This is a genomic window from Kitasatospora sp. NPDC087315, assembly GCF_044744345.1.
In the GTDB taxonomy this organism is placed as follows: domain Bacteria; phylum Actinomycetota; class Actinomycetes; order Streptomycetales; family Streptomycetaceae; genus Kitasatospora.
Map to the genome: position 1 here is coordinate 222,094 of NZ_JBIUYD010000008.1, position 56,493 is coordinate 278,586.

Annotated in this window: 51 protein-coding genes, 1 tRNA gene, 2 pseudogenes and 1 riboswitch (1 of these 55 only partly in view); of the genes and pseudogenes, 30 read left to right on the top strand and 24 right to left on the bottom strand. The window is 72.3% G+C overall.

All coding sequences use genetic code 11. From position 1 onward, the window contains the following. Window positions 1-381: 381 nt before the first annotated feature. The gene (locus ACIO5D_RS14080; protein WP_400795232.1) at window positions 382-1,470 is read right to left on the bottom strand and encodes a ThiF family adenylyltransferase; all 1,089 of its coding nucleotides are present in this window, start codon (window positions 1,468-1,470) and stop codon (window positions 382-384) included. A gap of 450 nt (window positions 1,471-1,920) precedes the next feature. Here ACIO5D_RS14080 and ACIO5D_RS14085 point away from each other — a divergent pair. Next, window positions 1,921-2,472, top strand: a pseudogene (locus ACIO5D_RS14085) (M48 family metallopeptidase); the annotation flags it as partial. 104 nt (window positions 2,473-2,576) lie between these two features. Here ACIO5D_RS14085 and ACIO5D_RS14090 read toward each other — a convergent pair. Both ACIO5D_RS14090 and ACIO5D_RS14095 read right to left on the bottom strand, forming a co-directional pair. After that, entirely contained in the window at window positions 2,577-3,164 is a 588-nt protein-coding gene (locus ACIO5D_RS14090) for an NUDIX hydrolase (RefSeq protein WP_400655158.1), read from the bottom strand. Then, on the bottom strand, window positions 3,161-4,696 hold the full coding sequence (locus ACIO5D_RS14095) for a zinc-dependent metalloprotease (protein WP_400655160.1): 1,536 nt from the start codon (window positions 4,694-4,696) through the stop codon (window positions 3,161-3,163). Before ACIO5D_RS14095 ends, ACIO5D_RS14090 begins: the two co-directional genes overlap by 4 nt. Before the next feature lie 210 nt (window positions 4,697-4,906). Here ACIO5D_RS14095 and ACIO5D_RS14100 point away from each other — a divergent pair, with 210 nt between their 5' ends. From ACIO5D_RS14100 to ACIO5D_RS14115, 4 genes are all read left to right on the top strand, one after another. After that, window positions 4,907-6,055, top strand: coding sequence for an NAD-dependent epimerase/dehydratase family protein (locus ACIO5D_RS14100; RefSeq protein ID WP_363604622.1), 1,149 nt, complete (start codon window positions 4,907-4,909; stop codon window positions 6,053-6,055). 156 nt (window positions 6,056-6,211) lie between these two features. Beyond that, a complete protein-coding gene (locus tag ACIO5D_RS14105) occupies window positions 6,212-6,652 on the top strand; it encodes a molybdenum cofactor biosynthesis protein MoaE (RefSeq protein ID WP_363604623.1) in 441 nt (146 codons plus the stop codon). A 212-nt stretch (window positions 6,653-6,864) separates the two neighbouring features. Next, complete coding sequence (locus ACIO5D_RS14110; protein WP_363604624.1) at window positions 6,865-7,065, top strand: hypothetical protein; 201 nt, start codon at window positions 6,865-6,867, stop codon at window positions 7,063-7,065. 42 nt (window positions 7,066-7,107) lie between these two features. Continuing rightward, the gene (locus tag ACIO5D_RS14115) at window positions 7,108-8,187 is read left to right on the top strand and encodes a PDZ domain-containing protein (RefSeq protein WP_363604625.1); all 1,080 of its coding nucleotides are present in this window, start codon (window positions 7,108-7,110) and stop codon (window positions 8,185-8,187) included. Between the two features lie 21 nt (window positions 8,188-8,208). On the opposite strand, the gene ACIO5D_RS14120 is transcribed toward ACIO5D_RS14115, so the two are convergent. Next, window positions 8,209-8,772: a PPA1309 family protein gene (locus tag ACIO5D_RS14120; protein ID WP_400655164.1), complete on the bottom strand. Its 564-nt coding sequence runs from the start codon at window positions 8,770-8,772 to the stop codon at window positions 8,209-8,211. 176 nt (window positions 8,773-8,948) lie between these two features. On the opposite strand from ACIO5D_RS14120, the gene ACIO5D_RS14125 reads away from it, so the two are divergent. From ACIO5D_RS14125 to ACIO5D_RS14135, 3 genes are all read left to right on the top strand, one after another. Next, on the top strand, window positions 8,949-11,945 hold the full coding sequence (locus ACIO5D_RS14125; protein ID WP_363604628.1) for a UPF0182 family protein: 2,997 nt from the start codon (window positions 8,949-8,951) through the stop codon (window positions 11,943-11,945). Window positions 11,946-12,001: 56 nt separating this feature from the next. Then, a tRNA-Met gene (locus ACIO5D_RS14130) sits at window positions 12,002-12,075 on the top strand. Between the two features lie 358 nt (window positions 12,076-12,433). Next, the gene (locus ACIO5D_RS14135) at window positions 12,434-14,419 is read left to right on the top strand and encodes a tetratricopeptide repeat protein (RefSeq protein ID WP_400795234.1); all 1,986 of its coding nucleotides are present in this window, start codon (window positions 12,434-12,436) and stop codon (window positions 14,417-14,419) included. A gap of 30 nt (window positions 14,420-14,449) precedes the next feature. On the opposite strand, the gene ACIO5D_RS14140 is transcribed toward ACIO5D_RS14135, so the two are convergent. After that, complete coding sequence (locus ACIO5D_RS14140; RefSeq protein ID WP_400655168.1) at window positions 14,450-14,869, bottom strand: Fur family transcriptional regulator; 420 nt, start codon at window positions 14,867-14,869, stop codon at window positions 14,450-14,452. 105 nt (window positions 14,870-14,974) lie between these two features. Between ACIO5D_RS14140 and ACIO5D_RS14145 the strand changes: the two genes are divergently transcribed. Further along, on the top strand, window positions 14,975-16,456 hold the full coding sequence (locus ACIO5D_RS14145; RefSeq protein ID WP_363604631.1) for a catalase: 1,482 nt from the start codon (window positions 14,975-14,977) through the stop codon (window positions 16,454-16,456). Between the two features lie 55 nt (window positions 16,457-16,511). On the opposite strand, the gene hisN is transcribed toward ACIO5D_RS14145, so the two are convergent. The 5 genes from hisN to ACIO5D_RS14170 all read right to left on the bottom strand — a co-directional run bounded on the left by hisN (window position 16,512) and on the right by ACIO5D_RS14170 (window position 21,079). After that, window positions 16,512-17,309, bottom strand: coding sequence for a histidinol-phosphatase (gene hisN, locus ACIO5D_RS14150; protein ID WP_363604632.1), 798 nt, complete (start codon window positions 17,307-17,309; stop codon window positions 16,512-16,514). Window positions 17,310-17,391: 82 nt separating this feature from the next. Then, window positions 17,392-17,715 (bottom strand): multidrug efflux SMR transporter, encoded by a 324-nt coding sequence (locus ACIO5D_RS14155; protein WP_363604634.1) that lies wholly within the window; start codon window positions 17,713-17,715, stop codon window positions 17,392-17,394. 130 nt (window positions 17,716-17,845) lie between these two features. After that, window positions 17,846-18,901, bottom strand: a complete 1,056-nt coding sequence (gene rsgA / locus ACIO5D_RS14160; RefSeq protein WP_363604635.1) for a ribosome small subunit-dependent GTPase A — start codon at window positions 18,899-18,901, stop codon at window positions 17,846-17,848. A gap of 15 nt (window positions 18,902-18,916) precedes the next feature. After that, a complete protein-coding gene (gene aroA / locus ACIO5D_RS14165) occupies window positions 18,917-20,248 on the bottom strand; it encodes a 3-phosphoshikimate 1-carboxyvinyltransferase (protein WP_363604637.1) in 1,332 nt (443 codons plus the stop codon). Between the two features lie 66 nt (window positions 20,249-20,314). Then, the gene (locus ACIO5D_RS14170; RefSeq protein WP_400795236.1) at window positions 20,315-21,079 is read right to left on the bottom strand and encodes a M50 family metallopeptidase; all 765 of its coding nucleotides are present in this window, start codon (window positions 21,077-21,079) and stop codon (window positions 20,315-20,317) included. A 129-nt stretch (window positions 21,080-21,208) separates the two neighbouring features. On the opposite strand from ACIO5D_RS14170, the gene ACIO5D_RS14175 reads away from it, so the two are divergent. The 8 genes and pseudogenes from ACIO5D_RS14175 (at window position 21,209) to def (ending at window position 29,319) form a co-directional block, all read left to right on the top strand. Then, on the top strand, window positions 21,209-21,961 hold the full coding sequence (locus ACIO5D_RS14175) for an SOS response-associated peptidase (RefSeq protein WP_363604639.1): 753 nt from the start codon (window positions 21,209-21,211) through the stop codon (window positions 21,959-21,961). A 76-nt stretch (window positions 21,962-22,037) separates the two neighbouring features. Continuing rightward, window positions 22,038-22,673 carry an alpha/beta family hydrolase gene (locus ACIO5D_RS14180; RefSeq protein ID WP_400757410.1) on the top strand — a complete coding sequence of 212 codons (636 nt, stop codon included), beginning with the start codon at window positions 22,038-22,040 and terminating at the stop codon, window positions 22,671-22,673. A gap of 291 nt (window positions 22,674-22,964) precedes the next feature. After that, window positions 22,965-23,708 carry a sigma-70 family RNA polymerase sigma factor gene (locus ACIO5D_RS14185; RefSeq protein ID WP_363604642.1) on the top strand — a complete coding sequence of 248 codons (744 nt, stop codon included), beginning with the start codon at window positions 22,965-22,967 and terminating at the stop codon, window positions 23,706-23,708. After that, a pseudogene (gene rsrA / locus ACIO5D_RS14190) lies at window positions 23,705-24,001 on the top strand (mycothiol system anti-sigma-R factor); the annotation flags it as partial. The gene ACIO5D_RS14185 and the pseudogene rsrA, both read left to right, overlap by 4 nt. A gap of 486 nt (window positions 24,002-24,487) precedes the next feature. Further along, on the top strand, window positions 24,488-25,924 hold the full coding sequence (locus tag ACIO5D_RS14195) for an HD-GYP domain-containing protein (RefSeq protein WP_400655173.1): 1,437 nt from the start codon (window positions 24,488-24,490) through the stop codon (window positions 25,922-25,924). A 125-nt stretch (window positions 25,925-26,049) separates the two neighbouring features. Next, window positions 26,050-27,345, top strand: coding sequence for an HD-GYP domain-containing protein (locus ACIO5D_RS14200; RefSeq protein WP_400795283.1), 1,296 nt, complete (start codon window positions 26,050-26,052; stop codon window positions 27,343-27,345). A gap of 277 nt (window positions 27,346-27,622) precedes the next feature. Continuing rightward, entirely contained in the window at window positions 27,623-28,612 is a 990-nt protein-coding gene (locus ACIO5D_RS14205) for a hypothetical protein (RefSeq protein WP_363604647.1), read from the top strand. Window positions 28,613-28,677: 65 nt separating this feature from the next. After that, window positions 28,678-29,319, top strand: coding sequence for a peptide deformylase (gene def, locus ACIO5D_RS14210; protein ID WP_400655177.1), 642 nt, complete (start codon window positions 28,678-28,680; stop codon window positions 29,317-29,319). Window positions 29,320-29,379: 60 nt separating this feature from the next. On the opposite strand, the gene ACIO5D_RS14215 is transcribed toward def, so the two are convergent. Further along, the gene (locus tag ACIO5D_RS14215) at window positions 29,380-30,393 is read right to left on the bottom strand and encodes a LacI family DNA-binding transcriptional regulator (RefSeq protein ID WP_400655179.1); all 1,014 of its coding nucleotides are present in this window, start codon (window positions 30,391-30,393) and stop codon (window positions 29,380-29,382) included. Between the two features lie 183 nt (window positions 30,394-30,576). On the opposite strand from ACIO5D_RS14215, the gene ACIO5D_RS14220 reads away from it, so the two are divergent. The 5 genes from ACIO5D_RS14220 (at window position 30,577) to ACIO5D_RS14240 (ending at window position 37,669) form a co-directional block, all read left to right on the top strand. Next, window positions 30,577-32,385, top strand: coding sequence for a glycoside hydrolase family 13 protein (locus ACIO5D_RS14220; RefSeq protein WP_400795238.1), 1,809 nt, complete (start codon window positions 30,577-30,579; stop codon window positions 32,383-32,385). Beyond that, window positions 32,382-33,722, top strand: a complete 1,341-nt coding sequence (locus tag ACIO5D_RS14225) for an alpha/beta hydrolase-fold protein (protein ID WP_400795240.1) — start codon at window positions 32,382-32,384, stop codon at window positions 33,720-33,722. The genes ACIO5D_RS14220 and ACIO5D_RS14225 overlap by 4 nt, the downstream gene beginning before the upstream one ends. A gap of 77 nt (window positions 33,723-33,799) precedes the next feature. Beyond that, complete coding sequence (locus tag ACIO5D_RS14230) at window positions 33,800-35,092, top strand: extracellular solute-binding protein (protein WP_363604655.1); 1,293 nt, start codon at window positions 33,800-33,802, stop codon at window positions 35,090-35,092. 106 nt (window positions 35,093-35,198) lie between these two features. After that, the gene (locus ACIO5D_RS14235) at window positions 35,199-36,815 is read left to right on the top strand and encodes an ABC transporter permease subunit (protein WP_363604657.1); all 1,617 of its coding nucleotides are present in this window, start codon (window positions 35,199-35,201) and stop codon (window positions 36,813-36,815) included. Beyond that, window positions 36,812-37,669, top strand: coding sequence for a sugar ABC transporter permease (locus ACIO5D_RS14240; RefSeq protein ID WP_363604658.1), 858 nt, complete (start codon window positions 36,812-36,814; stop codon window positions 37,667-37,669). The genes ACIO5D_RS14235 and ACIO5D_RS14240 overlap by 4 nt, the downstream gene beginning before the upstream one ends. A gap of 122 nt (window positions 37,670-37,791) precedes the next feature. Here ACIO5D_RS14240 and ACIO5D_RS14245 read toward each other — a convergent pair whose 3' ends face one another. Then, entirely contained in the window at window positions 37,792-38,040 is a 249-nt protein-coding gene (locus ACIO5D_RS14245) for a hypothetical protein (protein WP_400795242.1), read from the bottom strand. Next, window positions 38,037-38,318, bottom strand: coding sequence for a hypothetical protein (locus tag ACIO5D_RS14250; RefSeq protein ID WP_400795244.1), 282 nt, complete (start codon window positions 38,316-38,318; stop codon window positions 38,037-38,039). Before ACIO5D_RS14250 ends, ACIO5D_RS14245 begins: the two co-directional genes overlap by 4 nt. Window positions 38,319-38,733: 415 nt before the next feature. On the opposite strand from ACIO5D_RS14250, the gene ACIO5D_RS14255 reads away from it, so the two are divergent. Beyond that, complete coding sequence (locus ACIO5D_RS14255) at window positions 38,734-39,900, top strand: protein-L-isoaspartate O-methyltransferase (RefSeq protein ID WP_400795246.1); 1,167 nt, start codon at window positions 38,734-38,736, stop codon at window positions 39,898-39,900. Window positions 39,901-39,978: 78 nt separating this feature from the next. Here ACIO5D_RS14255 and ACIO5D_RS14260 read toward each other — a convergent pair whose 3' ends face one another. The 9 genes from ACIO5D_RS14260 to ACIO5D_RS14300 form a co-directional block, all read right to left on the bottom strand. Continuing rightward, complete coding sequence (locus ACIO5D_RS14260; RefSeq protein WP_363604665.1) at window positions 39,979-41,040, bottom strand: ferritin-like protein; 1,062 nt, start codon at window positions 41,038-41,040, stop codon at window positions 39,979-39,981. 412 nt (window positions 41,041-41,452) lie between these two features. After that, window positions 41,453-41,872 carry a hypothetical protein gene (locus ACIO5D_RS14265; RefSeq protein WP_400795248.1) on the bottom strand — a complete coding sequence of 140 codons (420 nt, stop codon included), beginning with the start codon at window positions 41,870-41,872 and terminating at the stop codon, window positions 41,453-41,455. Window positions 41,873-41,948: 76 nt separating this feature from the next. Further along, window positions 41,949-42,191: a DUF397 domain-containing protein gene (locus ACIO5D_RS14270; protein WP_400795250.1), complete on the bottom strand. Its 243-nt coding sequence runs from the start codon at window positions 42,189-42,191 to the stop codon at window positions 41,949-41,951. A 92-nt stretch (window positions 42,192-42,283) separates the two neighbouring features. Then, window positions 42,284-42,520 (bottom strand): hypothetical protein, encoded by a 237-nt coding sequence (locus ACIO5D_RS14275; protein WP_400795252.1) that lies wholly within the window; start codon window positions 42,518-42,520, stop codon window positions 42,284-42,286. A gap of 69 nt (window positions 42,521-42,589) precedes the next feature. Further along, on the bottom strand, window positions 42,590-43,447 hold the full coding sequence (locus tag ACIO5D_RS14280; protein ID WP_400795254.1) for a helix-turn-helix domain-containing protein: 858 nt from the start codon (window positions 43,445-43,447) through the stop codon (window positions 42,590-42,592). Then, complete coding sequence (locus ACIO5D_RS14285; RefSeq protein ID WP_400795256.1) at window positions 43,434-43,952, bottom strand: DUF6879 family protein; 519 nt, start codon at window positions 43,950-43,952, stop codon at window positions 43,434-43,436. Before ACIO5D_RS14285 ends, ACIO5D_RS14280 begins: the two co-directional genes overlap by 14 nt. Further along, window positions 43,936-44,157, bottom strand: a complete 222-nt coding sequence (locus ACIO5D_RS14290) for a hypothetical protein (protein ID WP_400795258.1) — start codon at window positions 44,155-44,157, stop codon at window positions 43,936-43,938. The genes ACIO5D_RS14285 and ACIO5D_RS14290 overlap by 17 nt, the downstream gene beginning before the upstream one ends. A 170-nt stretch (window positions 44,158-44,327) precedes the next feature. Further along, window positions 44,328-44,600, bottom strand: a complete 273-nt coding sequence (locus ACIO5D_RS14295) for a hypothetical protein (protein WP_363604677.1) — start codon at window positions 44,598-44,600, stop codon at window positions 44,328-44,330. Next, entirely contained in the window at window positions 44,597-45,028 is a 432-nt protein-coding gene (locus ACIO5D_RS14300) for an ATP-binding protein (protein WP_400795260.1), read from the bottom strand. The genes ACIO5D_RS14295 and ACIO5D_RS14300 overlap by 4 nt, the downstream gene beginning before the upstream one ends. Window positions 45,029-45,258: 230 nt before the next feature. Here ACIO5D_RS14300 and ACIO5D_RS14305 point away from each other — a divergent pair, with 230 nt between their 5' ends. Together ACIO5D_RS14305 and ACIO5D_RS14310 are read left to right on the top strand one after the other, a co-directional pair. Further along, window positions 45,259-46,116, top strand: coding sequence for a helix-turn-helix transcriptional regulator (locus ACIO5D_RS14305; protein ID WP_363604679.1), 858 nt, complete (start codon window positions 45,259-45,261; stop codon window positions 46,114-46,116). Window positions 46,117-46,118: 2 nt separating this feature from the next. Further along, on the top strand, window positions 46,119-46,343 hold the full coding sequence (locus ACIO5D_RS14310; RefSeq protein ID WP_400795262.1) for a DUF397 domain-containing protein: 225 nt from the start codon (window positions 46,119-46,121) through the stop codon (window positions 46,341-46,343). Window positions 46,344-46,405: 62 nt separating this feature from the next. On the opposite strand, the gene ACIO5D_RS14315 is transcribed toward ACIO5D_RS14310, so the two are convergent. Then, entirely contained in the window at window positions 46,406-47,422 is a 1,017-nt protein-coding gene (locus ACIO5D_RS14315; protein ID WP_363604680.1) for a ribonucleotide-diphosphate reductase subunit beta, read from the bottom strand. Beyond that, a complete protein-coding gene (locus ACIO5D_RS14320) occupies window positions 47,422-49,827 on the bottom strand; it encodes a ribonucleoside-diphosphate reductase subunit alpha (RefSeq protein WP_363604899.1) in 2,406 nt (801 codons plus the stop codon). The genes ACIO5D_RS14315 and ACIO5D_RS14320 overlap by 1 nt, the downstream gene beginning before the upstream one ends. A gap of 187 nt (window positions 49,828-50,014) precedes the next feature. Then, window positions 50,015-50,146, bottom strand: a riboswitch (cobalamin riboswitch). Between the two features lie 480 nt (window positions 50,147-50,626). Between ACIO5D_RS14320 and ACIO5D_RS14325 the strand changes: the two genes are divergently transcribed. The 5 genes from ACIO5D_RS14325 to ACIO5D_RS14345 form a co-directional block, all read left to right on the top strand. Next, entirely contained in the window at window positions 50,627-51,433 is an 807-nt protein-coding gene (locus ACIO5D_RS14325) for a hypothetical protein (RefSeq protein ID WP_400795264.1), read from the top strand. A 237-nt stretch (window positions 51,434-51,670) separates the two neighbouring features. Then, entirely contained in the window at window positions 51,671-53,191 is a 1,521-nt protein-coding gene (locus ACIO5D_RS14330; protein WP_400795266.1) for a glycosyltransferase family 2 protein, read from the top strand. Then, the gene (locus tag ACIO5D_RS14335; protein ID WP_400795268.1) at window positions 53,188-54,273 is read left to right on the top strand and encodes a glycoside hydrolase family 26 protein; all 1,086 of its coding nucleotides are present in this window, start codon (window positions 53,188-53,190) and stop codon (window positions 54,271-54,273) included. Before ACIO5D_RS14330 ends, ACIO5D_RS14335 begins: the two co-directional genes overlap by 4 nt. Then, a complete protein-coding gene (locus tag ACIO5D_RS14340; protein WP_400795270.1) occupies window positions 54,273-56,060 on the top strand; it encodes an ArnT family glycosyltransferase in 1,788 nt (595 codons plus the stop codon). The genes ACIO5D_RS14335 and ACIO5D_RS14340 overlap by 1 nt, the downstream gene beginning before the upstream one ends. Before the next feature lie 152 nt (window positions 56,061-56,212). Continuing rightward, window positions 56,213-56,493, top strand: partial view of a glycosyltransferase family 39 protein gene (locus ACIO5D_RS14345; RefSeq protein WP_400795272.1) — the beginning only. The gene runs 1,270 nt beyond the window's last position; 281 of the gene's 1,551 nt are visible here — the first part of the coding sequence; it begins with the start codon at window positions 56,213-56,215; the stop codon falls past the right edge of the window.

A 56,493-nucleotide genomic window follows, 5' to 3' on the forward strand; every position in this document is an offset into this window, starting at 1 on the left:
GGCCTGGGTGCGGCCCCCCGCCGGGGGGGGGGGGGGTTGGGTTTGGTGTTTTGGGGCGGGTGGGGGGGGGGGGGCCGGGGCCCGACGGGCTGGGCTGGGCTGGGCTGGGCTGAGCTTCCGGGGGCCCACCCCCCACCCCCTCCCACCCACCCGCCTCCCGTGATCTTGGCTTGTCGGGCCGGACGGGGAGCGAGCACACCTGCCCGCTCCCGCGCAGCCCACATGCATGCTCCCGCGCAGCCCACCTGCGCGTTCCCGCGCAGCCCACGTCGGGCCCCGCGTGGTGGCTCGCCGGTCCGGGTCGGCTGCTGCAGCAGCCGACCCGGCGCCAGACGACGGTATTGCCGGCGGACCGCCGGAGTTCCGTCCCTGGGCCTCCGCTCAGTTCGGCGGCAGCGGCTGCCAGAGGCAGCCACAGTCGGGGTGGCCCTTGAGCCGCAACCGACGGGGCATGCCGTCGATGGCGGAGAGTTCGCACCAGCCGTCGACGCTGGGCGGGCGTCCGCCGTCCAGATACACCTGCACATGCAGCGCGGCGAGACCGGCGACGGCCGTCGCGAGGGCGGTGTCACAGGCCGGGGTACGGGCCCGCCCCGGCCCCTCGTCGGCGAGTTGCGCCAGCACCCGGGGCCAGGCCGCGTCCTCGTCCTCCCTCGTCAGCACCAGGCAGTGGCCGCAGGCCGAGCGGCCCGGCACCACCAGCGGCCCGACCACCCCGATCTCCTCCACCACCCCGGCGTACAGATGGGGCACCCCGGCCCGCAGCAGCTGTCTCGCCTCGTAGGTGCCGCCGGCGAACGCGCCGCTGCCGTCCCTCGGCGCCAGCACCACCAGGTCGGGTGGCCTGTTCGGGGCGGCACGGCGGGCGCCCGCCGCCGGGCGGCGCGCCGAGGCCCGCTGGACGGCCTCGCGGGCGGCGCTGGTCCGCAGCCGCCCGACCTCGCCCGGTGGCAGCCCGGCGGGGGAGCAGTCCCCGGGGGTGACCCGGCCGCCGTCCGTCACGGTGACCGTGCCCGTGCCGCCGGCGGCGAGGACGGCGGCGAGCGCCGCCCCGACCCGTCCGGCACCGCGGACCTCCACCCGGGTGTCGGCCCGGCGGGCCAGTACGGCGGGCGCGGCGCCGGGGCTGGAGTGCACCAGGGAGAGCGAGGCGAGGTCCGGCCCGAGCAGTTCGCGATGCGGCTGCGGGAAGCGGGCCAGCGCGCCGCCCACCGCGTCGGCGTCGTCGAGCAGCCCGCCCTGTTCGAGTTCGTCCAGCAGGGCGTCGGCCGGGTCGCGGCCGAAGCCCACCCGTTCACCGGCGTCGAGCAGCGCGGGCCGGTCCCTCGTCCCGTCGACGAGCCCGAGGAAGTCGCACAGGGCCTTGTCGGCGCGTTCGAGCACCCCCGCGTACTGGCGGACGGTGCCGAACTGCAGGGTCTCCGCGTCCCGCCAGCTGCGGGAGAGGGCGGGCTTCAGCACAAGGCGCACGACGGTTCTCCTTCCGATCGTTTCCGGACGGCTGACGGCAGCATGCCCGATCGGCCCGACATCGTGCTGTGCGTTGTCCACAGGTCCGGCCTCATGATCGGAAGATCTGTTCGCACGCCCTGTGGATAACTTGCCGTGCGGTCCCGAGACGGTTTCCGGACACCCGCTGTCGGCTTTTCGTTCCCGATCACTCCACGAAAGATTTCGGCCACGGCAGCGGACTTCTGTCAGCGGTACCGGGTAACGTCGTGTGGCATGGCAGCCGAACGGGACTCCCATCCCCCGGCGTCGCGTCGGCGTGCCCGCGCAGCGTCCGGGTCGCAGGTCGCCGCGCCGAGCACACGCGGGCGCCCGGATCAGCAGCAGAGGCCCCCGCAACCGCCGCAGCCCCCCGCCGCGCAGCCCCCCGAGTCGCATACCGAGCGGTTCGACGGGAAGCATGCCGACCGCTCCCGGGTGGAGGTCCGCCGGAGTGCCCGTCGCAGCCGTACCGTGTCCGCGTACCGCGAGGGCGATCGCACCGTCGTGCTGATCCCGGCCCGGATGTCGCACGCCGAGGAGCAGCGCTGGGTCGCGCAGATGCTGGAGAAGCTGGCCGCCCAGGAGAGCCGCCGGGTCCTCGGGGACGACGCGCTGGCGGCCCGGGCCCGCGAGCTGTCGGCCGCCTACCTGGGCGGTCGCGCCCAGCCGGCCCAGGTGCGCTGGGTCACCAACCAGAACTCGCGCTGGGGCTCCTGCACCCCCAGCGAGCGGACGATCCGGCTCTCGCACCGCCTCCAGGGCATGCCGGAGTACGTCGTCGACTATGTGCTGCTGCACGAGCTCGCCCACCTGCTGGTGCCCGACCACGGCCCCGCCTTCTGGGCGCTGCTGGAGGCGTATCCGCGGACCGAGCGGGCCCGCGGCTATCTGGAGGGTGTGGTTTCGGCGGCCCGGCTGCCGCACATCCCCGGCGCCCGGCATGCGGACCCGGAGCCCGATCCGGCCGAATCCTGCGGCTAGGTTCCCCCGGAGCCGCGCCCGGCTCGGGTCCGGCGGCACGGTGGCGAGGACGACTGAAGGGGGCGCGGGCCACATCGGCCCGCGCCCCCTTCATCCGTCGTACCTCAGGCCGTCAGCCTCCGGGCCCGTGCCACCAGGTCGCGCACCGAGTGGTCGGTGAGCTCGGGCAGCCGGTCGTAGTCGAACCAGCGCAGGTCCAGTGACTCCTCGCTGATCAGCGCCTGCGCGCCCGGCGGGGCCACCGCGACGTACTGGACGTCCAGGTGGATGTTCTCCGGCTGGTCCTTGCCGGTGCAGCGGACCTGGTGCCGGTCGAGCCTGGTCGGCACCGGCGTGCCGTCGACGGCCAGCAGGGTGAGGTCCGCGATGCCCGACTCCTCGGTGGCCTCGCGCAGTGCGGCGGAGGCCAGGTCCCGGTCGCCCGGCTCGCAGTGGCCGCCCATCTGCAGCCAGATGCCGACCTTGGGGTGCAGGGTGAGCAGCACCCGCCCGGCGGTCGGGTCGACGACCGCCGCGCTGGCGGTGATGTGGGCGGGCAGGCAGGACCGGAACAGCCCCTCGGGCTGCTCGGCGAGGTGGTCCAGGTAGTCGCGGCGCAACCGGTCCTGGTCCGGGTCGGCGGGCTGCCAGCGGCTCAGGGTGCGGACGGCGTCCGCGTGCAGGGCGGACGCGCCCGTCTCGGTGACCGTCATGCGGTGGGCTCGCCCTTCCCGTCGTCGTTCTTGCCGTCCTCGCCGCCGTCCTTGGTGAGGTCGTGCTTCGGGGAGCCGCCCGCGGCCGCCTCGCCGAGCAGCTTGTCGATCGCGTCGAAGTCGATGCCGCCCTCCAGGTCACCGGTGCCCCGGTGCACGAAGGCGTCCGGGTCGTCGAGGTCGGCGGCGGTGGGCAGCATGTCGGGGTGCTGCCAGAGGTCGTCGCGGCCCTCGATGCCGCGGGCGTCGGCGAGCAGTGCCCAGAGCCGGGCGGCGTCGCGCAGCCGGCGCGGGCGCAGCTCCAGGCCGACCAGGGTGGCGAAGGTCTGCTCGGCGGGCCCGCCGGCCGCGCGGCGGCGGCGGACGGTCTCGCGCAGCGCGCCGGCCTGCGGCAGGTGCGGCTCGGCGGCGGTGTGCACGACGGCGTCCACCCAGCCCTCGACCAGCGCGAGCGCCGTCTCCAGGCGGGCGAGCGCGGCCTTCTGCTCGGGGGTGTCCTCGGGCTGGAGCAGGCCGCCGGCCAGTGCCTCCTGGAGCGCCTCGGGGTTGCTCGGGTCGAGCTGGCCGGCCAGCTCCTCCATCCGGGAGCTGTCGACCTTGATGCCGCGGGCGTAGGCCTCGACGGCGCCCAGCAGGTGGGCGCGCAGCCACGGCACATGGGCGAACAGGCGCTGGTGGGCGGCCTCGCGCAGGGCGAGGTAGAGCCGGACCTCGTCGGCGGGCACGCTCAGGCCCTCGCCGAACTCGGCGACGTTCTGCGGCAGCAGCGCGGCCTTGCCGGCCGGGGCGAGCGGCAGGCCGACATCGGCGGAGCCGACGACCTCGCCGGCGAGCGCGCCGAGCGCCTGGCCGATCTGGGTGCCGAACATGGCGCCGCCCATCGAGCGCATCATGCCCATCAGCGGGCCGGCCATGGCCTGCATCTCCTCGGGCAGGACGCCGCCCATGGCGTTGCCGACGCGCTCGGCGACCGGGTCGACCAGGTCCTTCCAGACCGGCAGGGTGGCCTCGATCCACTCGGCCCGGCTCCAGGCGACGGCGGTGCCGGCGCCGGAGGGGAACTCGGTGGCGCCGTCCAGCCAGAGGTCGGCGAGGCGGACGGCCTCGGCGACGGCCGAGCGTTCGGCGGCGCTGACCGAGCGGTCCTTGCTCTTGCCCTCGGTGGGCTCGGCGACCACGGTCTGGCGGGCGATGTCCTTGGCGAGGTCCCAGTTCACCGGGCCGCCGTCGAACGACAGCATCTGCCCGAGCTGCTGGAAGGCGGCGCCGAGGTCGTTGGGGTTGAGGCCGCCGAACATCGCGGCGAACGGGTTGTCCGCGCCGGGACCGCCGGGAGCGCCGGGTGCCCCGGGCGTACCGGGACCGCCGGGCATGCCCATCCCGAACAGCGCGCCGAAGGGGTTCCCGGCGAAGCCGAACGACGGGGGACCGCTCTGCTCCTGGTCCTTCTTCTTCTGCTCGTCCTCGGGCTTGGCCTTGCCGTCCTCGGGCTCCTCTGGCGGAACGCCGAATCCGAAGGGAAGGTCGCTCACGGGGTCCTCGATCCGGTCGGCCGTCATGCGGGTGGTGGCGGAAAAGTCTCGGCGCCCGAGGAGGTCGGCGGAGTGGGGGACTCGCGGCCGGTGGGCGGCTCCCGCACGGCTGGACCGCGCCGGGTGCACCGCCGGGCCTTCGCCTCGGGCAGGATGGGCGTACGTGACACACGTACGCACGCACATAAAGCTAACCGTGGAGGATGGCCGGTGAGTTCCCCGCCTTCGGACGTTCGCTCTGGGCTGACCGGAGGAGAGGACGCCCTGGACACCACGGCGTCGCCGCCTCCAGCCTACGGCGGGAGACCGCTGACCGTGGCCGTGACCGGCGCCGCCGGTGTCCTCGGCGAACGCGTCGCGGCCCGGCTGGTGGCCTCGCCAGGGGTCAGGAAGGTCCTCGCGGTCGACGACCGGCGCGGGGAGGTGCCCGGCGTGCAGTGGCGCGTCCTGGACGTCCGGGACCCCGCGGTGGCCGAGCGGCTGGCCGGGGTCGACGTGGTGGTCCACCTGGCGATGGACCTCGGCATGGAGTCCGACCCGCGCGCCCGCAGCGCCTACAACGTGCGGGGCGCGCAGACCGTGCTGACCGCCGCCGCGGCCGCCGGGGTGCACCGGGTGGTGCTCTGCACCTCGGCGATGGTCTACGGCGCGCTGGCCGACAACGAGGTCCCGCTGGCCGAGGACTCGGAGCTGCGGGCCACCGAGGAGGCCTCGCTGGTCGGGGACCTGCTGGAGATCGAGCGCCTCGCCCGGCGGGCACCCCGTGCCCACCCGGGGCTGCAGGTGACCGTGCTGCGGCCCGCCGTCGTGGTCGGGCCGGGGGTGGACACCGTGCTGACCCGGCACTTCGAGGCGCCCCGGCTGCTGGTGGTGGCGGGGTCCCGGCCGTGCTGGCAGTTCTGCCACGTGGACGATCTGGCGGCGGCGCTGGAGTACGCGGCGCTGGGGCTGGTCGAGGGGGAGGTCACGGTCGGCTGCGACGGCTGGCTGGAGCAGGAGGACGTGGAGCGGCTGTCGGGCATCCGGCGGATGGAGCTGCCGGCCTCGCTGGCGCTGGGCACCGCGGCCCGGCTGCACCGGCTCGGTCTGACCCCGGCCCCGGCCGGTGACCTCGCCTACACGATGTACCCGTGGGTGGTCTCCGGCAGCCGGCTGCACGAGGCGGGGTGGCGTCCGGTGTACACCAATGAGCAGGTGCTGGCCGAGCTGCTGGCGCAGGTCTCGGGGAAGCACGCGGTGGCCGGCCGCCGGCTCGGCGGCAAGGAGGCCGCCACCAGCCTGGGCGCGGCCGGGGCGACGGTGGCGCTGGTCGGTACGGCCGCGCTGGTGCGCCGGGCCCGCAAGCGGCGGCGCTTCTGACCCGTGCCCGGCCCCCGGCGGCGGCCGTCGGTCTCCGGTCGTCGGCCGTGGCCCACCGGCCGCGACCGGTGGCGGCATTCTCGCGATGCGAAATTTCACCGTCGTGATGCGGAAGACTCTTGTCCGAAAGCGCCAGGGATGGGGAATCATAAGGTCATGTCCGAGAATCACGACCCCATCCGTCTGCTCGCCGTCCGCGACACCCCGCTCTCGCTCGACGAGGTGTACGAGGCGGTCGGCGACGACGCGGCCGGTGGTACGACCGTCTTCGTCGGGACGGTCCGTGACCACGACGGCGGCAAGCCGGTCGCCGCGCTGGAGTACAGCTGTCACCCCACCGCGGAGCAGGAGATGCGCCGGATCGCGGAGAAGGTCGTCGCGGACTTCCCGGTCCGGGCGCTCGCCGCGGTGCACCGGATCGGGCGGCTGGAGATCACCGACAAGGCCGTGATCGTCGCCGTCTCGTGCGCCCACCGCGGGGAGGCGTTCGCCGCCGCCCGCCGGCTGATCGACGACCTCAAGCACGAGGTGCCGATCTGGAAGCACCAGGTGTTCTCCGACGGCGAGGAGGAGTGGGTCGGCGCCGGAGGCTGCTGACCCCGCGTGGCTCGTGTTGCCGCCCCGATGGCGGCCGTGGCGGCTCTGCACGCAGGCGCGCCGGTTCCTCACCCGAACGGGTGTGGCCGGCTGCTCCGAATACTCCCCGGCGGTGAGCCGATCGGCGGTGCCGTAACCCGGGTGGCGCCGTCCGCGTTGTCCGCCGGAGTGGTTAATCTGCTCATAGACACGACGAGCTGGGAGTGACGGATATGGCTGCGCTCGCCTGGTTGATCATTCCGGTTGTCGCCGCGCTGGTCGCCGCCGTCTGGGCGGGGTGGGCCCAGCGGGCGCCGAAGGCCACGGGGGATCCCGCCTCGCTCGCCGAGCACCGGCGCTTCATGGCGGCGATGGAACGCACCACCGCCGACAGCACCGCGGCCACCGGCCCCGGTGAGCGTCCCGGCCGGTAGCCCGGCGGGCGTGCTGTCACGCGCGTCCCGTACTGTCGAGGCATGCCACGCCGCTCTGCGACGATGCTCGCCGCCACCCTGCTGCTCATAGCGCTGCTCTGCGTCTCGGTGCTGATGAAGGTGCCGTACACGGAGATGAGCCCGGGGCCGACGTACAACACGCTCGGGACGCAGGACAAGACGGGCACGCCGGTGATCACCATCACCGGCCGCGAGTCGTACCCGACCAGCGGGCACCTCAACATGACCACCGTCCAGGTCACCGGGGCCAAGTACGAGCCCAGCCTGGTCTCCGCCGTGGTCGGGTGGCTGCGGGACGACGTGCTGGTGGTGCCGCACGACAACGTCTACCCGAAGGGGCAGACGGACGCCGACGCCAAGCGGCAGAACGCCGAGGAGTTCGCGTCGTCGGAGGACAGCGCGCGGACGGCGGCGCTCACCGAACTCGGCATTCCGGTGGGCAACGAGCTGATCGTCAAGGCCGTGACGGCCCACAGCCCGGCGGAGGGCGTGCTGCACGCCGGTGACCAGATCGTCGCGATCGACGGCACGCCGGTCTCCACCCTCGAGGGCGTGACCGAGGCGGTCACCAGGCACCAGCCGGGCGAGAAGACGGTCTTCACCGTGGTGCCGCGGGTCAAGGACGGCGGCAAGGCCGATCCGGCGGCGCGCACCGATGTCACCGTCACCACCGCCAAGTCCCCCGAGACGGGCAACGCGATGGTCGGCATCTACCCGGGCATCCGGCACACCTACCCGTTCCAGATCGACATCGGGCTGCAGGACGTCGGCGGGCCGAGCGCCGGCCTGATGTTCTCGCTGGGCATCATCGACAAGCTGACGCCCGACGACCTCACCGGCGGCAAGTTCGTCGCGGGCACCGGCACCATCGACGACTCCGGCAAGGTCGGCCCGATCGGCGGGATATCGATGAAGCTGATCGCCGCCCGGGACGCCGGCGCCGAGTACTTCTTCACCCCGGCCGCCAACTGCACCGAGGCCGCCAAGAACACCCCGTCCGGGCTGACCCTGGTCAAGGCCGAGACGCTGGACGGCGCGCTGAAGTCGCTGGAGCAGATCCGCTCCGGGCAGGCCTCCGCGCTGCCGTCCTGCGTCAAGTAGCCGCGGGCGGGCGCCCGTCGGTCAGGAGAACGTCGCCAGCAGCGCGGCGGTCAGACCCGGCACGAGGTCGGGGCCGGTCAGCACCTCGCGGGCGGTGTCCTTGGAGCGCAGCCGCAGGGCGATCTCCTTCTTGCCGTCGCGCAGCACGGCGGCGGTGATCCGCACCTCCTCGCGCTTGGGGTGGCCGGCCACCCAGTCGGCGAGCTGGGCGTCGGTCGCGTTGCGCGGGCGGGACTGCTCGGCGCCGGGCGGCAGCATCAGCCGCTCGACCACCAGGGCGCAGCCGGCCACCGCGGCGGGCCAGGCGATGGTGCCGAGGAACTTGTCCAGCTCCATGCCGTCCGGCAGTTCGTCCTGCTCGACCGGGGTGAGGCCGGGCTCGTCGCCGCCGGAGAGACCGAGCTGCTCGGCGATCCGGGGGTCGGCCTTGCGCAGCTGGGCGCTGTCCACCAGGGCGAACAGCCGGGCCGGGAGGTCCCAGCCGAGGGTGGCGGCGTACTCGTCGATCTCCAGGGCGGCCCGGGTGAGCGGGGTCGCGGCCGGGAGCTTGGAGACGTCGTCGGGGGAAGGGGAGACATCGGACATGCCTCAATCCTCACACGCCGGACCGCCGGGGCGGTGCCGCGTGCCGGGGGGAGGGAGGGGGAACGTTGTCGTAACCGTCTGCTAACGGTGGGAACTCGGCTAAAGCCTGGTTAAGTTGCACTGACGACCGACCCATTTCCAGACGACACAGCTGAGGTGCCACCGTGGTATTCCAGATGCCGGAACGCTCAGGGCCGGGTTTCCGGCGCAGAGTAGGCCCGCCCTCCCGGCGCGCGCGGGTACTCCTGCTGACCCTGGGCGTGCTCGCGGTGCTCTTCCTGCTGTTCGTCATGTTCGCCGGATTCTGGACGGACTGGCTCTGGTTCAAGTCGGTCCACTATTCCTCGGTGTTCACCACCCAGCTCTGGACGAAGATCGGCCTGTTCGCCGTTTTCGGCCTGCTGATGGCGCTGATCGTGGGCGCCAACATCTGGCTGGCGCACCGGCTCCGGCCGCCGCTGTCGGCGATGTCGGTGGAGCAGCAGAGCCTGGACCGCTACCGGGCCGGCCTGGCGCCGTTCAAGCGCTGGGCGCTGATCGGCGTCTCGCTGGTGATCGGCCTGGTGGCCGGTGCCGCGGCGTCCGGCCAGTGGCGGACCTGGCTGCTGTGGACCAATGAGACGTCCTTCGGCGTCAAGGACGCGCAGTTCGGCATGGACGTCTCGTTCTACGCCTTCGAGCTGCCGTTCTACGAGTTCCTGCTGGGCTTCGCGTTCAGCGCGGTGATCGTCTCGCTGCTGACCTCGGTGCTGGTGCACTACCTGTACGGGGGCCTGCGGCTGCAGGGCCCGGGCCGTCGGGCCAGTGCGGGCGCGCAGGGCCACCTGGCGGTGCTGCTGGGTGTGTTCGTGCTGCTGAAGGCGGTCGCGTACTGGCTGGACCGGTACGCGCTGGCCGTGAAGACCGGCTCGTACAAGGGCGTCTCGGGCTGGACGGGCCTGCGTTACGTGGACGCCAACGCGTTCCTGCCGGCCAAGACCATCCTGTTCTTCGTCGCGATCATCTGCGCGGTGCTGTTCTTCCTGACCCCGATCCGCCGCACCTGGGCGCCGGCCCTGATCGGCCTCGGGCTGATGGTGCTGTCGGCGGTGCTGATCGGCGGGGTCTACCCGGCGATCGTGCAGCAGTTCCAGGTCAAGCCGAACGAGCAGGCCAAGGAGACGCCGTACATCCAGAAGAACATCGACGCGACGCGGCAGGCGTACGGCATCGCGGACAGCCAGACCACCCAGTACACCCCGCAGGGTTCGACCACGGCGGAGGCGCTCAAGCCGGACGCGCAGACCATCGCGGACATCCGTCTGCTGGACCCGAACGTGGTCTCCCCGACCTTCCAGTCGATCGAGCAGCAGCGCTCGTACTACGCGTTCCCGTCCACCCTGGACGTGGACCGGTACGGCAAGGGCGAGGGTGCGCAGGACACCGTGATCGGTCTGCGTGAGCTGGACCTCAACGGCGTGCAGCGGAACTGGATCAACGACCACTTCAAGTACACGCACGGCTACGGCGCCGTGGTGGCCAAGGGCAACCAGGTCAACGACAAGGGCCAGCCGGTCTTCACCGAGTCCGGTCTGCCGGCCACCGGTTCGCTGGGCGACTACCAGCAGCGGATCTACTACGGCGAGAAGACGGGCACGTACTCGATCGTCGGCGGGTCCAACCAGGAGATCGACTACACCACCGACTCCGGCGAGAACAAGGAGTACCAGTACACCGCCGGCAGCGGGGTGTCGCTGGACAACCCGATCACCCGTGCCGCGTACGCGGTGAAGTTCGCCGAGCCGCAGATCCTGTACGCGGGCGCGATCACCGACGGCGCCAAGGTGATCTACGACCGGACGCCCAAGGAGCGGGTCGAGAAGGTCGCCCCGTGGCTCTCCATCGACGCCGACCCGTACCCGGTGGTCGAGCCGGGCGTGAACGGGCAGCCGGGCCGGGTGGTCTGGGTGCTGGACGGCTACACCACCTCGGACGGCTACCCGTTCGCGTCCAAGACGACGCTGGGCACGGCCACCAAGGACTCGCTGACCAACCAGCGTGGTGAGCTGCTGACCGTCGCCAACCAGGTCAACTACATCCGCAACTCGGTCAAGGCCACCGTGGACGCGTACACCGGCGAGGTGACGCTCTACCAGTGGGACGAGAACGACCCGGTGCTGAAGACCTGGATGAAGGCGTTCCCGGACACCGTCAAGCCCAAGGCCGACATCCCGGACACGCTGATGCCGCACCTGCGCTACCCGCAGGACATGTTCAAGGTGCAGCGCGACCTGCTCGGCCAGTACCACGTGACGGACGCCAACTCGTTCTTCAACGGCAGCGACATCTGGCAGGTCCCGGTGGACCCGACCAGTGACACCAAGCAGGTCCAGCCGCCGTACTACCTGACGGTGCGGATGCCGGACCCGGCGGTCACCTCGGCCAGCTTCTCGCTCACCAGCACCTTCGTGCCGAGCGGCCGGGACAACCTGGCGGCCTTCATGGCGGTCGACGCGGATCCGGGGCCGGACTACGGGAAGATCCGCATCCTCAAGGTGCCCGGGGACAGCAAGACGCTCGGCCCCAACCTGGTGCAGTCGCAGTTCAACTCCCGGCAGGAGGTGGCCCAGCAGATCACCCTGCTGAAGAGCGGCGGTGACTCCGAGCTGGAGTACGGCAACCTGCTGACCCTGCCGGTCGGCGGCGGACTGCTCAACGTCGAGCCGGTGTACGTGCGTGGCCGCGGCGCCAAGTACCCGACGCTGCAGAAGGTCCTCGCGGTGTACGGGAACGACAACGTGGCGTTCGAGAACACCCTGGAGGAGGCGCTGAAGAAGGTCTTCGCCAACGCCGCCCCCGGGACCACGCCGACCGCGCCGACCAGCCCGGGCACGCCGACCAGCCCGACCGCGCCCACCACGCCGGCGCCCACACCGGGCACCGGCACCGGTACGGCGGCCTCGCCGGAGCTGCAGAAGGCCCTGACGGACCTGGACAAGGCCTACACGGACAGCCAGAACGCGTTGAAGAGCGGTGACTGGGCGGCCTTCGGCCAGGCCCAGAAGGCGATCGGGGACGCGATCAAGGCGGCCGGGGCGGCCCAGCAGAAGGACGGCGGCACCGCGCCGGCCACGCCCGCCCCGACACCCACCCAGGGCACCTCGCCGAGCGCCGGGGCGAGCACGAGCCCCTGAGCTGGGAGAACCGATTCCTGTTCCACCCCGGACCCGTGCTATGGTTCAGCTACCGACGCGGGGTGGAGCAGCTCGGTAGCTCGCTGGGCTCATAACCCAGAGGTCGCAGGTTCAAATCCTGTCCCCGCTACTCAGTAGCACAGAGGCCCGGAGGATTCAATCCTCCGGGCCTCTGGCGTTTTCGCCCGGGGGTGGCAGGGTGCGCTCCGGTAGGATCGACCGTCGCCAATGACGCCGGCATCGGGGTTTGTGGGGCCCAAGTGTCGGGAAATCGACAAAGCGCCGAAGCAATTTCGTCGGCTTCGGGTCTGCCCCGCCGAAATCGGCCGGGGCAGGTGTACGCGGGTTGCGGGTGATGCGACGATGGGGCACATGGGGGACGGTGCACGGCTGCTGACCAGCCGTCGGATCCGGCGGGTCCCCTGGGGGTCCCCCCGGCCGAAGGCTGGGGGAGGATGCCGCGACACTCTGGGGGAGCGGGAGTCGGCATGAGGCTGATCGGCAGGAACGGACCAGGAGCCAAGCCCGCTGCGACCACCGAGGCGGACACCGACGCCTGGGCGGAGAGTCCCGCGAAGCACCCCGGCGCCCTCCCGGCCCAGCGCACCAGCGGCCTGACGGAGCGCCGTCCGGTCGACGGCTACGGCCCGGACAGCCTGGTGCACGTCTCCGCCCGGCAGTTCGCCGCCGGCATCGGCCCGTACGGCGCCGCGGCCGAGGCCGCCGACGGCCCGGGCGAGCGGGGCTCCGCCGGCCTCGACACCGCCGGGCTGGACTCCACCAGCTTCGAGACCGCCCTGGCCGCCCGCGAGCAGGCCGCCCTGGAGGCCCGCCACCGCCAGGCCGCCGACGGGGGCGACGCGGAGGCCGCCGGCCGGCTCGGCACCCTGCTGCTGCGCCGCGGCGACCTGGAGGACGCCGAGCCGTACCTGCGCGGCGCCGCCGCCGCCGGGCTGCGCGCCGCCGCCAACAACCTCGGTGTGCTGCTGCACCAGCAGGGCCACCGGGCCGAGGCCGCCCAGTGGTGGCGGCAGGCCGCGGTGGCCGGCAGCGCGCCCGCCGCGCACGCGCTCGGGCTGCAACTGCGGGACCAGGGCGAGGAGGAGGCCGCCGAGTACTGGCTGCACTTCGCCGCCGACCACGGCCACCCGCTGGGCGCCTACGCGCTGGGCGACCTGATGGAGCACCGGCGCGACGTGCGCGCCGAGCGCTGGTTCAAGGTGTCCGCCGACGCCGGGCACCGGGAGGCCGCCTACCGGCTGGCCCGGATGCGCGAGGCCGCCGGGGACAAGGAGACCGCCGAGACCTGGTACCGCACCGCCGCCGCGCGCAGCCACCCCCGCGCCGCGCTGCGGCTGGGCGTGCTGCTGGAGGAGCGCGCCCGCACCGACCGCTCGCTGCTGGACGAGGCCGCCCGCTGGTACCGGCAGTCGGCGCAGAACGGCGAGCCGCGGGCCGCCTGCGCGCTGGGCTTCCTGCTGCGCGACGCCGGGGACCCGACGGCCGCCGCCGAGTGGTGGCGGGAGGCCGCCGAGGCGGGGGACGGCAACGCCGCCAACGCCCTGGGGGCGTTGCACGCGAGCCGGGGCGAGGCCAAGGAGGCCGAGCACTGGTACCGCGGCGCGCTGGAGGCGGGCGACCAGAACGGCGCGTTCAACCTCGGTCTGCTCTGCGCCGGCGCGGGCCGGGACCAGCAGGCCGAGCAGTGGTACCGCCGCGCCGCGTACGCCGGGCACCGGGAGGCGTGCAACGCGCTGGCCGTGGTGCTGCTGCAGCGCGGGGACGAGTCGGGTGCCGAGCCGTGGTTCTCCAAGGCGGCCGAGGCGGGCAGCGTGGACGGCGCCTTCAACCTGGGCGTCCTGCACGCCGGGCGCGGGGAGCACCGGCAGGCGTACGAGTGGTACGCGCGCGCCGCCGCCGAGGGGCACGGCGAGGCCGCGCTCCAACTGGCCGTGGTCCAGGAGCAGCGGGGCAACCTGGCCGGCGCGCTGGAGCGCTACCGGCAGGCGGCGGCGGGCGGTTCGGCGGAGGGCGCGTTCCGGCTGGCCTCGGTGCTGGACCGGCGCGGCGACGCGGACGAGGAGGCCGAGCACTGGTACGCGCTCGCGGCGGACGCCGGCCACCGGCGGGCCCAGGTGCGGATGGGTGTGCGGGCGGCCGAGCGGGGTGCGCTGGAGATCGCGGAGAGCTGGTACCGGCGGGCGGCGGAGGCGGGCAGCCGCAGTGCCGCGTTCAATCTGGGGCTGCTGCTGGCCCGGCAGGACAGCGAGGCGGAGGCGATGCTCTGGTACACCCGGGCCGCCGACGCCGGCCACGGGCGGGCGGCGCTGCGGCTGGCCCTGCTGGCGCTGCGGCGCGGCGAGCCGGTGCAGGCGGAGAACTGGTGCCGGCGGGCCGCCGACCACGGTCCGGCCGAGGTGGCGGAGCGGGCCGGGCGGCTGCTGGGCGCGCTGCACGCCGAGCTGAGCGCGTAGCGCCCCGGCGGGGGCTGTGCCCGTACGGGCTCAGGGCCCGGTCGTACAGTCCGGACAGAGCCCGCGGTAGGTGATCTCGGCCCCGGAGACGACGAAGCCGAACCGCTCGGAGGCGGGCAGCGAGGCCAGCGGGTCGCCCTGGGGGTGGACGTCGCGGATCGCGCCGCAGCCGGAGCAGACCAGGTGCTGGTGGGCGTGGTGGGCGTTGGGGTCGTACCGCTTGGCGCGGCCGTCGGTGGCGACCTCCAGGACCTCGCCGAGGCAGACGAGTTCGCCGAGCGTGTTGTAGACCGTCGCGCGGCTGATCTCGGGCAGGCGTTCCACGGCGCGGGCGTGCACCTCGTCCGCCGTGAGGTGGACATGCTCACCATCGAGGACCTCGGCCACGACCCGGCGCTGCGAGGTCAGCCGCCACCCACGTCCGCGAAGTCGTTCCAGCAGGTCGTTCATGGATACAGGGTAGGTGACACTCCGAACTTGGTTCCAGTGTTGACTTAGACAAAGTCCAAGTTAGGATCGAGTCGTAACAACCGGATCACGCGGAGGCACCCTCATATGACTACCCAGGACGAGCTGCGCCCCACCCTCACCACGGAGGCGGGTGCCCCTGTCGCCGACAACCAGAACACCGAGACCGCCGGTGTCGGCGGCCCGGCGCTGATCCAGGATCAGCAACTGTTCGAGAAGCTCGCGCACTTCAACCGCGAGCGCATCCCGGAGCGGGTGGTGCACGCCCGCGGCGCCGCCGCGTACGGCACCTTCACGGTGACCGCCGACGTGTCCGCCTACACCCGGGCCGCCTTCCTCTCCGAGGTCGGCAAGCAGACCGAGACGTTCCTGCGGTTCTCCACGGTGGCCGGCAACCTCGGCTCCGCCGACGCCGTCCGCGACCCGCGCGGCTTCGCGCTGAAGTTCTACACCGAGGAGGGCAACTACGACCTCGTCGGCAACAACACCCCGGTGTTCTTCATCAAGGACGCCACCAAGTTCCCGGACTTCATCCACACCCAGAAGCGGGACCCGTACACCGGCTCGCAGGAGGCGGACAACGTCTGGGACTTCTGGGGCCTGTCGCCCGAGGCGACCCACCAGGTGACCTGGCTCTTCGGCGACCGCGGCATCCCGGCGTCCTACCGCCACCTCAACGGCTACGGCTCGCACACCTACCAGTGGCAGAACGAGGCCGGCGAGCACTTCTGGGTCAAGTACCACTTCAAGACCGACCAGGGCATCCGCAACCTGACCGCCGAGGAGGCCGCCAGGCTCGCCGGCGAGGACCCGGACAGCCACCAGCGCGACCTGCGCGAGGCGATCGAGCGCGGCGAGTTCCCGACCTGGACGGTGCAGGTCCAGATCATGCCGGCGGCGGACGCGGCGCAGTACCGCTTCAACCCGTTCGACCTGACCAAGGTCTGGCCGCACGCGGACTACCCGCCGATCGAGATCGGCAAGCTGGAGCTCAACCGCAACCCCGACAACATCTTCGCCGAGGTCGAGCAGTCGATCTTCTCCCCGGCGCACTTCGTGCCCGGCATCGGCCCGTCCCCGGACAAGATGCTGCAGGGCCGTCTGTTCGCGTACGCGGACGCCCACCGCTACCGCGTCGGCATCAACGCCGACCACCTGCCGGTGAACCGCCCGCACGCCACCGAGGCGCGCACCAACAGCCGGGACGGCTCCCTGTACGACGGCCGCCACGGCCGGCAGAAGAACTACGAGCCGAACAGCTTCGGCGGCCCGGTTCAGACCGGCCGTCCGCTCTGGGCCCCGACCCAGGTCACCGGCGGCACCGGCACCCACGAGGCGCCCTCGCACGCCGAGGACAACGACTTCGTGCAGGCCGGCAACCTGTACCGGCTGTTCGACGAGGACGAGAAGCAGCGGCTGATCGCCAACCTGGCCGGCTTCATCGCCAAGGTCTCGGCCGACCGCGACGACATCGTCGAGCGGGCGATCGAGAACTTCCGCAAGGCCGACGCCGACTACGGCCGGCGCCTGGAGGCGGCGGTGCGGGAGCTGCGCAAGCAGCAGCAGTAGGACACCCGGGCGAGCAGCAGGCCCGTGCCTGCTGCTCGCCGGGGGCAGGGGGACCTCAGACGCTGAGGCGGCGCAGGGCCTCCTCGTGCAGCAGGCCGTTGGAGGCGACCGCGTCGGCGCCGCCCGGGCCGGGGATGCCGTCCAGACCGGTGAAGCGGCCGCCGGCCTCCTCGACGATGACGCAGTTGGCGGCCATGTCCCAGAGCGACAGCTCGGGTTCGGCGGCGATGTCGACCGCGCCCTCGGCGACCATCATGTAGGACCAGAAGTCCCCGTAGGCGCGGGTGCGCCAGCAGGCCCGGGTGAGGTCCAGGAACGGGTCGAGACGGCCGCGCTCCTCCCAGCCGGTGAGCGAGGAGTAGGAGAACGAGGCGTCCTCGATCCGGGAGACGCCGGAGACGTGGATCCGGCTCGCCTTGGCCAGGCTGCGGCCGGCGAAGGCGCCGAGGTCCTTGGCCGCCCACCAGCGGCGGTTCAGCGCCGGGGCGGAGACCATGCCGACCACCGGGCGCTCCACGCCGTCCGGGCCGTCCTCCATCAGGGCGATCAGGGTGGCCCAGACCGGCACACCGCGGATGTAGTTCTTGGTGCCGTCGATCGGGTCGATCACCCAGCGACGGGGGCCCGAGCCCTGCAGGCCGAACTCCTCGCCGAGCACCGCGTCGCGCGGGCGGGCGCGCTGAAGCACCCCGCGCACCAGTTCCTCGGCGGCCTTGTCGGCGTCGCTGACGGGGGTGAGGTCGGGCTTGGTCTCGATCTTCAGGTCGAGCGCGCGGAAGCGCTCCAGGGTGACCGAGTCGGCCGAGTCGGCGAGGACATGGGCGAGTCGGAGATCGTCGTGGTAATCGGCCATGCCAGAAACCCTAGCGAGCCCGCCCCGATCGGGACAGCCGGGCACGCGGAGCGGACGGCGCCCCGGGGGCCGTCCGCCCGGATCAGTGCACCGAGCCGCTGAGCTGCAGGCCGATCACACCGGCGATCACCAGCGAGATCGAGACCAGCTTGAGCACCGAGGTCGCCTCGTCCAGGAAGACCATGCCGTAGATCGCGGTGCCGGCCGCGCCGATGCCGGTCCAGACCGCGTACGCGGGGCCGACCGGCAGGTTCTTCAGGGAGAGGGTGAGCAGGCCGAAGCTGCTGAGGGCGAAGACGCAGAAGCTGATGGTGGGCCAGAGTTTGGTGAAGCCCTCGCTGAGCTTGAGGTTGATCGCGAAGCCCGTCTCCAGCAGACCGGCCAGGATCACCAGGGCCCATGCCATCGCGTGCTCTCCCTGTCGATCGACGGGCCGGACCGCGATCCGGCCCGACTTTCCTATGATCACCAGGCATGGGTGCTCCGACACCTCGAACGCCCCGAAAACCCGCGGGGCGGTCCGAGGCGAACGCCCGTCAGTCGCCCTCGCGGGTGTCCTTGCTGGCCAGCAGTCGGCGCAGCGAGTAGAGCCGGGCGGCCTCGGCGTGGCCCTCCGCGACCCAGGCGTCCAGCGCGCAGTCGGGCTCGTCGTGGCTGCACGCGCGCGGGCAGTCGGCGGTGCCCGGCTCCAGGTCGGGGAAGGCGAGGATGACCCGGGACGGGTCGATGTGGGAGAGACCGAAGGAGCGGAAGCCCGGGGTGTCGATCACCCAGCCCGGGTCGAGCGCCTTCTTCGAGCCGGGCTTGGCGCCCGGCGGCGGGGGCAGCCGCAGTGCCAGGGCGGAGACGGTGGTGTGCCGGCCGCGGCCGGTCACCGCGTTGACCCGGCCGGTGGACCGCTGGTGTTCCGGCACCAGGGCGTTGACCAGGGTGGTCTTGCCGACACCGGAGTGCCCGATGAACACCGTGGAACGGCCGCGCAGGTACGCGCGGACGGCCTCGGCGCCGGCGGTGGCCAGCTCGTCCCGCCGGGTCACCACATAGGTGATGCCGAGCGGGGCGTAGGACTCCAGCAGCGGCGCCGCCGGGGCCAGGTCGGACTTGGTGAGCACCAGCAGCGGCTCCATGCCCGCGTCGTACGCGGCCACCAGGCAGCGGTCGATCAGCCGGGGCCGGGGCTCCGGGTCGGCCAGCGCGGTCACGATGGCCAGCTGCTGGGCGTTGGCGACGACGATCCGCTCGTACGGGTCGTCGTCGTCCGCGGTGCGGCGCAGCACCGAGGTGCGCTCCTCGACCCGGACGATCCGGGCCAGGGTGTCGGCGTCCCCGGAGAGGTCGCCGACCAGGTTGACGATGTCGCCGACGACGACGCCCTTGCGGCCCAGCTCACGGGCCTTCATGGCGGTGATCTCGCGTTCCTGCCTGGTCCCGGCGTCCACCAGGCAGGTCAGCCGGCCCCGGTCGACGGTCAGCACCATCGCCTCGGCGGCGTCCTCGTGCTTGGGCCGGATCCTGGTCCGCGGCCGGGAGCCCTTGCGGCCCGGGCGGTTGCGGATGTCGTCCTCGTCGGCGTCCTTGCCGTAGCGGCGCATGTGCTCAGTCTCCGCTCAGGCGCCCGCCACCGCTTCGCCGAGCAGTTCCGCCCACATCTTCGGGAAGTCCGGCAGGGTCTTGGCGGTGGTGGCCACGTTCTCCACCCGGACGCCGTCGACGGCCAGGCCGATCACCGCGGCGGCGGTGGCCAGGCGGTGGTCCTCGTAGGTGTGGAAGACGCCGCCGTGCAGCGGGCGCGGGCGGATCCGCAGGCCGTCCTCGGTCTCGGTGACATCGCCGCCGAGGTCGTTGATCTCCTTGGCGAGCGCGGCGAGCCGGTCGGTCTCGTGCAGCCGCAGGTGGGCGATGCCGTACAGGTGGGACTCGGAGTCGGCCAGCGCGGCGACGGCGGCGATCACCGGGGTCAGCTCGCCGACGTCGTGCAGGTCCGCCTCGATGCCGTGGATCCGGCCGGTGCCGGTGAACTGCAGGCCCTCGTCGGTGAACTCGCAGCGCCCGCCCATCCGCGTGTAGAGGTCGCGCAGCTGGTCGCCGGGCTGGGTGGTGTGCTTCGGCCAGTCGCGGACGGTCACCCGGCCGCCGGTGACCAGGGCGGCGGCGAAGAACGGCGCGGCGTTGGAGAGGTCCGGCTCGACCACCATGTCGCGGCCGATCAGGGCGCCGGGGGTGACCCGCCAGACGTCCTTCTCACCGCCGTCCTCGGGGGCGTCCACCTGGACCCCGGCGAGCCGCAGCATCTCGACCGTCATCCGGATGTGCGGCAGCGAGGGGACCGGGCCGCCGACATGCCGGACCTCGACGCCCTGGTTGTAGCGGGCGCCGGAGAGCAGCAGGGCGGAGACGAACTGGGAGGAGGCGGAGGCGTCCAGCTCGACCGTGCCGCCGTCCAGCGAGCCGGTGCCGTGCACGGTGAGCGGGAAGGCGCCGCGGCCGCCGTCGTCGATCCGGGCGCCGAGCGCGCGCAGGGCGTTGATCACGCCGTGCTGGGGGCGCTCGTAGCTGCGCGGGTCGCCGTCGAAGCGGACCGGGCCGTCGGCCAGGACGGCGAGCGGGGGCAGGAAGCGCATGACCGTGCCGGCGTTGCCGACGTCGACGCTGGCCGGGCCGAGCAGGGCGGGCGCGGGGATGATCCGCCAGGCCTCGCCGCCGCCGGTGCCGCCGGCGTCGTTGTTGACCCGCTCCTCGATGCCGACGCCCAGGGCGCGCAGGCCGTCGGCCATCAGCTGGGAGTCGCGGCTGCGCAGGGGGTGCCGCACCCAGCCGGGCTCGCCGGCGAGGGCGGCCAGCACCAGGGCCCGGTTGGTGACCGACTTGGAGCCGGGGATGGTGACGGTGGCGTCAACGGGGGCGGTCGCGACGGGGGCGGGCCACAGGGTCTCGGTCATGGGGCAAGTTTAGGGGCCGCAGGGGAACTGTCCCCGCGAGTGGTCCGGCGGTCGGGGCCGGGGGGTTCACAGCGGGCGCAGCAGCCAGCTCGTGCCGAGGGCCAGGCAGGCCAGCGCGGTGACCAGGAACAGCCCCACCCAGGCGAGGCCGGGGATGCCGGTGAGCCGGGCCAGCTGGTCGGCGTCCGAACCGCCGGCCCGGCCGCCGCGGCGCTGGTGCTGGAGCTCCAGCACCGGCCGGACGGCTCCGACCAGCAGGAACCAGCTGCCCAGGTAGGCGAAGCCGGCCTGCACCTCGGCGCTGCCGAACCAGGAGACCAGGAAGAACGCGGCGCCGGTGAGCAGGACGGAGAAGAGGCCGAAGGCGTTGCGGATCCGGATCAGCAGGGCGAGCAGCAGCGCGACGGCCAGCCAGAGCAGCGCGGTGATCCGGTCGGTCGCGAGCAGGGCGGCGCAGCCGAGGCCGAGCAGGGCGGGGGCGGTGTAGCCGGCGATGAGGGTGAGCACCATGCCGGGGCCGGTCGGGCGGCCGTAGGAGAGGGTGAGGCCGGAGGTGTCGGAGTGCAGCCGGATGCCGGCCAGCCGACGGCGGGTGAGGACGGCGGCCAGGCCGTGGCCGCCCTCGTGGGCGATGGTGACGGCGTTGCGGCTGTACCGCCAGACCGGCCGGTACAGCACGGCGACCAGGGCGACGGCGCCGGTGGCCAGGACGAGCCAGGAGGGCGGGGCGGCCTGGGTGCCGGTGACGCGGCCCCACAGCTCGCCGACGGTCTGCGCGGTGCCCTGGCCGCCGCTCGGTCCGTTGATCTGTCCGTTGATCTGTCCGCTCATGTGCGCGCTCGCCTCCGTTCGGCCGTACCGGGGTGGCAGCCTCCCATGCGGGGACGGTCCGGCGGGAACGGGCGGTTCTCTTCGGGGATGAGGAAGTGATGAGAGTGACGGACATGGCAAGCTGACGGTATGTGCGGTCGCTTCGCCTCCAGCAGCAGGCCCGAGTCCATCGTCGAGCTCTTCGGCGTCCAGCAGTGGGACCCGGCCGAGACGCTCGCCCCCAGCTGGAACGTCGCGCCCACGGACCGCGCCTTCGCGGTGCTGGAGCGGGTGCCCAAGGGGGAGCCGGCGCCGGTGCGGCAGCTGCGGGTGCTGCGCTGGGGCCTGGTGCCGGCCTGGTCGAAGTCGGCCGAGACGGCGGTGAAGATGATCAACGCCCGGTCGGACACGGTGCACGAGAAGCCGGCCTACCGCCAGGCCTTCGCCTCCCGCCGCTGCATCCTGCCGGTGGACGGGTACTACGAGTGGCAGACCCTACCGGGCGAGCGCGGCAAGCCCCGCAAGAAGCCCTTCTTCGTCTCCCGGGCGGACGGCGGCCCGCTCGCGCTGGCCGGCCTGTACGAGTTCTGGCGCAACCGGACGGTGCCCGCCGACCACCCGGAGGCCTGGCTGGTGACCTTCACCGTCGTCACCACCGAGGCCGAGGAACTGCTCGCGCCGATCCACGAGCGGATGCCGCTCTTCCTCGACCGGGCGTCGTTCGACGACTGGCTGGACCCGGGGCTGAGCGACCCGGACGAGCTGCGCCGGCTGCTGATACCGCCGCCGCCCGGTGCGCTGCTGGCCACCCCGGTCTCGCCGGCGGTCGGCAGCATCCGGAACAACAGCCCGGAGCTGACCCGGCCGTGGACCGAGGTCGAGCACGAGACGACGCTGTTCTGACCGCTGACCGCTGACCGCTGACCGCTGACCGCCTCCCCGTCGATCCGTTGACCCGCCGAACCGGAGCCCCGCCGCCATGACCGCCGAACTCGTCCCCACCCCGGCCGGGGAGGCCCGGATCACCTACCACCGCGCGGCGGCGCCGAAGGCCGTGCTCGCGCTCGGCCACGGGGCCGGCGGCGGGATCGAGGCGCGGGACCTGGTGGCGCTGGCCGCGGCGCTGCCGCCGCTGGGGATCACGGTGGCGCTGGTCGAACAGCCGTGGCGGGTGGCGGGCAGGCGGGTGGCACCCGCGCCGAAGACCCTGGACGCGGGCTGGACCCCGGTCGCGGAGCTGCTGGCCGGGGAGGGCGTGCCGCTGGTGGTCGGCGGGCGCAGCGCCGGGGCCCGGGTGGCCTGCCGGACGGGCGCGGCCACCGGGGCGGTCGGGGTGGTGGCGCTGGCGTTCCCGCTGCATCCGCCGGGGAGGCCGGAGAAGAGCCGGGCGGAGGAGCTGCTGGGGGCCGGCCTGCCGACGCTGGTGGTGCAGAGCGTGGCCGATCCGTTCGGCGGGCCGGCCGAGTTCCCGGAGCCGCCGCCCGGGTGCGCGCTGGTGCCGGTGCCGTACGGCGGCCACGGTTTCGAGGTGCCGAAGCGGGCGCCGATGGGGCAGGACGAGGTGCTGGAGCTGATCACCGGGGCCGTCGGCGACTGGGTGCTCGGGCTGCTCTGAGCGGCCCGGACGCGGGACCTTTCCGTCCGCTCACCCGTGCGAGTGAACGGGCCGTCGGGGCGGGAATGCGGGCGTCATCGGCATGGTTGACAAGCTCGTCAGCTTGAGTCCCGATGGAAGGCAGCACAGATGGGTTCGATCGCGTGCCCCGAGCGGCCAGAGGAGCGTGAGGCCGGAGCGGCCTTCGCCCCCACGTGGTCGGACTGGCTAGTCGCGGGCGAGAAGCCCGTCGGGCCGATATCCTCCATTTCGGGGCGGCCCGCCGTGGGTCGTGCCCGCCATGCCGAGGAGGTGGGTCCGGTCGTCGGGACCGAGCACGAGGCCGAACCGGGCCGGGGCCCGGAGGAGGGCCTGCCCACGGGCGAGGCGCTCACCGGTGAGGAGCTGGCCGAGGCGATCGGTGAGGACACCTTCAGGGTGTCGGCGGAGGAGAGCGAGGCGGCCCGGCGGGAGCGCTTCGAGCGCGACGCCCTGGGCTACCTGGATCCGATGTACTCGGCCGCGCTGCGGATGACCCGCAACCCGGCCGACGCGGAGGACCTGCTCCAGGAGGCGTTCGCGAAGGCGTACGCGTCCTTCCACCAGTTCCGTGAGGGGACGAACCTCAAGGCCTGGCTGTACCGCATCCTCACCAACACGTTCATCAACTCGTACCGCAAGAAGCAGCGGGAGCCCCAGCGCACCGCGGCCGAGGAGATCGAGGACTGGCAGCTGGCCCGGGCCGAGTCGCACATGTCGACCGGTCTGCGGTCCGCCGAGACCCAGGCGCTCGACCACCTCCCGGACAGCGATGTGAAGGACGCCCTCCAGGCCATCCCGGAGGAATTCCGTATCGCCGTGTATCTCGCGGATGTAGAGGGCTTTGCGTACAAGGAGATCGCGGACATCATGGGTACTCCTATCGGTACGGTGATGTCCCGGCTGCACCGCGGCCGCCGTCAGCTGCGCGGCATGCTGGAGGATTACGCCCGTGAGCGCGGGCTGGTCCCGGCCGGTAGCGGGGCAGGGCAGGAAGCGAAGGGCTCGGGCTCATGAGCTGCGGCGATCCGCACGACACCGAGTGTGGCGAGGTCCTCGACCACCTCTATGAATTCCTCGACAACGAGATGGCCGAGGGCGACTACGACAAGTTGCGGGTGCACTTCGAAGAGTGCTCGCCATGCCTGGAGAAGTACGGTCTGGAGCAGGCCATCAAGGCGTTGATCAAGCGCTGCTGCGGGTGTGACGACACCCCGGCCGACCTGCGCGGGAAGGTCCTGGCCAGGATCGACTCGATCCGGGCCGGGCAGCGCTCGGGCGAGGCGGTGGTGGTCGCCGTCGATGCCGCGGTCGAGGGCCACGCCGAGGCGGCTCAGCAGGGCCGTCAGGTCAGGGAGGCCCGGGAGGCCCGGGAGGTCACCGCGGAGGCGGCGGTCCGGCCGGGCGCTCCGGTCGAGGCGGGTGCCCCGGCGGAGTGAGCGCCGCCCGCCGGTCCGGCGGGCCGCGGGGGCGTCACGCGCCGGTCAGGGCGCGCGAGTTCGACAGGATGAACGACCGGGCGGCCCCGGGAGCGTGCAGCTCCCGGGGCCGCGCTGTCTGTGGGGCGTGCACCCTCACTCGTTCGAGTGAGTTGACGGTGCGCCAGCTGCGCCGTTCCGCGATCGCGCGTCCCCGTGCGGGGGTGGCGGCCTATCCTCCTGACGGACGCTCACCGCCGGTCCGTCCGGCGCGCTGAGTGCGGAGCGTGCCGGGACGGCGGGGAGGTCCAGATCGCTATCGACAATGGAGACGCGGTCCTGCCGACAGGCGCGACGCGCTACCTCCTGGCCGTCCCGGTGGCGGCCGTCTGCTGCCTGCTGCCGCTGCTGCCCGCGTCGGGCCCGCTCGGGCTGCCGCGCTGGCTCGGCGCGTCGGTGGACTGGCCCAAGGTCGGCCTGCTCGCCTGCCTGCACGGGTGCTGGGAGTCGCTGGCCCAGGGGCTGCCCACCCCCTGCCTGCGGCTGGTCCGCACCCTGCTGCGCCGGCCGCCGGTGCCCGACCGGGCGCCGGCCCGGCCGTGCGCGAACGCGTTCTTCCCGGTGCTGTTCGCCGGGGCGCTGATGCTGCCGCCGTCCGCCGCCGCCCTGGTCGCGGTGCCGGCCGGGCTGTTCGGCCCCACCGAGGCGCACGGCCGGCCGCGGCAGGTGTGGAACGGCGCGCAGCTCGCCCTCTCCGCGTTCGCCGCCTCGGTGGCCTTTCATCTGCTGGCCGGGCCGCAACTGCTGCTCGGCTCCCGCTTCCCGGCCGCGCTGCTGCCCGGGCTCGCCGCCGTCACCGCGTTCTGCCTGGTCAACGGGGTGCTGGTGGGCGGCATGCTGGTGCTGGCCGAGGGCCGCCGACCGATCGTGCTGCTGCGCCGCTCGGCCGCCGCGGCGGGGCTGCCGGTGCTGGTGCACGCGGCCGGCGGGCTGATGGTCGCGGTGCTCTGGCAGGGCCCGTACGGTGCCTTCGCGGCGCTGCTGGCGCTGCTCCCGCTCTCCATCTCGGCCTGGGTGTTCGCCCAGGGCCACCGTGAGCGGGCCGCCCACCAGGCCACCGTCCAGGCCCTGGTGCAGGCCGTCGAGATCAAGGACTCCTACACCCGGGGGCACAGCGAACGGGTCGGCCGGGCCTCTGTGCTGATCGCCCGTCAGCTCGGGATGGAGGCCGACCGGCTGCGCACCCTGCGGTTCGCGGGCATCCTGCACGACGTCGGCAAGCTCGGCGTCGCCACCGAGCTGCTGCGAAGAAACGGTCCCCTCAGCGAGGCAGAGCGGCGGGCCGTGGAGATCCACCCGGTGCACGGGTACGAGCTGGTGCGCGGTATCGCCTTCCTGGGCGAGGCGCACGACGGGATCCTGCACCACCACGAGCGGATGGACGGCCGGGGCTATCCGAGCGGGCTGGCGGGCGAGCGGATCCCCGAGTTCGCGCGGATCATCTCGGTCGCGGACGCCTTCGACTCGATGACCTCCACCCGGTCCTACCGGCGCGGGCGGCCGGTCGCCGAGGCCGTCGCCGAGCTGGAGCGCTGCGCGGGCAGCCAGTTCGACCCGGTGATGGTCCGGGCGCTGATCGACGCGCTCGCCGTGCACGACTGGCAGCCGGTGCTGCCGCCGCCCGGGGACTGCATCCGCGCGGTGCCGGACATCCCGCTGGGCGTCCCCGAACCGGTCCGGCCCGCGCCGGTCCTGCCCGCCCCGGGTGGGCTGCCCGCCCAGGGCGGCACCGTGCCGACGGCCGGGCAGCCGTGAGCGCGCCGGCCGGACGCGGGGCCGGCGGAGGCGGGGCCGTGGGAGGCGGTGCGGCGGGAGGTGGCGCGGCCGGGGACGGTGCCGGCGACCGGTGCGCGGGTGGGACGGGCACCTTCCCGCGCGAGGTGGCCGCGGTGCACGCCGGGGCGGCCGCGCTGCTGGCCGTGGCGCTCGGCGCGGTCGCGGTGCGCGGGGTGGCCGACCCCGGCGTGGCCCTGGCCTTCGTCGCGCTGATCGCGGTCGGCGAGTGCGTCCGGATCACCCTTCCGGGCGACCGGGAACAGGCCCCGATCGGGGCGGCCGGCGCCCTCGCGTACGCCCTGCTCGGGCCGTTGCGCGGCCTGCCGACCGCGCACGGCGGGCTCCAGGTGGTCGCGGTGACCGGGGCGGGCCTGCTGGTCGCCGTGCTGCTCGCCCTGCCGGCGCCCGTCCTGCTGCCCCGCGGCGCCGGACCGCGCCGGCGCCCGCCCTGGGCCGATCCGGCCCGGCGGGACGGTGCCGCCCGGCGGCTGCTCGGGGTCGGCTTCGCGGCCGCCGTCTTCCAGCCGCTCTACACCAGCGGCCTGGTGGACCGGTTCTCGGCGGAGGGGCCGGCGTACGGGGCGTTCCTGACCGCCGTCGCCGCCCTGGCCGCGCTCTGCGACGCCACCCTCGCGGCGCTGCTGCGCCGGGCCAGGAGCGGGCTGCGGTTCCCGGCGGTGCTGGAGGACGAGCTGCGGTCGCTGTTCGGGATCGGCTCGGCGATCGTGGCCACCGGCATGCTGGTCAGCCTCGCGGCCGGCGAGGTGGGGCTCTGGGCGCTGCCGCTGTTCTGCGCGCCGCTGCTGCTGGCGCAGGTCTCGTTCCGGCGGGCCGCCGGAATCCGGGCCACCACCGGGCAGGCCATCGCCAGCCTGGCCAAGGCCACCGAGGTGGCCGGCTACACCCCGCCCGGCCACGCGCGCCGGGTCGCGGACACGGCGTGCGCGCTCGGACGCGAGCTGGGTCTCTCCACCCGCGAGCTCGCCCTGCTGGAGTACGCGGCGCTGATGCACGACATCGGGCAGCTGTCGCTGGTCGAGCCGGTGCCGGACGGCGCGACGGCGCTGCTGCCGGACGCGGAGCAGCAGCGGATCGCCCGGCTGGGCAGTGAGGTGATCAGCCGGACCGGGGTGCCCCACAAGGTCGCCGAGCAGGTCGCCCGGCTGGCCGATCCCTGCCACGGTCCGGACGGCACCGGGCGCCCGGTGCCGCTGGCGGCTCGCATCATCCGGGTGGCCAACGCCCATGACGACCTGCTGACGGCCGCCCGCGGCCGGGGGGCGGGGGAGGCGGTGGGGCGGCTGGAGGCGCTGGAGGCGCTGCGGCTGGGCCGGGGCCGGGTCTACGACGCGCGGGTGGTGGATGCGCTGGCGCGGCTGGGCGGCCGGGGCCGGCGCTGACCGGCGGGAGCGCCGGGCGCACCGGGGTGCCGCGGGCGCACTTCGGGGGCTGCCGGGGGCCGCCGGGGTTGAGGCGGGGCGGTGGGGCGGGCAGGCTGGGTAGGGGCGGGGCAGGAAGCGGATGCAACCCCGGCGGTGGGGAGCGCGGGCGGTGGCGGGCGTGGTTGGATGCGGTCGTAGCGTGGAACACCGACCCGGGGCACCGGGCCCGCGCCGCGGGAGCGGACACGGGAGCGCCGGTACGGGACTTGAGCGGACGACGACGGCAGGGACGAACGTGAGGATCTTCCACCGGGCACGGCACCGGCCGTCCGCCACCTGGCGGCAGACGACCGATCGGGCTTTCACGCTGATCGGCGACGGCCGTTTCGAGGACGCCGGCGCCCTGCTGGTGATGGCCGCCGACCTGGAGCCGTGGCTCTCCGACTCCTGGTTCAACCTGGCGCTGCTGCACAAGTTCCGCCGGGACTGGGAGCAGGCCAGGGCGGCCGGTCTGCGGGCCGTCGCGCTGCTCGACCGCGAGCAGGGCGCCCCCGACTGGTGGAACCTGGGCATCACGGCCACCGCCCTGCAGGACTGGCCGCTGGCCCGCCGGGCCTGGCAGGCGTACGGCCTGCGGCTGCCCGGGGGGCCGGGCACCCAGCCGGACGGGCCGGTCAGCCTGGACCTCGGCACCACGCCGGTGCGGCTCTCGCCGGACGGCGAGTCCGAGGTGGTCTGGGGCCGCCGGCTGGACCCGGCCCGGATCGAGGTGCTGTCCATCCCGCTGCCGTCCTCCGGCCGCCGCTGGGGCGAGGTGGTGCTGCACGACGGCGCCCCGCACGGCGAGCGGGTCACCGACGGGGTCGCGTACCCGGTGTTCGACGAGATCGAGCTGTGGGCGCCGTCCCCGGTGCCGACGTACGTGGTGCTGCTGCAGGCCGCCGCGGCGGTGGACCGGGACGCGCTGGAGCGGATGGTGGCCGAGGCGGGCTACGCGGCGGAGGACTGGACGTCCTCGGTACGGCTGCTCTGCCGGGCCTGTTCGGAGAGCCGGATGGCCTCGGACGACGGGCACACCGCGCACCACGACCCGCACGACGACGGCGACGCCGCGCACCCCGGCCATCTGAGCCACCTCAGCCAGGGCGCCGGCGGGATGTCGTGGCTGGTCGAACGCGAGTGCGGGATCGCGGCCCCGGCCGGACTGGTGCGCACCCTGCTGGACCGCTGGGTGGCGGCCGCGCCGGCCACCCGCGCATATCGGGATCTCGAAGAAGTCTGTTGATCGGGCCGCTTACCCTTGACCGGTAGACCCAGGCAGTCCACGGAAGCGGAAGCGGAAAAGCAGCGATGGCGGAGCAGCACGACCACCAGCACGACCACGACCACGAGCCCGCGCAGGGCGAGGCCCAGCCGGTGAAGGTGGTCGGCGAGGAGCCGGACCTCTCGAAGGGCACCGCGCGCCCGATCACCGTCTACGGCAACCCCGTCCTGCACCGTGAGGTGAAGGACGTCACCGCCTTCGACGGCGAGGTGTCCGCGCTGATCGACGACATGTTCCAGTCGATGTACGCGGCCGAGGGTGTGGGCCTGGCCGCGAACCAGATCGGCGTGGACCTCAAGGTCTTCGTCTACGACTGCCCGGACGACGAGGGCGTGCGCCACGTCGGCCATGTCATCAACCCGGTGCTGGAGGAGCTGCCGGCCGGTCGCAAGCGGGTGCTGGACGACGGCAACGAGGGCTGCCTCTCGGTGCCCACCGCGTACGCCGAGCTGCCCCGTCCGGACTACGCGGTGGTGACCGGCCAGGACAAGGACGGCAACCCGATCCGGGTCGAGGGCACCGGTTTCTTCGCCCGCTGCCTGCAGCACGAGACCGATCACCTGTACGGCTTCCTCTACATCGACAAGCTGTCGAAGCGGGACCGCAAGGACGCGCTGCGGCAGATGGCCGAGGGCACGCCCCGGTACGCCACGGTGGCGAACGGCTGACGGTCCGGTACCGCGTGCGCCGAAGGGCCGGGACGGGTGTCCCGGCCCTTCGGCGCACCGTCAGTCGCGCAGCCGGCCGGTGGACTCGCGGGCGACCAGGACCGGCGTGAACAGGTAGTCCCGGGCGCGGCCGCCGTGCCCCTCCAGCTGGCGCCAGAGGGCTTCGGCGACGGCGGCGCCCATCTCCTCGATCGGCTGGCGCACCGTGGTCAGCGGCGGATTGCTGTGGGCGGCGAGGTAGCAGTCGTCGTAGCCGACCACGGAGAGGTCGCCGGGTACCGTGCGGCCGGCCTCGCGGGCGGCCTGGACGACGCCGAGGGCCATCAGGTCGCTGCCCGCGACGACCGCGGTGACGCCCGCGTCGAGCAGCTGGCGGGCGGCGGCGGCGCCGCCGGCGATGGAGTAGGACGACTCGGCGTACCAGTCGGCGGGGGCGTCCTCGCCGAGCAGTTCGCGCATCGCGCGCCGGTAGCCGTCCAGCCGGTTGATGGAGGGGCGCAGATAGCCCTGGCCGCCCGCCAGCCCGATCCGCCGGTGGCCGAGTTCCCGCAGGTGGGCGACGGCGGCCCGGGCGGCGAGCGCCTCGTCGGTGGCGACCGTGGGGACGGCCAGCCCCTCGACCTTGCCGCTGACCAGCACCATCGGGATGCCGCGCTCGTGCAGCAGCCGGTAGAAGCCGTGGTCGGCGTGCGGGTTGGCGTGCCGGCCGGAGACCAGGACCAGGCCGGAGACGCCCTTGCGGAGCAGGACGTCGATGTAGCCCAGCTCGGCGGTGCCCTGGCGGGTGGAGGTGCCGACCACGGCGGTCAGGCCGTGCTTGGCGAGCTGCACCTCGATCGCGGAGGCGAGCAGCGGGAAGACCGGGTTGTCGAGTTCGGGCACGACGATGCCGATCAGCGCGCCCTGGTGCGGGTCGTAGCCCTGGTCGGGCTGCCAGCCGAGTTCGCGCATGGCCTCGGCGACCTTGACCTTGGTGTCGTCCGAGACGCCCGGCCGGTCGTTGATCACCCTGCTCACCGAGGCGGCGCTGACGCCCGCCCGGGCGGCGATGTCCCGCAGTGACGGGCCGCTCAATTGGTCCTCCCGACTGGTCGAGCCTGCATCTTACAAATCCCCGGCAGGCAGGCCCGCGAGGTCGTTGAAACAATCTTAGCAACGTATTGCGCAACAGTTTCATCGCCGTTACGGTTCCCTCGTCGGCCCCGGTAAACGGAATGCCGGCATCCGTTAACCTGTCCACCCGTCCCGAGGAGCTCCATGGACACGGCCAGCAGTCACCGCCTCGCCGCCCGCCACCAGCCGCACCACGACGGCTCCGCGCGGTATGTCGGAGACCTCGCCCCGCAGCTCGGGCAGAAGGTCGACCTGCTGGTCCGGGTGCCCGCCGGCGACCAGGTCGAACGGGTCTTCCTGCGCTCCGTCCCGGACGGCGAGCCGCACTTCGAGGCGGCCGCGGTCGACCGCACCGACGCCGACGGGACGTGGTGGCGGGCCACCCTGACGATGGTCAACCCGGAGATGAACTACCGGTTCTGGCTGCACACCCCGACCGGCGGGCGCTGGCTCACCGCCGCGGGCCTGCACGACCACGACCTGCCCGACGCGAGCGACTTCCGCCTCACCACCCACCCCGCCCCGCCCGCCTGGACCGCCGACGCGGTGGTCTACCAGATCTTCCCCGACCGCTACGCCCGCGCCGGCGACGCCCCGCTCGCCGCCTGGGCCCGCCCGGCCGACTGGGACACCCCGCTGCACACCGGCGACGCCGCCGCCCTCCAGCAGATGTACGGCGGCGACCTGTGGGGCGTCGCCCGGAAGATCGACCACATCCAGCGCCTCGGCGCCACCGTCATCTACCTCACCCCGTTCTTCGAGGGCCGCTCCAACCACCGCTACGACGCCGTCTCCTTCGACCGGGTCGACCCCGCGCTCGGCGGCGACGAGGCGCTCGTCGCGCTCATCACCGAGGCGCACCGGCGCGGCATCAAGGTGATCGGCGACATCACCCTCAACCACTCCGGCAACGAGCACGAGTGGTTCCGCGCCGCGCAGGCCGACCCGGAGAGCCCCGAGGCCGGGTTCTACTTCTTCGGCGAGGGCGGCCCGGACGACTACGCCACCTTCCTGGGCGTCCACACCCTGCCGACCTTCGACCACCGCTCGGCCGAACTGCGCCGCCGGCTCTACGAAGGCCCCGACTCGGTGATCGCCAAGTACCTCAGGGCGCCCTTCCACCTGGACGGCTGGCGGGTCGACGTGGCGCAGATGGCCGGCCGGCGCGGCGAGGTCGAGCTCAACCAGCTGGTCGCCACCACCACCGCCGCCACCGTCCGGGCCGCCAACCCCGACGCGGTGCTGCTCGCCGAGCACCAGCACGACGCCTCGCTCGCCCTCAAGGGCGACGGCTGGCAGGGCACCATGAGCTACGCCGGCTTCACCCGGCCGGTCTGGAGCTGGCTCGCCGAACGGCACGACCAGAAGGACTTCTGGGCGGTGCCCGGGCCGATCCCCGACTACACCGGCGCCCAACTGCGCGCCACCATGACGGCGTTCGGCGCCGCGCTGCCCTGGCGCAGCCGCGCGCACAACCTCACCCTGCTGGACTCCCACGACACCGCCCGGTTCCGCACCTTCGCCGGACCGGAGCGCCAACTGCTCGGCGCGGCGCTGCTGTTCACCCTGCCCGGCACCCCGATGGTGTTCTCCGGCGACGAGGTGGGCGTCGAGGGCGAGGGCCTGGAGGAGGGGCGCAAGCCGTTCCCCTGGGACGAGTCCGCCTGGGACCAGCACACCTACCGCACCTACCGCGAGCTGATCCGGCTGCGCCGCAGCCACAGCGCGCTCAGCGGCGGCGGGCTGCGCTGGCTGCTCGCCGAGCGCGACGTCCTGCTGTTCGAGCGGGAGGACGAGCGGGAGCGGATCCTGGTGCAGATCAGCCGGGCCGACCACCCGCCGGTGGCCGGCGAGTGGCACGCCACCCACCTGCTCGGCGGGCCCCAGCTCGTCCCCGGCCGCGACCTGCCCTGCGAGGGCCCGGCCGTGCACGTCTGGTCGGTGGCCCGGTGACCACGACCCCGCGCCGCGGCCGGATCGAGCGCATCCCCGGCTTCCGCTCCGAACTCCTCGGCAACGAACGGGACCTGCTGGTCCACCTGCCGCCCGGCTACGACGACGACCCGGCCGCCGACTACCCCGTGCTCTACCTGCACGACGGCCAGCAGGTCTTCGACCAGGGACAGCAGCCCACCTGGGCGGTCGACCGGACACTGGAGCAGCTGTACGCGGAGGGGCTGATCCCCGAGCTGATCGCGGTCGGCGTGCCCAACGCCGGCGCCGAGCGCGGCACCGAGTACTCGCACGTGGCCGAGTACTGGCGCACCCCCGGCACCCCGCTCAAGGGCCACCGCTACGAGGCGTTCCTGACCGACGAGGTCAAGCCGTTCGTCGACGCCCGCTACCGGACCAGGACCGGCCCCGGGCACACCGCGCTGATGGGCTCCTCGATGGGCGGCCTGGTCAGCTACCACATCGCGTTCCGCCGCCCGGAGGTCTTCGGCCTGGCCGCCGTCCTCTCGCCGTTCCTCACCCACGTCGACCCGGCCGACCTCGGCGAGCGGGTGGTCTACGAGAGCTACCGCCGCCGCGGGCCGCGCCGGCTCTGGCTGGACATCGGCGGGCGGGAGGGCCTGATCATGGCCCGGCCCGCCCGGGACCTGGCCGTCCAGCTGATCGACGAGGCCGGCTACACCTCCGGCACGGACCTCCTCTACTACGAGGACCCGGTCGCGCCGCACCACGAGAACGCGTGGCGCCCGCGCGCCCGGCACGCGCTGCTGCACCTGTTCGGCGGCCCCTCGCCGGTCGTCTCGCTCACCGCCGAGCCGTCGATCCCGCTCGCGCCCGGCGAGACGTGGAGCGCCGTCAACCCGGTCGCCGTCCGCGCCGACGGGGTGCGGTACACCGCGCTGGAGGCCGGCTACCGGGTGGAGCGCCCCGAGGTCGCGGCCGTCTCGCCGCACGGACTGCTGCGCCCGCTCGCCGCCGGGCGGACGGAGCTCACCGTCCGCGCCCACGGGCTGACCGCCAGGACCGAGGTCCGGGTGGAGCCGGAGCTGCCGGCCCGGCCGGTCCTGGAGGTCACCGTCGCCGTCCCGGTCGGCACCCCCGAGGACGCGCCGGTGATGTACGGCCCGGTGCCCTGCCGGCCCGACGGACCCGGCCGGTTCCGCGGGCGGATCGCCGTCCCGCGCGGCACCGGCTTCGACGGCGGGGTCTCGCGCGGCTGGGGCCTGGACGCCGTGGACGCCGAAGGCCTGCGGGTGCTGCACCCGCTGCGGGTGGACCGCGACACCCGCCTCGACATCACCGTCGACCGCTGGAACCGGCCCGCGGACGGCATCTGACCGTCCGCGCCCGCCCGCCCCCGCAATCCCCGCCCCCCGCAACCCCCGCCCCCTCCCGGACGAAGGAGTCTCGGACCATGCGCTACCGGAGACACGCCGTGCTCGGCGTCCTCGCCCTGCTGGCCACCGCCACGGCCTGCGGCGGTACCTCGCCCGCCGGCACCCCGTCCGCGAGCGGCCCGGCCACGGCCGCGGCGGGTGACCCGATGACCGCCCCGCCGATCGGGAGCGCCGAGGGCGACCTGGTGATCTGGGCGCAGACCCAGCAGGCCGCCGCCCTGCAGCCGCTCGCCGACCGGTTCGGCAAGGAGCACGGGGTCAAGGTCACCGTCGTCCCGCAGTCCGTCAACACCCAGCAGGCGTACGTCTCGGCCACCAACGCGGGCAAGGGCCCCGACCTCGTGGTCGGCGCCTCCGACTGGCTGGGCAACCTGGTGCAGAACGGCGTGGTCGCGCCCGTCCCGCTGACCGGGCAGCAGAAGGCGCTGTTCCAGCCGGCCGCGCTGGACGCCGTCGCCTACAACGGCCAGCAGTACGGGCTGCCGTACGCGACCGAGAACCTGGTGCTCTTCCGCAACACCGAGCTGGCGCCCACCGCACCCGGCACCTTCGAGGACCTCGCCGGCGCCGCGCAGGCCGCCGTCAAGGCCGGTACGGCGGAGGTCCCGCTCGCCCTGCCGGTCGGCCAGCAGGGCAACGCGTACGCCCTCCAGCCGCTGTTCACCTCGGCCGGCGGCTACCTGTTCGGCACCAAGGCGGACGGCAGCTACGACACCGCCGACCTCGGCGTCGGCGGGCCGGGCTCGATCGCGGCCGGCGAGCTGTTCAGGCAGTACGGCGAGAAGGGCGCCGGGCTCCTCAACCGCTCGGTGGACACCAACGCCATCTCGCTGTTCACCGGGAAGAAGACCCCGTTCCTGGTGGCCGGGCCGTGGGCGCTCGGACAGGTCAAGCAGGCCGGTCTGCCGTACGCGATCTCGCCGGTGCCCGGCTGGGCGGGCAAGGGCCCGGCCCGCCCGTTCATCGGGGTGCAGAGCTTCTACCTCTCCGCCAAGGCCAGGAACCAGCCGCTGGCCCAGGAGTTCCTGCTCCGCGAGGTCGGCTCCGAGGAGGGCCAGCTGGCGCTCTACCAGGCCTCGCCGGAACCGCCCGCGCTCAGCTCCGCGCTGGCGAAGGTGTCCGCCACCGACCCGGACATCGGCTCCTTCGCGGCGGCCGGGGCCGGCGGCCAGCCGCTGCCGACCATCCCCGCGATGAACGCGATCTGGGGGCCGCTCGGCCAGGCCGAGGCCGGCATCGTCGCCGGTGCCGACCCGGCCGAGACCATGCGCCAGGCCGGCGACGCCATCCGCGCGGCCCTCGCGAAGTAGGGCCCGTCCCACGGGTCGGCATGCCCGGCCGCCCCGTGGGACCGCCCGAACACCGACACCCGGACGGGCCACCACCGCCGGGCGCCCTCCGGACCAGGGACCACCCATGACCTCCCCCACCCTTCAGGACAGCAGGCGCCCGGCCGACCCCTCCGCCGGGGCCCCGGACCGCCCGCCCGGCCGGCCCCCGCGCCGGGCCGGCGCCGCCACCGCGCAGCTGGTGAAGATCACCCTGCTGGCCGGTGTCGCCGCCGTCGCCCTGTACGCCGCGCCCAAGCTGTACGACGCCGGGCACTGGGCCGCGCTGGGCGTGCTGGCCGCCGCCGTCGGCGCGACGTTCTGGATCTACCTGTCGCCGCGCCGGCTGCCCGCCAAGTACCTGCTCCCGGCCACCGCGCTGTTCCTCGCCTTCGTGGCCTACCCGGTGCTGTACATCGTCGCCGTCTCCTTCACCGACTACGGCGACGGGCACCTGCTCACCAAGGACCAGGCGGTCCGCACCCTCGTCGACCACTCCGCCGAACCGGTGCCGGACAGCCCCGCGTACACGCTCACCGTCGCCACCGGCGCGGACGGCGGCCCGCTGGTGCTGCTGCTCACCGACCCGGCCACCGGGCAGGTCTCGGCCGGCACCGCACGCGGCCTCGCCCCCGCCCCGGCCGGGACCACGACCGCGCCGGACGGCCGGGTGACCGCCGCGCCCGGCCTGACCGTCCTGACCTTCGGCCAGATCAACGGCAGGGCCGGGGAGCTCAAGGACCTCCGGGTGCCGGTGGACGGCGGCTTCATCGTCAGCCAGGGCCTCTCCACGGCCACCACCGCCCGGCCCGTCCTGGTGTACGACCGGCAGGCCGACACCCTCACCGACACCCGCGACGGCACCGTCTACCAGCCCCGGGACGGCTGGTTCACCGCCACCGACGGCTCCGGGCGGACCCTGCCCACCGGCTGGCACCGCACCGTCGGCTTCGCCAACTTCACCGCCGTGCTCACCAGCCCCGCGATCCGCGGCCCGTTCCTCGGCGTGCTCGCCTGGACCTTCGGCTTCGCCCTGCTCTCCACCGGCGCGTCCTTCGCCCTCGGTCTCGGCCTGGCGCTCACCCTGCACCACCCCCGGCTGCGCGGGCAGCGGGCCTACCGCTCGCTGCTGCTGCTGCCGTACGCGATGCCCGCGTTCATCGGCATCCTGATCTGGCAGAGCATGTACAACCGGGACTTCGGCCTGCTCAACCAGGTGCTGCACACCCGGATCGACTGGCTGGGCGATCCGTGGAACGCCCGGTTCGCGGTCCTGCTCACCAGCCTCTGGCTCGGCTTCCCCAACATGCTGCTGATCTGTACGGGGGTGCTGCAGGCGATGCCCGCCGAACTCAACGAGTCCGCCCGGATCGACGGTGCCGGGCCCTGGACGGCGTTCCGGGCGGTGACCTTCCCACTGCTGCTGGTCGCCGCCGCGCCGGTGCTGATCTCCTCGTTCGCCTTCAACTTCAACAACTTCAACGCCATCCAACTGCTCACCGGCGGCGGGCCGTTCGACGGCGCGGGCGGCACGGCCGGGTCCACCGACATCCTGATCAGCTACACCTACCGGCTGGCCTTCGGCGGGCAGGGCGCGCAGTACGGCTTCGCCGCCGCGCTCTCCATCGTCATCTTCCTGCTGGTCGGTCTGATCACCCTGGTGGGCTTCCGCCGCACCCGCGCCCTTGAGGAGCTGAACGCATGACCACCACCCGATGGCTGCGCCGCTTCGGCTGGCGGCACCTGATCGCCGTGCTCGCCGTCTGCTTCGCGCTGTTCCCGCTGCTGTTCGTGCTCTCGGCGGCGCTCAACCCGCTCGGCACGCTCCAGTCGTCCACGCTGGTGCCCGAGCACGCCTCGCTCGCCAACTTCACCGCGCTGTTCACCAACGACCAGTACCCGTTCGCCCGCTGGCTCGGCAACACGGCGCTGGTCTGCGGCAGCTTCGCGGTGCTGAACGTCTTCCTCGGGATGTGCGCCGCGTACGGCTTCTCGCGGTTCCGCTTCCGGGGCCGGCGGATCGGGCTGATGGCGGTCTTCCTGGTGCAGATGTTCCCGCAGTTCCTCGCGGTGATCTCGCTCTACCTGCTGTTCGCCGAGATCGGCGACATCGTGCCGGCGATCGGCCTGGACACCCCGTGGGGGCTGGTGCTGGTCTACCTCGGCGGCGCGATGGGGGTGAACACCTGGCTGATGAAGGGCTACCTGGACACCATCCCGCGCGAGATCGACGAGGCCGCCAAGGTCGACGGCGCCGGACACGCGCAGATCTTCTTCCGGCTGATCCTGCCGCTCGCCGCGCCGATGCTGGTGGTGATCTCGATCCTGTCGCTGACCGCCGCGCTCAACGACGTCATCCTGGCGAACATCTTCCTGACCTCGAACGACTCCAAGACGGTCGCGGTCGGCCTGTACGGGATCATCTCCGGCCAGCAGGACCAGAACTACGGCCTGTTCGCGGCCGGGGCGCTGGTGACCTCGCTGCCGGTGATCGTCGTCTACCAGTTCCTCCAGCGCTACCTCGCCCAGGGCCTGACCGCCGGGTCGGTCAAGGGCTGAACGGCCGGACGCCGCCCCGGACGGGAGATCCGTACGGGGCGGGCATCTGGCCGGGGCACACGACCACGTACTGGCCGGACCCATAGTTGTAGGACAGGTCCGCCCTCCCAAGGCGGGGCTGATCAGTCCGCGCGCAGGATCCGGGACACGTAGACACGAGACGGATCCTGGCCCTCGTCCACCGCGTACTCCACCAGCCCGAGATCCCGGCGTAGCGGCGCCGAGTGCATGCCGGGTCTCCCTGGAATCGGCATGCTCAGATGAGGGAAGGGGTTCTCGCGCAGATCGACGAGGAAAGCGACGACGGCGGAGAAGACGTCGGCCGACGTGCTCGGGTCGTCCTCGTCCGGGTTCTCGATGCGGTCGCTCACAGGGCCCCGAGACGGCGCAGAACTGTGGAGGCCGGGGTTCCGGGGGCGGTGCCGGACTGGATGGCGGCGTGGATACGGTCGCCCTCCGGGTCGCGGTAGAGCTGGGCGCGCAGCCACCAACGCCGCAGGACGCCGCCGATCGTCGAGTCGTCGGCCTCGCCCATCTCCCGGTAGAACTCCATCCGCTGTGCTGGTGGGAGGGCGACGGCGACGGCGTCCTGGGTCCGCGGGACGGGCTGCTGGTCGTCGTGGCGGCCGTGCAGGGGTGCTGCGCTCACCGTTCCTCCGGAAGTCTCGTGCGGGCGGGACCGGTACCAGTGTCCTCCCTCGCCGGTTCGGCCGGTACCGGAGTCGTCATAAGAGTCCAGAGTGGCGTTCGGGGCCGGCCCGGCGGTGCCACTCGACCAGGCGCCCGGTCGCCAGGTCCTTCCGAATCGCGACTCCGGAGGGCGGGCGGTCGCACCGGCGCGCCCCTCGGGTGGGCGCACCACCTCCGGGTGATCCTCTGCGCGGCTGCCGTCGAGCGTCGGGGCCGGGCAGAGTTGGCCGGCCGGACGTGTTCCGTACCCGAAGGGAGCGACGCATGGGTGACCACGAGAAGCCGCCGCCGGACCCGGGCCAGGGGACCCCGCCGCCGGGCAATGCCGACGGGCAGGTGCCGCCTCCGCCGCCGGGCGGCGGGAAGCACAAGAAGTGAGTGCCGACCTGGCCGGCCGTCTTACCCGGATGGACGCGGTGATGGAGCAGCGTGGGGCGTGGCCGGCCGACTCGCCGTGGCTGCGCGAGGCCATGGCCGCGCTGCCCCGCGACGCGTTCGCGCCGGATCGGTTGTGGCGCTGGGAGGGCCACGCCCATGTGCCGCTCGACCGGCAGACCGATCCGGCGGCGTGGGCGGACGAGCTGTACGCCGGCCCGGACGCGGCGGCGGTCACCCAGGTCACCGACGGGCTTCCGTCCTCCAGCCTCTCGGCGCCCGCCGTGGTGGCGGACATGCTGGACAGCCTGATGCTGGAGCCCGGTCACACGGTGTGGGACATCGGCACGGGGCAGGGCTGGAGCTGCGCGCTCGCGGCGTGGCGGGCCGGGCCCGGCCTGGTCGTCTCCACGGAGATCGACGAGGACCTCGTCGTGCCTGCTCGCGAGCGGCTTGCCGCCGGTGGGGTCGACGCCGAGGTGTTCGTCGGCAACGGCACCAGCAATGTGCCGCCCGGGGGTCCGTTCGACCGGATCCACGCGACCTACGCGGTGGAGACCGTCCCGTACGAGTGGATCGAGGCCGTCAGGCCGGGCGGTCGGATCGTCTACCCGTGGGGACGGCTCGGGCACGTGGCGCTCACGGTGGCCGCCGACGGGCGCGGTGCGAGCGGCTGGGTGCAGGGTCTCGGGCGGTTCATGGCTGACCGGTGCGGCCGGGTTCCGGCGTCAGCCGGTTACGACGGGTATGTGAAGGTGCGAGGCAGTGGCGATCCCGGCGCCGAGCGGATCCTCGAACGCGCCCTCGCCCCGCTCGCCGGTGACTGGGACCTGCGGTTCGCGGTGCGCGTCGCCGTTCCGGACGCCGTGGTGATCACTGGCCGGGACGAGGACGGCGTCAACGCCTGGATCCACGACGGCAACGCATCGTGGGCGGCCCTGTCCGCGTGTGGCGACGGCAGTGCGGTGCTGCACCAGGGCGGTCTGCGGCGCATCGGCGACGAACTTCTGACCGCGTGGGAACAGTGGGAGGCGCACGGCCGGCCGACGCCGTACGACTACGGGATCACTGTCACGCCGGAGCGCCAGTGGGTGTGGCTGCGTGATCCGGACGGCCCTCGGTGGCCCATCGTGGATGGCGGGGGCGCTGCCTCGCCCAGGGCCTGACCGCCGGGTCGGTCAAGGGCTGAGCGGCCGGACGCCGCCGCCCCGGACGGGAGTTCCGTACGGGGCGGCGGCGTTCTGTCAGGCGGAGACGAAGAGCCACTCCGGGCCGTAGGTGAAGCGGGGGTCGGCGGGGAGCTTCACGCCGTTGATCTGCTGGGCGGTGCCGCGCAACTGGCCCATCAGCCCGATCGCCTGGAAGAGCGAGTCCGACCCGGCAACGCCCCAGGCCTGTTCGAGGGCGCGCAGCATGTCGCTGTACTGCTGGTCGAAGGTGTGCAGGAGGTCGGCCGTGGCCTGGTCGGGCTTGTTGCCGGGGTCGTTGGCCCAGCCGCCGGCGGGGACGCGGGCGACCGGGTGGGCGTCCGGCAGTGGGAGGTCGGGGCCGGTGAACTCGAACTTCTTCGTCGTGGGGTTCTGGACCAGCTTCCTGCCGACGGCGATCTCCTTGAAGGCGTAGTAGTGGGCGAGTTCGCCGGGGGCGCCGGGGAAGGGGTTGTCCGGGGAGGCGTCGGTGCCCTCGCCCTGGGTCCGGATGATGTCGAGCGCCTTCAGGACGTCGTCGATGGTGTTCATCGGGACGATGTCGTTGCCGGCGCCGTGGCTCGACCCGAGCGGGAAGCTCACCTGCCGCTGCCCGGTGAGGAGGTGGGCGAAGTTCGGGAAGACATTGACGATCCGCTGGTAGAAGGCGCCGATCGTATTGCCGTCGGCGGCGAAGGCGAGCGGGTTCTCGGGCTTCTCGATGTCGGAGAAGAGGCCCGCCGACTCGCGGGTCAGCCCGCTGAGGAAGACCTCCAGCCCGGGGTTGACGCCACCCGGCAGCTCGCCCGGGTACTTCGGCACCGTGGCGGGGTCGGTGAGGACGACGGTGCCGCCGATGCTGGTGAGCATGTTGCAGACCAGGCCGAAGTGCGACATCTCGTCGAAGACGATCTCACGGATGGTGTGGCGGACCGGCTGGCTGTTGTCCGGATCGGTGATCGACCAGAGCGCGGTGGCGTACGGCGGGATGGTCGACAACTCCAGCATGATCGCCCGCTGGAGCGCGTCCTTGAGCTCCTGCCCGGTCCAGTCCTCCTCCGGGATGTTCATGAGCTGGACGATCGCGTCGCTCCGGTAGTCCAGGATTCCGGTCGTCACGGCGTACCCCTTTCGTTCGGCTGTGCGCCGGACCGTAGCGGGGGGCGGATCGTGCGTACGCGTGTGCTGCCGGTGTGGCCCGGGAGTTCATCCGGATGGTGGGGGTCGGGCCGTTGCGGTTCGGGATGGCCCCCGAGCCGGTCGAGGCTGCTCCGGGTGGGGTGGTCGCCGGCGTTTCGAGGAGCCGGGAGGACAGCGCGTCCTGGCACCGGTACGGCGAGCCGGGGGTGACCGCGGTCTACGGGCAGGGGCCGCGCCCGGTCGCGGTGGCGATCGATGCGGTGTCCGGGCCACTGGGGCCGACGGGAGCATGTGCGCAGGGAGTCGGACCGGCCGACTTCCTGTGCATGGGGCCACGCGCGGATGTGGCCGCCCCGCCCGGCGTGGGCGCCGGGCGGGGCGGGGCACTGTGTCAGTCCGAGGCCGGCGGCCGGGTGGCGTGCTTGGTGGGGCAGGGGATATTCGGCCAGGTGCGGTTGGGGCAGGCGATTGCGTAGTGGCCCGTCCAGCGGCTGTCGGAGATCCATCGGGACCACACGACGTCAGCGGCCCTGGCCAGTTGTTCGACCGCGCGGAGCCGCCGTGCCTCGATCGGCAGCCAGGGATCACCGCCCGGTGTGTGCTCCCCGTACCGTTGCGCGAGCCAGTCGGCCGCATCGGTCGGCGTCTCCCAGGTGCCCCGGAGCTGGGAGGTCGGCCGCAGCAGCCACCAGCCCGTCATCATCGGCGGTAGCTCCGAGAGCCGGAACCCGCCGCTCTCGATCGGTCGGCGCTCCGACTCCTTGGCGAGGAGTCGGCCGTCGCCGGCCCATTCGTAGCCGTGGAAGTGCAACTGCGCTTCTCCTCGGTGGCGTTGGTGCCCCGGCCGGCCGCACGGGGCTGCGGGCGGCCGGGGCTGTCAGGGGACTTCAGACGGACAGACCGAACCGCGCCGGGTCGATCCCGGCCTCGGTCAGCTCCTCGACGGTGAACAGCAGCGGCTGGTGGTCGGGACGCTTGCTGTCGCCCAGGGCGAAGACACCCGGGGCCTGCGGCACGACGCCGAGGGTCACGCACGACTCGCCGTCGTCACCCCCGCCCTGGTTGCCGCCGCGCGCACGGTTGAACTCGACCTGCGAGAGGTCGAGTTCGTACAGGTTGCGCTCAGTCATCGCCTGCACCTTCCGGTATCACTTCGGGGCATGGAACGGCCCCGTCCCGCCCAGGACTTGGGCGGAAGAATGAGGAGGGGAGAGCCGGTCCGTCAGCGCCAGAGGCTGATGCGGGTGGTGAGCAGGTCGGCTGGCACCTGACGCGGCTTGGCGTCCGGCTCGAACAGCGGCCGGACCAGGGCCCGGCCGTCCTGGGCGCCGACCACCTCGACCAGGCGCCCGGTTGCCAGGTCCTTCCGGACCGGGTTGTTGTCGATCCGCTCTATGAGTTCCGCGTGTGTACGGCGGTGCGTTGTATTGGCCGGCTGTACGAACCCCGCAGCGGACATGGAGGGCTCCCGTGACTCGCGGATTGGTCGAGAAATCACGCTACGGCCACTGGATGCCGCAATCCACGTTTAGTCGAGCTCCCGCATAAAATCGTCTGCGCGCTGCCGGAGAAACTCCGAAGAAGCCGCACCCGTAAGGGCGCGGCTGAGAAACATTTCGAACAATTCTATGTGGTGATCGATGTCCTGGGGATTGCGCAGGACCACCTCGCCGGAGAACAGTTCGATAGTGACCAGGCGATCGTCATAGATCACAAAGATGTTCATGGGTGTGCCACGAACCGGAACGCCTTGTGGGATGATCGCAATCTCCACATTGGGCTTCTCTGATATAGCTGCCATGTGTAGCGCCTGGGCTGCCATGACCGGCCGGCTTGCCCGCTGCCATCTGATGGCCTGTTCAGTCATCAGAAAAACGAAGCGGCGCTCTGGATCGTCCAGGATGGACTGCCGTTCCATACGAGCCTGGACCACCCTGGCCACATCCCTCGCCGGGCTGCTCCCAACGGGCGGCGTCAGCGTCTCCATGGCGTACTCGCGTACGTGGAGAAGCCCTGTTGGGATTGCAGGGAGAAAATGGCGCATCAGGCGTGAAGACGCTTCCAGTGCCTTGAGCTCGGCCTGCTTGTGATACAGGCCGAGCCGGGCATATGTACGCCAGGCGACGTAGTCGACATTCGCCGCTCGGGCGAGGTCGAGAAGCTCTCTCGTCACTTCCGGCGGAACACCATCGAAAGCCGAGAGGATCAGTTCTACGTCGACCACAGTGGGAAGTGTCTTTCCGGTCTCTATCCGGCTGATCTTCGACTGGCTCATGTTGCAACGCTTGGCCAGGCGCTCCCCGGAAAGGCCGGAAGCCTTGCGGAGGCCTCTCAAAGCCTCCGCAAGGTCTTTTCGCTGCCGTCCTTGATATTCAGGGTCGAGCACTGTTCCACTCTGCGAAGTCGACCGATTTCGCGAGAGCGAGATCGCGCCACCGGTGGTACGTGGAAAGGTCCGGGTTCTCGATCAGCTCACGGTTGATCTGCGTTCCGTCGGCCCGGTAGTTCAGGTGGACCACGGTCTCGTCATCGAACAGCCAGAAGTCTTGTTCCGGGAGGTCGAGATCGCGGTCCGTAAGGTTGAGGACGCGAATATCCTCCCCGGCTGCGATATTTCCGGGGATTCCCCATGTGGACTGGTAGCGGATGTAGTCCGTGAGAGGTTCGCGGACGACTCGGACGCGACCGAAGCTCTTTCCCGAAGCCAAGGCATCCCTGACGGTGACGTGCCAAGCAGCATTGTGGTCAACGGGTTTCGGTTCGCCATGAAGGAAACGCGCCAGGCTTTCCGCTTCGCTGGGCATCGTGTACTTGGGCTGCACTTCGAGGCGCCAGGCGGATCGCTGGAAGTTTCGGAAGTAGCTCTGCCACTCCTCACCATCCAAGAACACGAACGGCCTCCCTCAGCACGGCCTCGGGGATCTCCACCACGGACTCCCCTGTCGGGGTGGCATGGTCGATGTCGTACCCCTGAACAGCGATCGTGCCCCGGTCGGTCACGTAGACCGTCGGGCAGTCCCCGTTGTCGCAGTCGCCGCTGCCGTCCCCACTTTCGGACGTGCCGCATCGGCCGCCCGCGATCATGGTCAGTTCCACAACGCCCCCTCTGTAGGTGGTGCATGACAAGCTACGGACCGTGGCCGCGACGGGACAAGCGCAGCCACGCTGCTATTCGCGTCCCTGCATAGACTCGCCGGCCTCTGACTCGTCCCACGTGGCCTTGGCCGCCCCCGCCCGGTGTGAACGCCGGGCGGGGGCGGGGGAGTTCAGGGGTGGTGGGTGGTGATGGTGATCGGGTGGGCGGTCCAGTCGGTGAGCTCGCCGATGCAGAGGGTCATGCTCCAGAGGCCGCCGCGGGTGAGGCAGCGGGCGACACCGTCGCCGCCGCCGGGGCCGATGCAGAGGCGGATGAAGTCGCGGTGGGCCGCGCGGATCGGGCGCGTTCGGACGTGCTCCCAGAGGACGGGGAGCGCGTGGTCGAGGCTCGGGAAGACGGTCGGGAGCATGATGCCGGTGATCTCGGCCCGCACGGCGTTCACGCGGCGGCCTCGGCGGGGGCGGAGATGTGGCACCAGATGAACTTGCCGATGCCGCCCGCACGCGGGCAGCAGCCCCACTGGGCGGCCAACTCCTTGACGAGGAACAGCCCTCGGCCGGATTCGTCGGAGGTGGAGGTGGTTCGGAGCGCGGGCTTCTCGCTGTCGGCGTCGTGGACTTCGATGCGCAGGAGGTTTTCGGAGAGTTCGAAACGGATCTGGATCAGGCGGCCCTGGGGCGTACGGGCGTGCTGCACGGCGTTGGCGACCAGCTCGGAAAGCAGCAACTCGCCGGTGTAGAGCAGGTATTCGACGCCCTGGTGGCGGGCGAGGAAGTGGTGCAGCTCCTGGCGGGCCGCGCCGGCGGACTTTCGGTGCCGGGGGAGCCAGCAGGCGTGTTCGGTGGGGGCGGGGGAGACGGTTTCAGGCATGGCGGCGCCACCTCTGAGGGGTGAGGGGTGAAGACGACTGAAGAAGGCATGGGGATGCCCGGGTGATGAGCCCACAATCATCACGCTGTGTCGAATGGTGAGCTACGTTGAGTAGCATGCTCCTGGGGGCTTCCAAAGTGCAAGTCCCCACTTTGGAACCGGTCAAAGATTGTTGTCGGGTGGCAGGGGAGGGCAGACTGGCAGATCACAGAAGTGGGGAGGTCGCGACGGTGCCCGTGAACCGGAATCCGACAGTTCGGCAGCGACGGCTGGCTCGAACGCTCAAGGAGCTGCGGGCGGAAGCGGATCTGACGATTGCCCAGTCGGCTCGGCAGCTTGCCTGCGCCGAGAGCAAGATCAGTCGAATCGAGGCCGCGCAGTCAGGGATTCGGTTGGTGGATCTTCGGCTGCTGCTCGACCTGTACGGGGTGGTGGAGTCGGCGACCCGCAGCAGGCTGGAGGCACTGTCGCGCGAAGGTCGTTTGCGTGGATGGTGGGACCGCTACTCGGACACGCTGTCGCCGCTCTATGCCGACTACATCGCGCTGGAATCCGACGCGTCGGACATGTACAGCATCCAGACGTTCCTGGTGCCGGGACTGCTGCAGACGGAGGACTACACGCGTGCGGTGGTCCGTGCCCAGATAGAGGATGCGACCGCGGAGCAGGTCGAGCGGCTCACGAAGGTTCGTCAGGAACGGCGGGCAGTGCTGACGCGGGAGGCGCCACTTCGCATGTGGGTCGTTCTCTCGGAATCCGTGCTGAAGCATCGGATTGGTGGCCGGTCGGTCATGCGGGAGCAACTCGACTTCCTGATGGCGAGTGCCGAACAGCCGAACATCAACGTCCAGGTCCTGCCGGAGGAATCTGACGTTCACGCTGCACTCTTCGGCCCTGTTGCCATCCTGAGCTTCCCCGAGGCGACAGAGACGGATGTGGTGTACGTCGACAGCCTCCTCAGCACGCTCTACATCGAGGAGCCGGAGGAAGTGTTCAAGTACACCAACCTGTTTCGCCGTGCTCTGGCGGAGTCGCTGCCGCGCACCGAATCGGTCGCACTCATCGAGCGTGCAAAGGACAAGGTCTAGAAATGGTGAGTATGTTCCTGCCGTCTGTTTCCGCTGCCGGACTTGAGTGGTGCAAGTCCTCCTACTCCGGCGCACAGAGCGATTGCATCGAGGTGGCCAGTGGTCTGATCGGCGCTGTGCCCGTACGTGACTCCAAGGATCCGGACGGGCCCGCGCTGTTGTTCGCGGCCGAGGCGTGGTCGTCGTTCCTCGCCGGGGTCAAGGGTGGGGAGTTTCCGACCAACTGACATAACAGAGGTGCCCCGCACGGGCTGTGGCCGTGCGGGGCACCTCTGGTCGTCTTCTGCTTTTAGAAGTCGTCGTCGAAGGCGACCGAGCCCTCGACCGCCACCTGGTACGCCGACACCCGGCGCTCGAAGAAGTTGGTCAGCTCCTGCACGTTCTGGAGCTCCATGAAGCCGAACGGGTTGGTCGACCCGTACCGGATCGGCAGACCGAGCCGCGCGAGGCGCTGGTCCGCCACGGCCTCCAGGTACTGCCGCATCGACTCGGTGTTCATGCCGGCCAGGCCGTCGCCGCACAGGTCCTGGGCGAACTGGAGCTCGGCCTCGACGGCCTCCTCCAGCATCTCCGTCACCTGCTTGGCCATCTCGTCGTCGAAGAGGTCGGGCTCCTCCTCGCGAACGGTGTCCACGACCGACATCGCGAAGTCCATGTGCATGGACTCGTCGCGGAACACCCAGTTCGTACCGGTGGCCAGGCCGTGCAGCAGACCACGCGACCGGAACCAGTACACGTACGCGAACGCGCCGTAGAAGAACAGCCCCTCCACACACGCCGCGAAGCAGATCAGGTTGAGCAGGAACGCCCGCCTGTCCTCCTTCGTCTGCAGCGAGTCGATGTGGTCGACCGCGTTCATGTACTTGAAGCAGAACTGCGCCTTCTGGCGGATGGAGGGGATGTTCTCCACCGCGTCGAAGGCCGCCGCGCGGTCCTCGGGGTCGGGCAGGTAGGTGTCGAGCAGCGTCAGATAGAACTGGACGTGCACGGCCTCCTCGAACAGCTGCCGGGACAGGTAGAGCCGGGCCTCGGGCGAGTTGATGTGCTTGTAGAGGCTCAGCACCACGTTGTTGGAGACGATCGAGTCACCGGTGGCGAAGAACGCCACCAGCCGGCCGATCAGGTGGCGCTCGCCCTCGCTCAGCTTGGCCAGGTCGGCGACGTCGGAGTGCAGGTCCACCTCCTCGACGGTCCAGGTGTTCTTGATCGCGTCGCGGTACCGGTCGTAGAACGACGGGTAGCGCATCGGGCGCAGGGTCAGCTCGAAGCCGGGGTCGAGCAGCATCTTCTGGCGATCGTCGGACATTACTGGCAGGCCTCGCAGGACTCGGGGTTCTCCAGGGAGCAGGCCAGGGCGGCCTCCTCCTCCGGCGTGAGGGTCGGGGACGCCACCGGGACGGGGGCGGCGGCGCGGGCGGCGCCCGAGGCGGCCTGGGCGATCCGGGTCGCCGGGCGCGAGCGCAGGTAGTAGGTGGTCTTCAGACCGACCTTCCAGGCGTACGCGTACATCGAGCTGAGCTTGCCGATGGTGGGCGCGGCCATGAAGAGGTTCAGCGACTGGCTCTGGTCGATGTACGGCATCCGGGCGGCGGCCAGGTCGATCAGCGCGCGCTGGGGCAGCTCCCAGGCCGTGCGGTAGAGCGAGCGGACCTCGGCGGGCAGCCAGTTGAGGTCCTGGACGGAGCCGTTGGCGTCGCGCAGCGCGTCCCGGGTCTGCTGGTCCCAGACGCCGAGCTCCTTCAGCTCGCGCACCAGGTACGGGTTGACCTGGAGGAACTCGCCGGAGAGGGTCTCGCGCTTGAACAGGTTGGAGACCTGCGGCTCGATGCACTCGTAGACGCCGGCGATCGAGGCGATGGTCGCGGTCGGCGCGATGGCCAGCAGCAGCGAGTTGCGCAGGCCGGTCTCGGCGAGCCTGGTCCGCAGGGCGGCCCAGCGGTCGGCCCACTCCGGAGCGGCGCTCGGGAAGTGGTCGATGTGCAGCTCGCCGCGGGCGGCCCGGGTCTCGCCGTACGCCTCGTGGCGGCCCAGCTGCTCGGCCAGCTCGCTGGAGCGCTCGTACGCGGTGAGCATGATGCGCTCGGCGATGAGGGTGGAGAGCCGCTTCGCCTCGGCGGAGTCGAAGTCGATCCGCAGCTGGAAGAAGACGTCCTGCAGGCCCATCACGCCGAGGCCCACCGGGCGCCAGCGGGAGTTGGAGGCACCGGCCTCGGGGGTCGGGTAGAAGTTGATGTCCACCACGCGGTCGAGGAAGGTGACGGCGGTGCGGACGGTGGCGTCCAGGCGGTCCCAGTCCAGCGCGTTCAGCAGGTCGTCGGCGGTGGCGCCGGCGGCGACGTGGGCGCCGAGGTTGACCGAGCCGAGGTTGCAGACGGCGGTCTCGGAGTCGTCCGTGACCTCCAGGATCTCGGTGCAGAGGTTGGAGCTGTGCACCGTGCGGCCGGGCAGCGCGGTCTGGTTGGCGGCGCGGTTGGAGGCGTCCTTGAAGGTCATCCAGCCGTTGCCGGTCTGCGCCAGGGTGCGCATCATCCGGGCGTACAGGGTCTGCGCGGGGATGGTGCGGACGGCCTTGCCGGACTGCTCGGCCTTCAGGTACGCCTCGTCGAACTCGGCGCCCCAGAGGTCGACCAGCTCGGGCACGTCGGCGGGGGAGAACAGCGACCAGTCGGCGTTGGCGTTGACCCGGCGCATGAACTCGTCCGGGATCCAGTGCGCCAGGTTGAGGTTGTGCGTGCGGCGCGCCTCCTCACCGGTGTTGTCGCGCAGCTCCAGGAACTCCTCGATGTCCGCGTGCCAGGTCTCCAGGTAGACGCAGGCCGCGCCCTTGCGGCGGCCGCCCTGGTTGACGGCGGCGACCGAGGAGTCGAGGGTGCGCAGGAACGGGACGATGCCGTTGGACTTGCCGTTGGTGCCGCGGATCAGGCTGCCGCGCGAGCGGATCCGCGAGTAGGACAGGCCGATGCCGCCGGCGTGCTTGGAGAGACGGGCGATCTGGGCGTACCGGGAGTAGATCGAGTCCAGGTTGTCCAGCGGGGAGTCGAGCAGGTAGCAGCTCGACATCTGCGGGTGCCGGGTGCCGGAGTTGAACAGGGTCGGGGAGGAGGTCAGGTACTCCAGCCGGCTCATCAGGCCGTACAGCTCGGCCACCTCGCGCACCGACTGCTCGTTGTCGCCGACCGCCAGGCCGCTGGCGACGCGGAGCAGGAAGTGCTGCGGGGTCTCGACCACCTTGCGGGTGATCGGGTGGCGCAGCAGGTAGCGGGACTGCACGGTGCGCAGGCCGAAGTACTCGAAGCGGTCGTCGCCCCGCGGGTCGACGAGCGCGTCCAGGGTCGCGGCGTGCTTGGCGACGAAGGCGGCGGTGGTGTCGCCGATCAGGCCCTCGGCGTGGCCGACCGCGACCGAGGCGGAGAAGGAGACCGAGCCCTGGCTGACCGCCTCGTCGACGATCTCCAGCGCGAGCAGGCGCGCGGCCAGCTTCGAGTACTGCGGGTCCTCGGCGATCATCGACGCGGCGGCGTCCACGGCCAGCCCGCGCAGCTCGGCGAAGTCCGAGCCGGCGTGGCGGCCGCGCAGCGCGGCGGCGGCGACATGGCCGGGGTCCACCTGGGGGAGATCGGCGCTGCGGTCGGTCAGCAGCCGGAGCAGCGCACCGCCGGGGTCGGAGACCGTCGGGTCGACGGGGGCGAAGCTGGAACCCTGGGCGGGCAGGGTGGCTGAGGCAGCGGTGGTCAAGGCGCTCTCTCCTGGCGGCGATCGGCGTCGGTGCATCGGGGTGCCGGACCGTTCGGGGCAGGGGAGCACGGCGCGAACGCCCGGTGGCGTCGCGCGACAGTGTCATCCCCGGCCCGCCCGCGAGGCCCGGACGTGGTGCAGTGCTTCGGGGCCTCTGCGGGGAGGCCGGTGGCACGCCGCCGGCAGGTACTCGGACTCGCGGGCCCTGCTTCCAGAGGCCCGCACACCGCTGCGGGGCAGTCCCGGACTCGCACCGGGTTCCCCTGCGTCGACAGCAGGAGTGAGCATACATCTAGTGGTGTCCGCCCGATGCGACACCACATGTTGTGCAGCACCGCGTGTCGGGCCGGTGACCAGTGGTACGGGCGCGATGGCCGGGAGCCGTTCGGGGGCGGTGGGATTTGGGAACGGATTGATTACCGTCCGGGCTCGCGGTCAGGGCGATGCCCTACGATCTCGGCACATGAGCGAGGGAACGGGCGTACCGGCGGAGTGGACGCGTCAGCCCGGACAGCAGCCCGGACAACCGGGGCAGGGATCGCAGCCCGGGGCATCGGGACAGGTGTCGCAGCAGGGCCAGCAGTCGACCGGGCCGGTGCAGCCGGGCCCGACCGCACCCCGGCCGCCGCAAGCCGGCGGGTCGGTCCCTCCTCCGCCCGGCGGCTTCGGGCCTCCCGCCACGCCGTACGCGCAGCCGGGCGTGCCGCCGTACGGGCCGTCCGGCCCGGCGGCCTACCCGCCGCCCCAGCCCCAGCCCCAGCCCCAGCCCCAGCCGTTGCCGCAGCAGCCGCAGAACGCCGTCGGCCCGGCGCCGTACCAGCAGTGGCCGCAGAGCGCCCAGCCGGCCGTCGCCGAGCCGGACTGGAACGCGATGGCCACCCGGCACGAGAACGAGTCCCGCAAGCGCAAGCGGCTGTGGATCGGCGCGGCCGCGGTGGCCGCGGTCCTGGTCGGCGGTGTGGTCGCGGCCGGGGTGTGGATCAACGGCCACGGTGACAAGGGCGATCGCGGCGGTGGCGGCCCCACCGCCAGTGCGTCCCCCACCGGCATACCCACCGAGCGGGCGCTCGCGGTCATCTCCGACGCCGACACGGACAGGCTGCCGGTCGACGCCGCGACGCTGTTCCCGGACCAGACCCGGACCGTCGACGGCAAGGTGTGGACCCGCATGGTGACCGGTGCGACGGCGCCGTGCTCCAAGGCGACCACCGGCGGCCTCGGCCTCGCGCTCGGTGACGACACCTGCCGCTCGCTGGTCCGGGCGACGTACGTCAACGGCGACAGCGCGGTGACCGTCGGCGTCGCGGTCTTCGACAACAAGGCGGGTGCGGACCGTGCGTTCGGCCGCCACGCGGGTCTGATCCAGGGTCTGTCCGGCACCGGCGTCAACACGTTCTGTGTGACCGACAAGTCCGGCTGTACCGAGACGCACGCCGCCATCGGTCGGTTCGGCTACTTCACGGTGGCGGGCTCGCTCAAGCAGGTCCCGGACCAGAGCGACCAGGTCGCGACTGCGGCCGCGACCTCGCTGGCGGACCGCACCAAGCAGGTCCTGCTGGGTCGGGCCGAACACGCCGGCTGACCGCCAGGCCCGGGCCGGGAACGGCTCGTTGGAGGCCGGTAGTCGTCGTGCGAACGGACTTGAGGTGTCGGGTAGGATGCCGCCCCGGGGCGGCGGAGGGCCGGCCCTGGCGGCCCCGACGGGGAATCGGCGAGCAGGAGGTGCCGCGCGGTGAGCGCTGCCGTCAGTGCTACCAGCAGACGGCGCAAGGCGGGGGGAAGACGGCGGAGCGCGGGGGAGCGGGAGTCCGTTCCGTCGATGCTGCTGCCGGCTCCGCCCACTTCGCAGGAGAAGTACGGCTACACCATCAGGCATCAGTGGCTGCTGACGCTCTGTTCGGTGGTCAGCTTCGGCTGTCTGGTCGTCAGCCAGACCGAGTTGTACTCCGTCGGGTCCTGGTTCTGGCTCTGTGTGCCGTTCCTGTTCTTCACGGTCGTCTACTACCTGGTGTCGCTCCGGGTGAACAGCTTCACCCCCAACTTCGACCTCAAGGAGCACCGCCGGCTGGTCCGGCAGTGGAAGCCCGACGAGTACCCGGCGGTGGACGTCTTCCTGCCGGTCTGCGGCGAGCCGATCGAGGTGCTGCACAACACCTGGACCTACGTCCGGAAGCTGGCCGAGCACTACCCGGGCCTGGTCATGCCGTTCGTCATGGACGATGCGGCGAGCCCCGAGGTCGAGGCGATGGCCGCCGACTTCGGCTTCCGCTACGGCGTCCGGGAGAACCGCGGCTGGTTCAAGAAGGCCGGCAACCTGCACTACGGCTTCGGGCGTTCGGACGGCCGGTACATCCTGATCCTCGACGCCGACTTCGCTCCCCGCCACGACCTGCTGCACGAGGTCCTGCCCTATCTGGAGCGGAACCCGAGCCTGGGCATCGTGCAGTCGCCCCAGTTCTTCCGGGTGCTCGACTCGCAGAACTGGATCGAGCGCGGGGCCGGCGCGATTCAGGAGCTCTTCTACCGCTCGGTCCAGGTCGCCCGGCAGCGCAACGACGGCGCGATCTGCGTCGGCAGCTGCGCGGTCTACCGGCGGGCGGCGCTGGACGACAACGGCGGCACCACGCTGATCGCCCACTCCGAGGACGTCCACACCGGCTTCGACCTGCGGGCCCTCGGCTGGGACCTGCAGTACATCCCGGTGGCGCTCTCCACCGGGGTCTGCCCGGATACCGCGGGCGCCTTCCAGAACCAGCAGTACCGCTGGTGCATGGGTTCGATGTCGCTGCTGACCAGCCGTAAGTTCTGGCGCACCAAGCTCGACTTCACCACCCGGCTCTGCTACGTGTCCGGATTCCTGTACTACATCCATACCGCGCTGCTGACCTTTGCGCTGCCGATGCTGCCGATCATGCTGCTGCTCTGGCGGCCGGACCTGCTGGAGGTCGAACACCTCACACTGGTCATCCCGAGCCTGGTGTACGCCACCGTGATCTTCCCGCTCTGGCACCGGGCGCCGTACCGCCTGGAGGCCTGGGCGGGCCGGATGATGTACGGCTGGGCGCACTTCTTCGCCATCTGGGACCTGCTGCGCGGCCGTCAGCTCGGCTGGCAGCCGACCGGCTCCAACGGCGCCAAGAAGAACCGCCAGCGCCGCTTCTGGGTGGGCGTCATCGTCTGGGGCGCGGGCTCCGCGCTGGTCTGGGTGGTCGCGGCGGTCTACCGGATGTTCACCCTGTACCCGCTCGACTTCGCCCTGGTGCTCTCCTCGGGTCTGTTCTACGCGGTGACCGTCGGCCGGATCCTCATTCAGCCCCGATCCCAGGACGTAACGGCATGACCTTCCGTACCACCGCCGGTCCGGGCCGCCGGACCGGCGCCGCTCTGGTCCGGGTCCTCGCGGCCGCCCTGCTGGTGCTCCCGCTGGCGGCCTGCGACCTGCTCGGCGAGAAGCCGCTCGGCCCGGCCCCGGCCGCCACCACCGCGGCCGCCGCCGGCCCGGCCGAGGCCACCGCCGGCTCCACGGCTCCCGGACGGACACCGACCGCGTCGCCCGCCGCCGGGCTGCCCTACGACGTCCGCCCGCTGCTCAAGCCGGCGAAGAAGTACCTCGGGGTGGCCTCCGACGGGGCGCCGCAGTCGATGGCCGGGGTGGACGACTTCGCGACCAGGGCCGGCAAGCGGCCGAACATCGTCGAGTACTACTCCGGCTGGGGCGACGAGTACGACGTCAAGGGCGTGCGCAACGCCTGGGAGGCCGGCGCGCTGCCGTTCATCGCCTGGGAGCCGTACAAGACGCCGCTGGCGGACATCGCGGCCGGCAAGCACGACGACTACGTCAAGCGGTACGCGGCCGCCATCCGCAACACCAACGTCCCGGTGGCGATCAGCTTCGCCCACGAGTTCAACGGCACCTGGTACGACTGGGGCACCAAGACCACCACCGCGGCCGACTTCGTCGCCGCCTACCAGCACCTGCACGACGTCTTCACCCAGCTCGGGGCCGGCCAGGTGATCTGGGTGTGGAGCCCGAACAGCATCAACCCGGTGCCCACCGTGGCGCTCAAGCCGTACTACCCCGGCGACACCTACGTCGACTGGGTGGGCATCGTCGCGTACTACACGCACCTCGAAGCGGGCACCTTCGACACCCTCTACGCGCCCACCCTCACCCAGGTGCGCACCTTCACCAACAAGCCGTGGATCATCGCCGAGACCGGCTCCGAGCCCGGCTCGCGCAAGCCGGCCGACATCTACAACCTCGCCGCCAACGTGATGAAGCGCCCCGACTGCCTGGGCTTCATCTGGTTCAACCTCAACAAGGAGACCGACTGGCGGATCGAGAGCGACCCGCAGTCCCTCAACGCCTTCAAGCAGGCGGTCTCCGACGGCCGCTACGGCTTCGATGTGAAGAGTCCCTGATGACCTCCTCCCCGCCCCACCGCACCCGCCGCCGGGACTCCGGCCCGACGCCGGAGGCCGACGAGGGCCTGCCCGGCGACGAGTCCCGGCCCCGACCGCCCGACGCCGGCGGCTCCTGGTTCGAGAGCGCCCGTCCGCTGCCGCCCCAGCGCACCGCGGACGACGGCCACGCGGACGACGGCCACGGCGACGACGGGGACGGCGGCCACGAGGACGGTGACGGGAGCGAGGAGCGCGACGCCGAGGGCCCGGGCTACACGCTCCCGCCGGTGCCCGAGGCCAGCTGGACGCTCGACCCCGGCCGCCGTCGCTCCTGGGTCAGCCGCGCGCTGCTGCTGGGCATCCTGCTGATCCAGACCGCGATGTCGGTCCGGCTCTCGAACACCGCCTTCCAGGACGAGGCGCTGTACATGTACGCGGGGCACGCGCAGCTGTCGCACCTGCTGTACGACACCCCGATGCCGAAGGACTACAACACCTACTTCTCCGGCTCGCCGATGCTCTACCCGATCGTCGCCGCGGTGATCGAGAACCACGTCGGCATGGTCGGCGTAAGGGTGTTCAGCCTGCTCTGCATGCTGGGCGCCACCTCGCTGCTCTACGGCTTCAGCCGGCGGCTGTTCAACGAGCGGGTGGCCCTCGGTGCGGCGGCGATGTTCGCGGTGACGCAGTCCACCGTCGTCCTCGGTTTCTTCGCCACCTACGACGCTCCGGCGGTGCTGCTGCTCGCGCTGGCGATCTGGATCGTCGTCCGCAGCGACCGGGCGCCCGCCGCCGTCGTGCTGGCGGCCGCGCCGGTCGCGGTGCTGGCGGTCGGACTGAAGTACGCCTCGGCGCTCTACCTGCCCAGCCTGGTGCTGCTGGCCGTGCTGACGGGCCGGCGGAACAGGGCCCGCCAACCGCTGCTGCGCGGAGTGCTGCTGGCGCTTGCCGCGGGTGGGCTGCTCTGGCTGGGGATGGCCTTCACCGACGTCCTCAAGGGCGTCCAGGCCACCACGACCCAGCGGGCCCACGGAACCGAGCCGTGGAGCGAACTCGCCCGCCAGTCGGTGGAGTTCGGCGGGCTGATGTTCGTCACCGCGGCCGGGGGCGCGATCGCGTACGCGCTCCGCGGCCGGATGAACGAGTCCCCGCTGGTCCGGACGATGACCGGGCCCGGCCGGCGCCGGCGCGTCCTGCTGGGCCTGCTGCTGACCGGCACCGCGCTGCTCGCGCCCGCCTACCAGATGCACCTCAACACCTCGGTGGCGCTCTACAAGCACCTCGGGTTCGGCCTGCTGTTCGCTGCCCCGATGGCCGGCATCGGCCTCGCCCGGCTGGTCGGACCGCACTTCCGGCACCCGCAACTGGGCATCCTGCTGTGGGTGGTGACACTGGCCCTGGGTCTGACCCAGTCGACCTGGCGGTTCGAGACCTGGCCCGACTCGACCCGGATGACGGAGGTGGTGCGCCAGCACGTCGACAGCACCGGCCGCTACCTGGCCTCGGCCGACAACGTCCCGGTCTACTACACGCGCGACCTGACCCTGCAGAGCCAGTGGACCTCCACCTACGGGATCGGATACGTCGACAAGGCCGGCCGGCTGCACTCCGGCGACGACGGTTACCGCACGGCCATCGCGGACGGCTGGTTCGACCTGATCGTGCTGGACGGTGTGGCCACCCCGGACACCGACCGGGTGGTGGCGGACGCCATCGCCCAGAGCCCGTACTACCGGCTGCTGGGGCGCGTTCCCTTCACCCACGTCGGTGGAACCGGCTACTACCGGATCTGGGTCAAACAGTAGCGATGACCACTTCGACCAGCGTGGCGGGTTCGCCGGAGGCCTGGCCGCCGGCCCCGGGCCACCCGCCGCTCCCGCCCCACCCGCCCCACCCGCCCCACCCGTCGGCGCCGCCCTTCCCACCGGCCCCGGCCGCGGCCGCGGCCCCTGCCCCCGTGGCCCCTGCCCCCGTCGGGCCTGACCCGGGGGAGCCGGCACCGCCGTGGCGGTCCGCGCTCGCCGTCGGCCTGCCACCGGCGCTGCTCACCCTGGCGCTCTGCCTCTACGGCATCCAGCAGCGCCAGCTCTGGCGGGACGAGCACGCCTCCTGGTGGGCGGCCACCCTGTCCTGGTCCGACCTGGGCGCCCTCACCTCCAACATGGACCTCGTGCTGGCCCCCTACTACGTGCTGCTGCACCTGTGGGCCGCGGTCTTCGGCCAGTCCGAGGCCGCCCT

Excerpts from the sequence above, each read along its gene's own strand:
- ACIO5D_RS14315 (WP_363604680.1), bottom strand. The coding sequence starts at position 47,422 with ATGTCCGACGATCGCCAGAAGATGCTGCTCGACCCCGGCTTCGAGCTG.
- aroA (WP_363604637.1), bottom strand. The coding sequence starts at position 20,248 with ATGACCGAGACCCTGTGGCCCGCCCCCGTCGCGACCGCCCCCGTTGAC.
- ACIO5D_RS14090 (WP_400655158.1), bottom strand. The coding sequence starts at position 3,164 with ATGACGGTCACCGAGACGGGCGCGTCCGCCCTGCACGCGGACGCCGTC.
- ACIO5D_RS14175 (WP_363604639.1), top strand. The coding sequence starts at position 21,209 with ATGTGCGGTCGCTTCGCCTCCAGCAGCAGGCCCGAGTCCATCGTCGAG.
- ACIO5D_RS14155 (WP_363604634.1), bottom strand. The coding sequence starts at position 17,715 with ATGGCATGGGCCCTGGTGATCCTGGCCGGTCTGCTGGAGACGGGCTTC.
- ACIO5D_RS14230 (WP_363604655.1), top strand. The coding sequence starts at position 33,800 with ATGCGCTACCGGAGACACGCCGTGCTCGGCGTCCTCGCCCTGCTGGCC.
- ACIO5D_RS14240 (WP_363604658.1), top strand. The coding sequence starts at position 36,812 with ATGACCACCACCCGATGGCTGCGCCGCTTCGGCTGGCGGCACCTGATC.
- ACIO5D_RS14270 (WP_400795250.1), bottom strand. The coding sequence starts at position 42,191 with ATGACTGAGCGCAACCTGTACGAACTCGACCTCTCGCAGGTCGAGTTC.
- ACIO5D_RS14330 (WP_400795266.1), top strand. The coding sequence starts at position 51,671 with ATGCTGCTGCCGGCTCCGCCCACTTCGCAGGAGAAGTACGGCTACACC.
- ACIO5D_RS14300 (WP_400795260.1), bottom strand. The coding sequence starts at position 45,028 with ATGCCTGAAACCGTCTCCCCCGCCCCCACCGAACACGCCTGCTGGCTC.
- ACIO5D_RS14335 (WP_400795268.1), top strand. The coding sequence starts at position 53,188 with ATGACCTTCCGTACCACCGCCGGTCCGGGCCGCCGGACCGGCGCCGCT.
- ACIO5D_RS14170 (WP_400795236.1), bottom strand. The coding sequence starts at position 21,079 with ATGAGCGGACAGATCAACGGACAGATCAACGGACCGAGCGGCGGCCAG.
- rsgA (WP_363604635.1), bottom strand. The coding sequence starts at position 18,901 with ATGCGCCGCTACGGCAAGGACGCCGACGAGGACGACATCCGCAACCGC.
- ACIO5D_RS14220 (WP_400795238.1), top strand. The coding sequence starts at position 30,577 with ATGGACACGGCCAGCAGTCACCGCCTCGCCGCCCGCCACCAGCCGCAC.
- ACIO5D_RS14140 (WP_400655168.1), bottom strand. The coding sequence starts at position 14,869 with ATGAACGACCTGCTGGAACGACTTCGCGGACGTGGGTGGCGGCTGACC.
- ACIO5D_RS14115 (WP_363604625.1), top strand. The coding sequence starts at position 7,108 with ATGCCACGCCGCTCTGCGACGATGCTCGCCGCCACCCTGCTGCTCATA.
- ACIO5D_RS14105 (WP_363604623.1), top strand. The coding sequence starts at position 6,212 with ATGTCCGAGAATCACGACCCCATCCGTCTGCTCGCCGTCCGCGACACC.
- ACIO5D_RS14340 (WP_400795270.1), top strand. The coding sequence starts at position 54,273 with ATGACCTCCTCCCCGCCCCACCGCACCCGCCGCCGGGACTCCGGCCCG.
- ACIO5D_RS14310 (WP_400795262.1), top strand. The coding sequence starts at position 46,119 with ATGGTGAGTATGTTCCTGCCGTCTGTTTCCGCTGCCGGACTTGAGTGG.
- ACIO5D_RS14135 (WP_400795234.1), top strand. The coding sequence starts at position 12,434 with ATGAGGCTGATCGGCAGGAACGGACCAGGAGCCAAGCCCGCTGCGACC.
- ACIO5D_RS14180 (WP_400757410.1), top strand. The coding sequence starts at position 22,038 with ATGACCGCCGAACTCGTCCCCACCCCGGCCGGGGAGGCCCGGATCACC.
- hisN (WP_363604632.1), bottom strand. The coding sequence starts at position 17,309 with ATGGCCGATTACCACGACGATCTCCGACTCGCCCATGTCCTCGCCGAC.
- ACIO5D_RS14125 (WP_363604628.1), top strand. The coding sequence starts at position 8,949 with ATGCCGGAACGCTCAGGGCCGGGTTTCCGGCGCAGAGTAGGCCCGCCC.
- ACIO5D_RS14145 (WP_363604631.1), top strand. The coding sequence starts at position 14,975 with ATGACTACCCAGGACGAGCTGCGCCCCACCCTCACCACGGAGGCGGGT.
- def (WP_400655177.1), top strand. The coding sequence starts at position 28,678 with ATGGCGGAGCAGCACGACCACCAGCACGACCACGACCACGAGCCCGCG.
- ACIO5D_RS14275 (WP_400795252.1), bottom strand. The coding sequence starts at position 42,520 with ATGTCCGCTGCGGGGTTCGTACAGCCGGCCAATACAACGCACCGCCGT.
- ACIO5D_RS14235 (WP_363604657.1), top strand. The coding sequence starts at position 35,199 with ATGACCTCCCCCACCCTTCAGGACAGCAGGCGCCCGGCCGACCCCTCC.
- ACIO5D_RS14120 (WP_400655164.1), bottom strand. The coding sequence starts at position 8,772 with ATGTCCGATGTCTCCCCTTCCCCCGACGACGTCTCCAAGCTCCCGGCC.
- ACIO5D_RS14110 (WP_363604624.1), top strand. The coding sequence starts at position 6,865 with ATGGCTGCGCTCGCCTGGTTGATCATTCCGGTTGTCGCCGCGCTGGTC.